Source organism: Neorhizobium descurainiae (assembly GCF_051400715.1).
Classification (GTDB): domain Bacteria; phylum Pseudomonadota; class Alphaproteobacteria; order Rhizobiales; family Rhizobiaceae; genus Neorhizobium.
In genome coordinates, this window is the sequence record NZ_JBLFFK010000033.1 from 1 (window position 1) to 44,529 (window position 44,529).

The following is a 44,529-nucleotide window of genomic DNA, read 5'->3' on the forward strand; positions in this document are numbered from 1 at the left end:
GATCTATCCGATCTCTCGAAGCAGCGATTTGTTCCGCCCACAAGGTCGAGGTACCGCATGCGCTTCCTTCACACCCCGTTCGCGATGTTCTGTTTCGGGGGGCCTTCGTGCTGGTCACTATCGCGTCGTGGTTCTGCTGAACTGCGGCGCGTTCGATTGCTCGCATATGCGTATGAAAGCATGGGGACTGATGGCAGGGAACGATGACATGGCGAACGGAAACGACCACCGCGTTCATACGGATGCCGTTACCGCCAAGCTCGGCGAGCAGGTGACCAATCTAGGCCGGCGCCGGCCCGACATGGAATCCGAGATGCGGGCCGGGTTCAAGGCGATGGAAGCTGCGGTCACGTCGCTGGTGAGACCAGAGCGTCGCTCGCTACCTTCCACGAACCTCGCTGAGAGGAACAAGCCGCAATGGCAGGCCCTCAGCGTGGCTTTGGCCTTCGCCGCGCTCGTGGGAGAACATAGCACGTCTGAGTTTGTAGGCCGCCCTCTCCCTTGTTAAGCCGAGCCTAACACCGTCGACGCAGTGCTGGGCTTGAATGCCATTCGATCATGAACAGGGAGCTCTCGGTCGGTCTGATCGGCTACCATCCCGATCAGACCGCCGGAATCATCCGCAACGCCGGAAAGAGCTGTCCGAGCAATGTGGCGGGCCAGGGAATGTGAAGCATCGTATCGAAGACGATATAAATCAGCGCAATCATGCCGACAGCCTGCCCCAGAATGGGCTTCCAGTTCTCACGTCCCTCGAGCCACATGTAAAGGGCGGTGAAAATCGGAATCGTCAGGATGAAGCCGACCGCTCCTATCAAAGCAAGGAAAAGGACGAGATAGAAGAAGAACGTGGAGACCCTGACCGCAAGTTCTCTCCCTGACATGTCATCGTAGCTGACCTGCATGTCCATGTGGATCGTATGGGATTGCAACTCTCCCCTCTCCTGCCGGCTCGTGATAATGGCTCGGGAAAAAACTTGATTGAGAAGACTGGTCACCGCCAAGAAAAGACTGAAACCACCCACGGCGAGCGGTCCCACGCTCGCTCCGAACGGCCAAACCACGGCCGGAACGAGCATTACGGCCAGAACGGCGATGACGAACACGTGCAATAGGTCGGAGAAATGGAGTTCGGGCTTGCCGAAATTGGCCGCAATGCCTTTCCATCCCCCCATGGAGCGCCAGTGCTGAAAAACCGGTTTCAGGACCAGTAGGATGGAAAGCACCAGGAAAATAAGGACGATCGGCCTCGAAAACCAGCCGTAGCCATAACGCGTGGCGGTGATGAACATGTAGCGTTCGATCAGCGCGCCGAGCACGAAACCCAGGATGAGGGGCGGACGCGGCCATTTGAGGAACTTCATGATCCACCCAAGAATGGCTAACAGGATCAGCGTGTAGAGATCGCCCCAGTCGCGCGTGGCCTGGTAGGCGCCGATGAAGACGAAGGTGATGACGCCCGGCAGGATGACCGTGTATCTGAGCAGCGCGATCTTCGCCAGTTGACCGCTGAAGACAAAGCAGATGCCCGCCCCCAGGATGTTTGCGATCGCTATCGACCAGATCATCGAATAGGTGATGCTGAGATTCTTGGTGAGCATGTCCGGGCCGGGTATCAGCCCGTGGATCAGGAACACGCCGAGCAGGATGGCCATCGAGGCGGAACCCGGCACGCCGAACGCGATCGTCGGCACCAGCGAGCCGGCGGTGATCGCATTGTTGGCGGATTCTGGCGCGATCACCCCGCGCACGTCGCCCTTGCCGAAGGTTTGGTTGCCACCCTTCACTGTCTGCATCGCATGTCCGTAGGCGATCCAGTCGACGACCGACGCGCCGAGGCCCGGTATTGCGCCGATGGCCGCGCCGATTGCGCCGCAGCGCAGAACGAGCCACCAGTTTCGCAAAGCATCCTTCATACCCTGCAGCATGCCGGAGCGAACGTCGAAACTCGAGCTGGAGGCAATCGCCTGTCGCTTGATGGCGAGGTCCGCCAGTTCCGGCAACGCGAAAAGCCCAAGCACGACAGGTACGACCGGCAGGCCTTCCCACAGATAGAGCGTGTCCATCGTCCAGCGCAGGGTGCCGGTCTGCGGGTCGGAGCCGATCATCGACAGCATGATGCCGAAGCCCGCCGCGATCAGACCTCTCAGCGGTGCGGAGCCCGAGAGGACGGCGACCATTGAAATGCCGAAGATCGACAGGGCCAACAGTTCTGGCGAGCCCAAATGCAGCATGAGCGGCCGCAGCACGGGAATGCAGAGAGCCAGGATGAGCGCTCCGAAGAGACCGCCAATCAGCGACGAGGTGTAGGCGGCGCTGAGCGCACGACCGGCCTGGCCGCGCTTCGCCATCGGATTTCCATCCATAACAGTCGCCTGGGCGCCCGCCGAACCCGGCACGGCAAAAAGCACGGCCGGGATCGTGTCGCTCGTGCCGGTGACTGCTGCCATGCCGAGCAGCATGGCAAAGGCGCTGTAAGGGTCCATGGTGTAGGTGAACGGCAGCAGGAGAGCCATGCCCGCCAAGCCGCCGATTCCCGGAACAATGCCGAGAAACAGGCCCATCAGGACACCGCCCGCCAACAGCAGCAGGCGCATAGGATCCATTAGCACCGCCAAAGCTTCCACGGCGGCCGGCAACATGTTCGCTTCCATAGCATTTCCGTTTCGCTGGAGGTCCCCTCGAGTGCGGAACCGGTTGTCAGGACAGGCTGGATTTCCATTCCGGCGGGATGAGACCCGAAGCCACTGCTCGCCGAATGTAGTAGTTCCACAGCTTGTCGATGTGGAATTCGCGCGGGCTGTCGATTGCAGCGATCTCGTCTTCCGTCAGCGGATCGGGCTCGCGGCCGGCCTGGAGGACCATCATGTTGATATCGAGATTTTCCCGGAAATGGATCGCATCGACGAAGAGCGCCGGTATGGATTCCGCGACCAGGACGATGCCGTGCGCGCGAATCAAAGCTGCGTTATGCCGCCCCAGCGTGCTGGCGAGCTCCCTTCCCTGCTCGACCCGCCGTATCAGCCGGGGGTCGGGATGAATCGGTATGCCGCTCGCGAAGACGAAGGCACGCGCCCGCATGATGGCGAGCGGCGTGTCCTTCATCATCGTGAAGGCGATCGCCTTTTCCGGATGGCTGTGCAGCACTGCGTTCACCTCCGGCCGGGCGCGCAGGATTTCCGTATGCAGCACCACTTCGAGCGGAGCCTTGCCCTCCCCGCCGACGACGTTTCCGGCAGGATCGACGACGAGGATGTGGTCGGGCGCAAGCTCCGCACGAGAATGCGTCGCCGTCTGGATGAGGATGTTCGGCGAGCCGGGGATGCGCGACGAGATATGACCGCTGTAATCGATGATCTCCTCCTGCACGAGCAGGCGGGTCGCAGTGGCAATCTCCTGCGCAAGTCTTGCTTTGTCACTCATACGACGCTCTCCTCCCACAATGGCGGCGTAACCATTCTTCGTTCGGGGCAGGTTGCTATTGGACCCCGATCAGTTTCGCGAGCTTTGTGCCGACTTCCTTCGGTGTGCCGACGATCTCAGCGACGATCTGCTCCAGTTGCTTGCCGCTGATCGGTTCGATTAAAAGTCCTTCCTTCTGAGCCGCAGCCAGGAACTCCGGATCCTTGACCATGGCGTCAAAAGCCTTGCGTAGCGCATCCAGACGTTCCGGCGGTACATTGGGCGTGCTGAAGATCGGACGACCGATGGTGGTGGGCGCCGAGATCAGGCGCAGCATCTGCTTGTCCTCGTCGTTGGCCGCAAGATCCATCAGCAGCGGCACGTTCGGCAATTCCTTCTCCCGCTGCAAGCCCACCTGGACGAGGATGTTGATCATCTTCTTCTCGACCCAGCCGAGTGGCTTGACCGATCCCCAGTTGACGCTGCCGCGGCCATCCACTTCGCCGTTTTCCATCGCCATGTTGATGTCGTTACCGCCGGGATATCCCATGATGATCTCGAACTTGGTGCCGAGAAGATTATTCATGATCAGCGGATATTGCGACGACGTCGAACCTCCGGTCGCCCCGATCGGCACGGCGATCTCGCGCGCCTTCTCGACGTCGGTCACCTGAGACTTGTGCCAGGTGATGACGATGTTGTTCTCCATCGTCGGACTGCCCACGTAGCCGAATTTGCCGGTGTCGATGTCCCGGAGCGCGGTGTCGCCCATCACCTGCGCAAGCGCCAGCGACTGGTCGGCGGTGCCGATCACCGTGCCGTCCTGCGGCGCTTTAGCATAAAGAAAGGCAGCCGCCGTGCGGCTGGACGCGCCCGGTAAGTTACGGGGCACGATGGACGGATTGCCGGGGATGTGCTTGCCGAGAAAACGCCCGACCAGGCGGGCATATTGATCGTAGCCGCCGCCCGGCGAGTAACCGATGATGAGGTCCATCGCCTTGCCGCGGTAGAATTCCGCGATTGCCGCCTCGTCGGCGACGGCCTTCGGCGGCATCGTCATGGTGCCGCCGAAGGCAATTGCGGCCGCCAAGACGGCGCCGCCGAGCCTCGAATAAATTCCCATTTCCTTCCTCCCTTTGCGCTCAGAGGATGCGGGCCTTCTCCTCAGGAGTCCGCAAACCCATTCATCCAGACATCGGTTTCCTACTTCTGCAGCACCACGAGCTTTTCCAGCTCTTCCTTGGAAAGCGCGGTCTTCATGTAGCCGAACTTGACCGCGTCCTTCATGATGTCGTCGGCACCGCTGAACTGGGCCGGTTCGATGGTCTTCTTCTCGCGGAATTCATCGCGAATGCGTTTTGCCATGCCCGGCGAAACGCCAGCGATCTGGGCGTAGAGCTTCAGCGCTTCCGGATCCGAATACATCCAGTCGACCGTTTCGCGATAGGCGGCGAAGAAGCGCTTGAAGACGTCGGTCCGCTCCTTCATCACATCGGGATTGGCGATCAGCACGCGCACCGTCTGGTTCTGGAATTCGGGGATGTCGCTCGCCCTTGCGACGACGCGGATGCGGCCGCTATCGATCTCTTCCAGGCCGAAAGGCGGCGACGCCCAGCCGACATCGACCTGTCCGGACATGACCTGGGTGAAGGTCGCGGCCGCGGCACCGGTCTTGGTCTCCTTGAAATCGATCCTGTAGCGCTGCTTGAAGGCGAGCACGACGCTGTTCGTCGAGGAGCCGGAGGTCGAATAGGATACCGTCTTGCCGGCCATGTCCTCCGGCTTCTTGATCGGGGAATCGGCGCGCGCATACCAGAACTGGTCGTTCGGTCCGGTCAGCGACGAGCCGATGATGCGGATCGGCGCGCCTTGTGCGAACGCCGCCATCGCGCCGGCCGGGCCGATGCCGGCGCCGAGATCGACACTCCGCGAGATCACCGCCTGCTGCGATTCCGCGCCGCCCTGGGTGTAGAGCACCTCGACGTTCAGGCCGTGCTTTGCGAAGATTCCCTGTTTCTGGCCGAGTTCGGGAATGGAATTTTCCCAATTGCCCTGGTTGCCGACGGCGACGATCATCTTGTCGGCGGCCAGGGCATGGCCGGTCAGACCGCTGATCGCGAGGGACAATATCAATCCGGTAAATCTGCCGATCGCAAACATGTCATTCCTCCCTATCCATGTTCAGCTATTGATGGCCCGGCCGTGGGGCGGATGAGCCTGCGCGCTGCCCGCCGCACCGTTGCCGGTAATCATGGCCGCAAGCGCCTCCACATCTCCGGGGAAGGCATCGCCGCGCCAGGCGACGTGCATATCCGGCCGAAGAACGAGGTAGTTGCGTCCATAGACGTTCTTGGCGGTAACATCGTCGATGTCCAGTATCTCGATCGGAGCACCGAGATTTCGCATCGCGTTGACGAAGGACGCCCCCGCCGTCTCGTTCCCATCCAGCCGCAGCAGCGTATAGCCGCTGCCGATCCGGTCCTGGACCGGCGTTCCATCGGCAAGCCAGACATGCGGCAGGCGCGCGCCCGGCCAGGTCGTCGGCCGGTAGGTCATGTAATCGTGCTTCGGCGGCAAACCGTCCTCCTCCGCGATGATCGCGGAGTCCGCATAGCGGTAACCCAGTTCCGCGCCGATCATCTCGTTGGTCTTGCGCTGCTCGCGATCGGCGATCTCGATGAACTCCTTCTTGAGAGCGATCCCCTCCAAGGTGTTCTCGTACATTTCCGGCCGGTACTGGGAGCGCCATTTCCGCCGGCCCTGCGAGGCGAAGCGGGAAGCGGCGACATTGTGGGCGCCGATCTGGCGCCGTTCGACCTCGTAGCTGTCGAGGAGATCTTCGCCCCCCCAGCCCTGCAGCGTCGCGGCGAGCTTCCAGGAAAGGTCGATCGCGTCGCCCACGCCGGTATTCATGCCCAGCCCGCCGGTCGGGATGACGAGATGCGCCGCATCGCCGGCCAGGAAGACGCGGCGGTCGCGGTAGCGGTCGGCAAGCATCAGGTTCTGCCGCCATTTTCCCGCATAAAGCATCTCGTATTTGACCGGCATGGCGACGACCTTTTCGAACATCGCCTTCATGTCCTGGGGCGTTTCCACTACCGAATGCAACGTGAAGTGCTTCAGGTCGTCCTGGACGATCAGGAAGGTCGCCTTGTCGTCAGCCACGTGATAGTGCCGGCCCTTGGCGATCGGGATCTTCTCGAACAGGTCGTCGGACCGGTAAAGCGCCTGCCAGAGCTCCAGGAGGTTGCTCTCGCCTTCCAGTTTGAAGCCGAGCTGCTTGCGCACAGTGCTGCCGCCGCCATCGCAGCCGACCACGTATTTCGCGGTGACGCTGACTTCGCTGCCGTCGCTGCGGGCGAAACGGGCGGTCACCTTATCCTTATCCTGGGTGAAATCGATCAATCTGTGGCCATAGGAGACATCGATGCTCGGCAGGCCTTCGACCACCTCCTTGAGGAGCGGTTCGAGCGTATATTGCGACACGAGCTGATAGGGTTCGAGCGGCTCCGAGCCGTCATTGGCGGCATTGATCCTGGCGCGCGCCTCATCCACCGACGGATAGGGCAGATGCAGCAGCGGCTCCTCGACCATGGTCCTCACGACGAAGACATCCATCGGCATGTCGGAGGGAAAACCCGCCGCCCTGATCTTCTCCGAGACACCGAGGCGGCGATAGATCTCCATGGTCCGGGCGTTGCAACGCTCCATCTTCGGCAGGAACTGCGGCGCGTCCTTCTGCTCCGTCAGCATGGCGGAAATGCCCTTGCGGCCGAGGTCGAGCGCGAGCGTCAGTCCGACCGGCCCTGCCCCGACGATCAAAACATCGACGTCGGCCATGGTCACGCCCTTTCCAGCCCGAACAGGGATTGCGCGTTGCGGAAGCTGATCTTCTCGCGGTCCTCCTGCGTCATGTCGATCGATTCCAGGACGGCGATCGTATCGCGGATATAGCCAGGCCCTTTTTCCGGATCGAATGGGCAGTCGGACGCGAAGAGGACGCGGTCGGCGCCGTAGAAATCGAGCCCGCAAAGGGTTGCCGGCCGCGAGCCGAACACCGCGGTATCCGCATAGAACTCCTTGAAATAGTCGAAGGGGCGCTTCTTCAGCCGCTTCAGCACTTCGGTCAGATCCTCGTCCGACGTGCGCTTGCCGAGCTGGTCCCAGCCGGGGCCGACACGACCTTCGAAATAAGGAACCATGGCACCCAGATGATGGGCGAGCACCTTGAGTTCCGGAAGACGATCCAAGAGCCCGGAGAAGACCAGGCGGGCCATGGCGGCACTGGTTTCATAAGGCCAGCCGAAGGTCCACCAGATCTCGTATCGCGACTTGTCCTCCGTCTTGTAGTCCGGCATGTCGGAAGCGCGGGAGGGATGGAGGAAGACCGGCCTGCCATGTTTCGCCGCCGTCTCGAAAATCGGGAAAAAGCGCTCTTCATCGAGTGGCGCGCCGTTGACGTTGGTGTGGATCTGAAGCCCGTTTGCTCCAAGTCCGAAAGCTCTTTCGGCTTCGTGCACCGAAGCATCCGGATCGTTCATCGGCAGTGAGGCCAGGAAGCCTACGAAACGTTCCGGATAGCGGGCGACGAGGTCTGCAAGGCCGTCATTGCCGAGCTTGGCATATTCGGTGATCTCGGTGGGCGTGCCGAGCGATTCCAGCGGCGGCATGCCGAGCGAGAGGACCTGGGTGTAGTCATCGAAGCGGTCGACGACGCGCAGCCGCTCGTCGATGTCGTAGATGGCGGGCACGCCGCGCATTCTCTTGCCGATGTCTTTGGCATTCCCTCCCGAGGACAACATCTTGTCCCATAGCTGTTTCGGAAAGAAGTGGTTGAAAGCATCGATATAGCGCATGAATATATTCCCATTTGAAGGATGCGCCGATCGTAGGAGCTGACTTACGCCTCGCACAAATACCGTTTTTTGTAGCAAGGTATAAAAATCATCTATAGCTTGCGGTCGGGGCAGATCGAGGGAGGCGAGGTTGGATCTCAGACAGTTAAAGTATTTTCGGGCCGTTGCTTTGTCGGGAAGCTTCGTGGCAGCCTCGCGGGTCCTGCACATTTCCCAGCCGGCCGTCGGCTATCAGATCAAGCAGCTCGAAGATGCGCTCGGCACCGAACTCCTGCTGCGCGGCGCACGCGGCGTGACGATGACTGAATCCGGCAAGGCACTGCTTGACCATGCGGAGGATATTCTCGCAGCCGTCGAACGCGCCCGGACGGCGATGGACGCCTTTCGCAACCAGCTGGTCGGCGACATCACGATCGGCGTGACGCCGACATCCGGCCGCGCGCTGGCGCCGGAACTGCTGAAGCTCGTCTCAGAGGAGACCCGCCTTCACGTGACGCTGCGACAAGGCATGAGCAACGAGCTCTTGAGCGAGGTCATGTCCGGCCACCTGGATCTCGCCTTCTGCTACGATCCGCCCTCCACCGAACGGATCCGTCTCGTGCCGCTCTACCGGGAACCGCTGATGGGAATCGGCGTCGAGGAACTGATCGGCGCCTCTTCCGACCCGATCGATTTCGACGAGCTTGTCAAACTGCCGCTGCTGCTCGACAACCGCTTTCAGACGATCCGCCAGGTCTTCGACCAGATCATTCTCGCCAAGCAGCTGCCGCAGCCGGATATCATCGACCTGGAGCCGATCAACCTGAAGCGGGAGATGATCGTCCATCACCGCCGCTGCACGGTCGCCCCCTACGGACTGTTCCTCGACGAGATCCAGCTGAACCGCGTGCGAGCCCGAGTGATCACCAATCCGGTGATCGTCCGCAACATGAAGCTCGCAATTCGCGCCGGCCTGCCGGATTCCTTCAGCTCCTACCTGCTTCGCTCGATCAAGACCACGGTCGCCCAGCGGATCAAGCGGGGCGACCTCGGATGGGAGCCGGTCGAGGTCGGGACGGAGCTATAAGTTTCTTCTATAGCCTCTGAAAAAATTCTGTATTTGCCGCCGCTTCGATCCCCCCATAGGTTCCCAGAAGAGGAATGAGGACGCTGGCCAAAAGCCGGCGCGAGGAGGAATTTTGGAGAATGTCGCCCTGTCGGGCCAGCAAGCCGCCATTGCCATCGAGCAACCGGTGCGCTGGCCAGCCGATAACCGTCGATACGGAAGCGACGTTATCGCCGAGACGATCCGCGCATTGAACATCGAATTCGTGGCACTCACGCCGGGATCGAGCTTTCGCGGCCTGCATGACAGCCTCGTGAACCATCTCGGCAACCGGGAGCCGCAGCTTCTGGTCTGCCTTCACGAGGAACATGCGATCGCCATCGCGCACGGCTATGCGAAGGTCACGGGCCGGCTGATGGCCGCCGCAGTGCATGCCAATATCGGCCTCATGCATGCCAGCATGGCGATCTACAATGCCTGGTGCGATCGCGAACCGGTGCTGGTCATCGGCGCCACCGGGCCGGTCGATGCGATGCGGCGCCGTCCCTGGATCGACTGGATCCACACCTCGCGCGACCAGGGGGCCCTCGTGCGTCCTTTCCTCAAATGGGACGATCAGCCGGCGTCGGCGGGTGCTGCCCGCGAGGCGCTGGTACGCGCCGCCGGCATTGCCGAAACGCTCCCGAAGGGGCCGGTCTATGTCAATCTCGACAGCGAAATGCAGGAAGCCCCGCTCGATGCGCCGCTGACGGATTTCGAGACCTTGCGCTACCGTTCCCCCGTCGATCACGGTCCTTCCCTTCAGGCTGTGCGTGACACGGCCGCGCGGCTGAGAAATGCGAAAAATGTCCTCTTCCTCATGGGGCGTTTCTCCCGCAGCGAGGGGGACTGGGCCAACCGCATCGAACTTGCTGAGCGGGTCGGTGCGAGGGTCGCGACCGATCTCAAGGTCGGCGCCGCCTTCCCGACCGATCACTGCCTGCACATGGCGACGCCGTTCAAGTTCATGAATCCCGAACTTGCCGAAGCGATCAAATCCGCCGATATCATCATCGCCTTCGAATGGGTCGATCTTGCCGGCACGCTCTCGGCCGCGCTCGGCTATGGCAAGGCGGCAAGCGCCCATGTGGTGCATGCCAGCCTCGACCATACGATCCACAACGGCTGGAGCCTGGACCATCAGGCGCTCGCCCCCGTCGATCTGCATGTGGCCTGTGCGCCGGATCTTTTCGTCGAAGCCCTGCTGCAGCGGGAATTGCCGGCGCGAAAGCCGGTTCCCAAGCGGAGCGAACCGGCTTTTACTCTGTCGGCCGGCCCGCAGATCGGCGTGTCGGAACTCGGCAGAACACTGAGAGCTGCCGTCGGCGAGCGCGATGCATGCCTCATCCGCCTGCCGCTCTCCTGGGATCCGCAGGCCTGGGCGTTCCGGCATCCACTCGACTATCTCGGCAGCGACGGCGGCGGCGGGTTGGCAAGCGGGCCCGGCATGGCGGTCGGCGGCGCCCTGGCGCTGAAAGGAACTGGCCGCCTGCCTATCGCCATTTTAGGCGACGGCGACTTCCTGATGGGCGGAACCGCTGTCTGGACGGCGGTCCACTACGAGCTGCCGCTGCTGATCGTGATCGCCAACAACCAGTCCTATTACAATGACGAGCTCCATCAGGAGCGGGTCGCCCGCACCCGCGCCCGTCCGGCGGAAAATCGCTGGATCGGACAGCGCCTTGCCGATCCCCCGATCGACCTTTCCGCCTTCGCCAAAAGCCAGGGCGCGAAGGGCTTCGGCCCGGTCACCGACCGAGACCTGCTCGAGGACGTCCTGAGACAGGCCATCGCGGCGGTGGAGGCCGGCGGCGTCGCCGTGGTCGATGTGCACGTGGCGCCTGGCTACGAAGGCGGCGCGGCAGCGAATTCGACACAATCCAGTCCAGCCTCGAAGGATTGATGACATGAAGGTTGCAGCATCCATGAGCCGGACCGATTTGAACGAAGTCCCCAAGCCAGAACCTGAACCCCTCCTGACCGTTGAGCGGGTATCGATGAAGTTCGATCTCGCAGAGCGGAGCGTCACCGCGGTGAGCGATGTTTCCTTCTCAGTGCGGCCGGGCGAGGTCTTCACGGTCATCGGCCCGTCCGGATGCGGCAAATCGACCCTGTTCAACATCATCGGCGGCCTGCTCGGCCACTATGAGGGTGAAGTCAAGGTGGACGGATCGCGGATTGCCGGATCGCATGAAGCGATCGGCATGGTCTTCCAGGAGGAATCGACCTTCCCCTGGCGCAACGTTATCGATAACGTCGCCTTTCCGCTGGAGCTCAAAGGCATGGCGAACAGCGAACGCCTCGACCGGGCGCGTCACTTCATCGACATGGTTGGGCTCTCCGGCTTCGAAAAGCACATGCCGGCCCAGCTCTCCGGCGGCATGAGGCAGCGCGTAGCGATTGCCCGCACGCTGGCCTACGAACCGCGCATTCTCCTGATGGACGAACCTTTCGCAGCGCTCGACGAACAGACGAAGCTGCTGCTCGGCGAAAAGGTGATGGAGATCCAGCAGCGGCTAAAACAGACGACGCTGCTCATCACCCACAACTTGAGCGAAGCGGTGCAGCTTTCCGACCGCATCCTGATCATGACCTACCGCCCCGGGCGGGTTAAACGGATTCTCGACATCAAGCTCGACCGGCCGCGCAATGCCGATATCGTCGGCAGCGAGGCCTTCGGGCGGTACGTCGCCGAGATCTGGGCCGACCTTCGCGAGGAGGCGACGCGCGGCATGTCGGATGCGGAAAGCGCGAGGCGATAACATGGCCTCGCTCCTCCGCTCCGACCGTTTTCTGCCCTTGGCAACCGGCGTCGTCTCGCTGGCGGCGGCCATCCCCGTGACGGAATTCCTGTTGCGGATGGAAATCCTCAATCCGCACATTATGCCTTATCCATCGGATGTTTTCGCGGCGATCCCGAGGATCATCCGCGAGGAAGCCGTCTTCCAGCGTTTCCTGATTACGGCCGGCGAGACGCTCGCATCGCTCACGCTGATCGTCGCGATCGGTGTGCCGCTCGGCGTGTCGCTGCAGCGCAGCCTCCTCGTCCGCAAGGCGACGGAAAGCTGGTTCAGTGCGCTCGCGGCTGCCCCGATCGTGCTCGCCTACCCGCTTTTCCTCGTGCTCTTCGGCCGCAATGCCGGCGCCATCGTGGCGCTCGCGGTCATCGGCAGTCTTCCGCCGGTGGTGCTGAAGACGGTCGACGGCCTTGCCGCAACGCGCAAGGTGCTCATCAATGTCGGGCGTGCCTACAGCATGACGCACCGGCAGATCTTCTGGCGCATCATGGTGCCGTCGGCGATCCCCAGCATCTTCGTCGGCATCCGTCTCGGGCTGATCTTCGCCTTGGTAAAGATCGTCGGGGTGGAGTTCCTGATCAATTTCGGCGGGCTCGGACAGCTGATTAACGAACTGGCCGAACGTTACGACCTCGCCGGCACCTATGCGGCGATCATCTTTGTGATCGCCGTCAGCATGCTTGCCTTCACGCTTACGGAATGGATCGAGAAATGGCTCACGCAAAGATAGGCCTCGAGGTCCGAAGCGGGCTGCTCGCAACCGAAGGGACGAAGGTCCTGGCGATCCGCATTGCGATCATTCTCGTGACCCTCGCAGTGTGGGAAGGCGCCAGCCATTCGGGGCTGTTCTTCAAGGACGTCGTCCCGTCGATCGCGACGCTCTTCGTCGCGCTCGTCAAGCTTCTGTCGGGCAGCGCGTTTTACACACATCTCATGGTGACGGCCGGCGAGATCGCTGCCGCGATGGCGATCGGCAGCGTTTTCGGAATCGCAGTCGGCCTCATACTCGGAGCCAATCCATTCCTGGCGCGCACCTACGAGCCCTATATCTACTACTTCGGCCCGACGCCGAAGATCATCTTCTTCTCGGTGCTGATCATGCTTTACGGCGTCGGCTCCGGCTCGAAGATCGCCATGGGCGCCATTTCCTGCTTCTTCCCCATCACCCTTTCGACGCTCGCCGGCATGCGCGAGATCAATCCGGTGCTGATCCGCGTCGGGAAAAGCTTTTCGGCCAGCCGCCGGCACATGGTGTTCAAGATCCTGATGCCGGCCATGCGCGTGCCGATGATCACCGGCATTCGTCTTGGCCTCGGGGTCGCAATCATCGGAACACTGCTCGCCGAGACCAAGCTTTCCAACAAGGGCCTCGGCTTCATGGTGATCCAGTCCTACAACCGCTTCGATATGCCAACCATGTACGCGCTAATCATCGTCGTCGTTTCCATCGCAGTGCTGCTCAACATGCTGATCGAGCGGTGGAGCCGGTCGAACAGCTCCGACAATCTGGGATCGCTCGCATGAATGACATGGCCCCTTCGCCGTCCAAAGGCATCTTCTACAATGGAACCTGGCAGCGCCCGAAAGATGCGCAGACGGTTTCTGTCTTCAGCCCGGCGACCGGAGAAAAGATCGCTGATATCCTGCATGCCGGCCCTCAAGCGGTCGATGCGGCTGTCGCAGCGGCCAAAGCGGCCTTCCGCGGCTGGAGCCGGACGCCGCTCCTGGAACGCGGTCAGCTTCTCAAAAGGATCGCCCAGGCACTTCGCGATCATGCCGACGAACTGGCCTTGATCGAGGCGGAAGACGGTGGCAATCCGCTGCGGCTCGTCCGGCAGGACGTCTTCTCCGCCGCAGCACAGATCGACTATTTCGCTGGCCTTGTCACCGAGATCAAGGGCCATAGCATCCCCCGCGATCCGGGTTCGCTGAACTATACGATCCGCGAGCCCTGGGGGGTCGTCGCCCGCATCATCCCGTTCAACCATCCGATCCTGTTCTGCGCCTCGAAATCCGCAGCACCGCTCGCGGCCGGCAACACGGTGGTGGTTAAGCCGCCGGAACAGGCGCCGCTTTCCGCCCTGCGTTTTGCCGAGATCGTCGCCGATATCCTGCCGCCCGGCGTGCTCAACATCGTTGCCGGCGGCGGCGAAGCGGGCGCAAGGCTGACGAGCCATCCGGACATCGCCAAGATCGCGCTGACCGGCAGCTTACCGACGGGAAGAGCGGTGCTGCGCGCCGCCGCCGAGCGCATCCGGTCCGTCCAGCTGGAACTCGGCGGCAAGAACGCTCTGATCGCCTTCGACGATGCCGATCCGGCTGCCGTCGCCTCTGCCATGGTCGGCGGCATGAACTTCACCTGGGCCGGGCAATCCTGCGGGTCCACCAGCCGCGCCTTCATCCATGAGGCGATCTACGAGGATGTGCTGGCGCACCTTAAACGACGTGTCGCCGACGTGCGCCCTGGCCTGCCGACCAGACCCGAGACGATGATGGGGTCGTTGATCGACCGGCGCCAGTACGACCGGGTGATGAATTATATCGAGATCGCCCGCCGCGAAGGTGCGCGGCTGATCGCCGGCGGCAAACATCCCGACGATCCGCTGCTGAAAGACGGCTGCTTCATCGAGCCGACCATCTTCGCCGACGTCGATCTTTCCATGACGATCGCGCGCGAGGAAATCTTCGGCCCAGTGCTTTCCGTCTTTCGATGGAGCGACGAACAGCAGCTCGTCCGTGATGTCAATTCGGTTGAATACGGCCTTACCTGCTCGATCTGGACCAACGATCTGCACCGTGCCCACCGGATGATTTCCGTCGTGGAAGCGGGATTCGTCTGGGTGAACGAAACCACCAAGCATTTCATCGGGGCCCCGTTCGGCGGCTACAAACAGTCCGGGCTGGGCCGCGAGGAAAGCATCGAGGAATTGCTTGATTACACGCAGATCAAGCACGTCCACATCAAATACCATTCTGAAACGCCGGCAGCGTGAGCATCCCCATGTCCCTCAGCGAGCTTATCGACGACATCGTCACTGCCAATCACATCCTCGCCAATGAAGGCGTCGTCGACGCCTTCGGGCATATCAGCGCCCGTCATCCCGAAGATCCGAACGCGTATCTCCTGTCGCGGGCGCGGTCACCGGAACTGATCACGGCTGAGGACATCATGACGTTTTCACTCGACGGCACGCCGTTGAATGACGACACGCGCAAACCCTATCTTGAGCGGTTTATTCATGGCAGCATCTACAAGACCAGACCTGACGTACACGCCGTGGTACACAGCCACAGTCGTTCGGTCGTCCCCTTCAGTATTACCAAGACGCGCCTTCGGCCGGTCGTCCACAGTTGCGCCTGTATTGGTCATGAAGTGAACGTCTGGGATGCACAACTCTCATTCGGGGACACCAACCTGCTTGTGTCCAGCGTCGCAATGGGGGACGATCTTGCCAAGGTCCTCGGGAAGGACCGAGCGGTTCTCATGAGAGGCCACGGGTCCACGGTCGTCGGAACGTCCGTGCGCGGCGCCGTCTACAACGCGGTTTATCTCGAGGCGAACGCAAACCTCCAGATGAAGGCGATCGCCCTGGGGGACATCACCTATCTTACCGCGGGAGAGATCGACACGATCAATTCGCGGCTGGAAAACGCCCTTCCCGGAGAAGGCTACGGCCGCGCCTGGGATTATTGGAAATGGCGCGCCCAAGAAGCACGAGGCTGAAATGAGGTGGTGCCAACCCGACGCAGGATTTTTGGTATGCCGCAGGGGGTTTGAGGTTATCGGCGCTCGTAGATCGGTCGCCAGCAGCGAGAGAAGCCCTTGCTGCGGAGATCTCCGCAAGCTCCAGCTGATGGCGGAAGAACTGCCGGTCCTTGATCAGCGCAGCGATCAAGGACCGGCAGCCGAGTCAAGTCCTGATCAAACCGAGGCTTTGGATTGGATGCTGTTGCCGATGGTGAAAATTCCTCCGGGCGCCTCAAATTATGAAGGAAATCTGGGGCTGTGAGGAAAGGCCACGCCCTCTCGTCGGGGACATAGTCCGCAGGAGAGGCTCAAGCAGATATGCGACCGCCGCCAGTCGAGCGCCCGATCATCCACGGCTGGACGGCCGGTGCCTTCACGAGGATGCCCTTCTTCCTTCCGAAAGCGCGCAACGCGTCTCGCGCTACGTTAAGCGGCTTATGGTGGGCCATATAGCAGGTTTTGAGCGTGACCTCGTGGATGAGGTCTCGGTCGCCCTCGGGCCAATCCTCAAGAAAGTCGATAGCATCGTCGAGGGTGGTTATCTCGCGGACAAGGTCTTTCCGCTCTTTGAGATAAACCGGTCGGTCGAACAACTTCGGGATCATTTCTACCTCACTGAAAACGTTGGTGATCAACAAGGAAAACGCTGCGAGGCAGCGCCGTTTAATGATGTGTGGCGTCTCGTTTTCTCATTCAAGAGACACAAACCCGGATGTCGCCGCCCTGGGTAGGGCAATCGCATACTTGTTCGCAAGATCGAAGCAATGCACGGTGCGGAGCGACTGTGCTCCATCAAATCCCCTCGCCCTGATCGGCCTCGCCATTCTTGTGGTTTTGCAGCGATCTACGTCCTTATCTGGACGAGAGACCCTGAGCGGCGCCATCTTCTTTTTACGGCGCATCCATCCTGCTGTTTTGTCTTGGAAGCGCGTCTCAGATCCTCGGGATTCCCGGCGGCACGGCCCTCAATGCTGTGGTATCGGCACTGCTGTACACATCAAGTGTCCTTACCTTATGTGATGATGGCCTGCTGCGACGATCCGGGCAACATTTGCGCTGGTGGGAATATGCCCTCTTCATTCTGCTGATCGTGGGTGGGATCACCTACCTCTACTATGTCGACCGTCAGTTGACTGTGCGCATCTATCTTCTGAACTTCGGGATAGGCTGATTTGCCTGGGAGCGGCGTGCCGATTGCACCCTCAGCTGCGGCAACGTAGCAGAACGCATCTTGTATTGGATTCCGCTTGTCTTTTCTTGGATCTCATCGCGCGCGCAGACCCGAGCGCTTTACGAAGCCAAGCGGACCGGACGCGATCGCGTCTGCGTGTACGGTTGAGATCGCTCGTGGAAGACATGCGCTGGGCGATGACCGGCTGTTTCCTGCGCCGCCCCTATGAAGGCGACGTTCTTGGTGCCGTGGCGAATCCGGGCGCGACGAAGATATCCTCGCGAACGACAGTTGGCCCGATCACTCCGGAAGGTGAATATTGTGCGACGTAAGCGCGAAGGGCGTGCAGGAGACCTGATCGGCCATGTGCAAATATTTGCCCATATTTATGACTGCTTTCGTTGAGATCCCGCTGCCTGTCTGGAAAGCTCTCCTCCGATCCGATCCACAACGCGTGATCGACGCCCCACATCGGGAGGAGGCGCGAATGTCAGGGAAACTCGGAGCAGGCATGGCGATGGCTCACCACGGCGAGCTTCTGCAGGGTGTGTTTGAGCATATCGACGGACAGCTTCGCCGGGGACTCGTGTCACTGCCCTGCCCCACGCTGACGTCGCTCGCGACCTTCACCCCGAATGATCGAGCCGAAATCACCGTCTCGCCGGCAGGCCGCGAGAAAGCCAGGCGTGCCGCCGATCTCGCGTTGGCGGCCTTCGCCCATGTCAGAACCGGCGGGCATATTCACCTGGTCACCGACATACCCGTCGGACGCGGCATGGGTTCGTCCACCGCCGATGTTCTCGCGAGCATCCAGGCGGTCCTGGACTACTTGCAGGTCTTTCCCACGGCGGAACGCATCATGCGGATTGCCGTTGACGCCGAAACGGCATGCGACTCCACGCTCTTCCGGCAACAAGCCGTTCTGTTCGCGCAGCGCGACGGCATCGTCCTGGAAGCTTTTCGCAAGCCCCTGCCATCGCTCGACATCCTCAGCGTCGACACCGCGCCTCAAAGCACCGTTTCGACCGTTGAATTTCAGCCCGCGCCGTACCACCACGCCGAAGTGGAAATGTTCCGACCTATGCGCAGCCTGTTGCGGAAGGCCATCGATTCCGGTGACGTCCGCTCGCTTGGACGGGTCGCGACGGCAAGCGCGCTGATCAACGAGCGCTTCCTGCCGAAACCTGGGTTGCGCGAGCTCCAGACGATCGCGAGGCGGCATGACGCCTGCGGCCTGCAAGTCGCCCATAGCGGGACAATGGCCGGCCTTCTTTTCGACCCGCAGGACGATCGCGCGCCCGAGAACATGCATCTAGCGACGAAGGCAATCGACGCGCTCGGCTTCGGTCAGCGCAGCTTCAAGACTTGAGCGACCATGGGGAGATGATGTTCGAACGCGTTCGACTGCGCAATCTCGAGAATTTCGAGGAACCACGGATGGTGCCGCTTGGCGGACATTTGTTCGGCGCCTGCTTCTTCCTCATGAAACTCCTGCCGGCGCGCTTCATGCTCGAGCGGGCGGTGGAGCGGGGACAGCTCGCGCCTGGCGGGACGATCTGCGAGTCCTCGTCCGGAACCTTCGCCCTCGCGCTGGCGATGCTTTCGGTCCAGAACGGCTACCGGCTCCTGATTGTCGGCGACTGGGCCCTCGACCGCAACCTGAGGCGCCGCCTTCTCCAACTCGGCGTGGAGCTCGACATCGTCGAAGCGCCACACCCGACCGGCGGATTTCAGCTGGCGCGCCTGGAGCGGCTTCAAGAACATCTGCGGCAGAGACCCGGCAGTTATTGGCCGGCACAATACCATAATGAGGACAACCCGGTCTCCTATTCAAAAGTCGCCGCATGCCTCATCGACGCCGTTGGCCCGATTGACTGCCTCGTCGGGACCGTCGGCTCTGGCGGATCCATGTGCGGGACAGCACGTTATCTGCGCATGCTGTTCCCCGATCTCACGGTCATCGGGATCGACACCCATAACAGCGTTCTGTTCGGTCAGCCCATCGGCCCACGCAAGGTGAGTGGCCTTGGCGGAGGCATCGTTCCGGCCAATGTCGATCACACCCAGTTCGACGAAATTCACTGGCTTTCAGCGTCGGAGATCATGGCGTCGACCCATGATCTGCACAAAAGGCATGGTCTGTTCATGGGCCCGACGAGCGGCGCGGCGTTCCGCGTGGCGCGATGGTGGAGCGACAGCAATCCCGGCAAAACGGTCGTCGCGATTTTTCCCGACGAAGGGCACCGCTACGCCGACACTGTCCATGACGAGGCCTGGGTCGAATCCAGCATCCCCGGCTGGAACGGGACGCGCATGGAAGAGCCGACCACGGTCCCGGGCCCCACGGTCAAGATGACGAACTGGGCCAGGTATTCCTGGCGCCGGCGAAGCCTTTCCGAGGTGCTCGATGATCCCCTTCCAACGATTTGACGAAGGAGGCACCTGCCCGCGAGGCTCAAGGAAGAAGGGAGACCAGGATGCGGCAGAAAGCCGTGGTCATGATCGAAAGCAGCACGACCGGCCGTCTGTTCCATGCCGCCGCCAAGCGGCTCGGCTGCTTGCCGGTCCTCCTCAGCGAGGATGCCGGCAAATACCGAGATCTGGATCCAAGCGATGTCGTCACCGTGTTCGCGAACACGCGCAGCATCGAGGCTGTCGCGGAGGTTTGCGGCAGACTGCGGAGGACCTTTGAGGTCGAGGCGATATTGTCGAGTTCCGGGGCCTATGCGGCGGTCGCCGCGGGCGCTTGCCGCGTTTTCGGACTTGCCGGCGCAGATCCGGACGCCATCTCTCGCTGCCAGAACAAGTTCGAACAGCGAACGCAATTGAAGGCGGCAGGCCTTGCCACTCCCAGCTACAAATCCGTGACCACCCCCCGAGATGCGGCGGAATTCGCCGCGGCCGTCGGTTTGCCGGTCATCGTCAAACCCGTTGTGGGAAGCGGCAGCATGGGAGTTCGGCTCTGCGAGAACCTTTCCGAGGTTCGCGCGCAAACGTCCCACCTGCTGCGGGCCGCGGACTTCGCCTCGTCGCCCGGCGTCCTTGTCGAGGAATATATCGACGGACCGGAATTCTCTATCGAAACGGTGGGACGGATCGTTATCGGCATCACCGCGAAACATCTCGGTCCGCGGCCGTTCTTCGTCGAGGTGGGTCACGACTTCCCCGCGCGTCTGCCGGCGCGGGTGAAGAAGCAAGTCACCTTTGCCGTCATGACCGCGATCGATGCACTCGGCCTGCATTGGGGTCCCGCGCATAGCGAATTCCGCCTTGGGCCGAAAGGGCCCGTCATCATCGAGATCAACCCCAGGTTGGCGGGCGACTTCATTCCCGAGCTGGTCAAGCTGGCATACGGTATCGACCTGGTGGAGGAAACGATCAAGCTTGCCCTCGGCCGCCCTGTCAACCTGACGGCACGGGCAAATCAATGCGCGGGCATCCGCTTCCTCAATCCTGACCGGGATGGCGTGCTGCGCTGGCATTGCGATCCTGCTCGAGCCCGAGCGGTGGAGGGGATTATCGAGGTCGAGATCCATGCACCGGAAGGCTCGCCAATCCTACGGCGCGGCGACTTTCGCGATCGGATCGCGCACGTGATCGCGGCGACGCCCCGAAGCGACCACACCATCACCGCGCTTGAACAGGCGCTGGCGCTGCTCGACGCGAGGATCGCGGAGCGTCGCGATCGATGAGATCGTCAAGCGCAGGAGTGACAATGACAACACCCGCTCGTGTTTAGGGTTGTATTCGGCAAGAAGGTTATACCACCAAACCCGGCACCAGCGAATTCATTCTCCGCCGGCCTCGAACTGCTGTCCCGCATAGAGAGCACGCAAAATCACGACTTCGATAGACTCGACAAGGAACGCGACGGTGACACGACGTTCAAATCCGATCATGCGCAGGCCCGGCCGGGCATGATTGCGGATGCTCCCCGTTCCGGTGAGGTTTCAAACCCTTCGAGGAACGCTCGAACGCCCCGATCCAATGCAGGTGCGGCGGGCGGCGGGAGTGCATATCAGCTTCAGCCTCCGTTCCTTTTCGCATCTAGGGCATAACCGATCCCCCGAACCGTGCGGACCACGTCGGCGTCGTTTCGGTCCATCAGAAGTCTGCGCAGACGCCCCATATGGACGTCGACCGTTCGACCTTCGACATAGTGCGTGGATGGCCATGCCGCGGCGATCAGTTCGTCGCGGCTGACCACCTGCTCCGGCCTTTCCAGCAAAAGCTTGAGAAGCTTGAACTCGATTGGGGCCAGGCGGATTTCCCTGCCATTGCGCCGAACCCGTATCGTGGCGAGATTCATCTCTATGCCCTCGTAGCGAAGGACTGTGCCGTCCACAAGCCCTTTGGCCCCGGAGGGGCCGCGTTGAAGCCTCGACCGAAGGAACTCCAGCAGCCGCGAAGGCGCGACCGGCCGCATGCAGCTTTCATCGATGCCCGCCTTGAGCAGTTCGAGATAGTGCTTCTCGGCGCCCTGGCTGATCACCGCGACCGCCAACGTCCCGGCGGTGTCCACGTCGCCTTTCAGCCGACCGCAGATCTCGACCGCAGTCAGGGAATTGTCAACTCGGCAATCCATCACGATGGCGAATGGCTGTCGCTCTCGCGCGAGTTGAAGCGCCTCCTCCAATCCCTCCGCCACAAGGGTCTGGAAACCGTCCGCCATGAGAATATGGTTCGCGAGGAGATGAAATTCCGCATCGCCGGACCAGACCACGACCACAGGCTTCATGCACCAGCCTCAGAGCACCTTGTTCGGAATTCTTCACCGGGTGGAAGTTTGAAAAGCCGGGATGCATCCCGTCAACTCACAAAAATACTAGCGTCCTTCAGGATCTGCCCGCTCTTTGGGACTGACAGCGTAAAGGGCGGGTTCTTTTTAGCCGTGCCGACACCCCCCACACGGGGTTGCCCGACGATTCGTCTTCTGGCATAAATCACATGCTTTTCTCGACAAGGGACCGCGCGAAGATACGACCGCGCCTTTCACCTGCAGGTAACGTCCGGACCGAGATGGCAGGTCGCCAAGCCCGCGCCGGACGGTTTCGGGGTTCCCCTTGGCTGGCGCTATTTTGATGATTTCCGTTCTCGCCCGCATCGGACGCCGTGAGGCGCCTCGGTGCCGCCACGTCGCGCGAGATGCCGCTGCATCAGTTGGCTACCCTGCCCCCGCCCCGATCCCTGGGTGTGGGTCATGAATTTGCGACAGATTGAGGTCTTTCAGGCGGTGATGCGTGCCGGTAGCATCACGGCGGGCGCCGAACTGCTCAATCTATCGCAGCCCGCCGTCAGCCGGCAGATCGAGCGGCTCGAGCGGGTTTCGAAACTGAAGCTTTTCAGCCGCGTCGGGCGCGGCCTGCAACCGACCCCTGAAGGCATGGCGTTTTATGAGGAGGTCAAGCGGGCATTCGTGGGCCTCGAGAACCTGCGCCACATCGCCGATACCATAAGCAACTTCAATACCGGCAATCTGCGGATCACGTCCTTGCCGGCACTTGGCTTCGGTTTTCTGCCACGGGTGATCAGCCGGTTCTCGAAACAGTATCCGAACGTCGACGTCTCGCTGCAAGTCCGCAGCGCCGGTTCCGTGCGAGGCGTGACGGCGACGCAGGAGTTCGATATCGGCTTCCTGCCCGGCCCGGCCAGCGATTGCGATGAGCGATCGGAGCGTTTCGCCCGCGTCGATGGTGTCTGCGTCCTGCCTTCGGGCCATCCTCTCTCCGCGAAATCAGAGATCGCGCCAGCTGATATCGCTGGCCTTCCATTCATCGCGCTCGTCAAGGACGATATCACGCGGCGGCAAATCGAGCAGATCTTCGAGAATACCGGTCGTGAATTGCGACCGCATATCGAGACGCAATTCGCCGCGACTGTTTGCAACTTCGTCGTGAGCGGCGCGGGTGTCTCGGTGATCAGCCCGTTTGCCGCGGCCGATTTCGCGAGCCACGGGCTGGTCATGCGCCGCTTTCGGCCCGTCGTGAAAATCGATTACGTCATGGTCAGGCCCAGCATGCGGCCGCAATCGGCCGTGGCCCGCAAGTTCCTCTCTGTCTTGACGGAGGAGCGGGACACGGCGATCAGCCAGTTCGAGGCGATCTAGCTGACATCCCGCCGCAAGGAATCCGACCTGCCGCGACCTGGATGGCTCCACGACGTGCCATGCGATGTTCGCGATACCATGCTGCGCTGACGGGTTTCGCGCGAGCCGGTGGGCGCGAACATGGCCGAAGAGGCGCGAGGCCGTGGCTCGCATTACATCCGTGCATGAATTGCCGCCATAATTCGATTGGACCTCTCCGGCCCGATCCGCTGAATTTCCAAGCAGTTCGGCTGGCACCCGTCCCTTCGATCGAGCCCAGAGGTCACTGAAACGTGCCGCGTCATGTCGGGACCTGGGCGATCCCGAGGGCGAAGGGCCGCGCCGAACGCAGGACGTCTTGCCACCTAGTCCTTCGCGCCAGACGACGGGACAAATCGATAAGGGGATACAGCGAATGCAAGCAGCAACTCGAACGCGAGTGACACCTTTCGGCCGCCGCGGCTTCCTGGCCGGGTCGGCCGCCACGATCCTGGCCGCGCCCTTCGTCAGGACTGCTTCCTCGAAGGATAGGACATTGACCATCCGCGATCCTGGCGGGCCGGTCGGCGAAGCCTACAAGAAGGCGTTTTTCGAGCCGTTCGGCAGGGCGACGGGCATCGACGTTGTCGGCGTCCAGTCCTCGCACGGCCCGACGGGTGAGATCAAGGCCATGGTCGATGCGGGAAACTATGCCTGGGATGGGGCCTTGCTCGACATGAGCGACGTCGTCGTCCTCACCGACAACGGATATCTTGAAACGGTGGCGGGCCCGACCGGCCTCGGCTCCAACGCGTCCGAAATCCCCGCCGATCTCCGCGACGATTTCCTCGTCGGCGCGATGGGCTACGCGACCGTGCTGGCGTACCGTTCGGATACGATGGGCGAGAAGCCGCCGACCAGCTTCGCGGATTTCTGGAATGTCGATGCGGTCCCGGGCGCCCGTTCGCTTCGCAAGCATGCGAGCGGCACGCTCGAGCCCGCCCTTCTGGCGGATGGGGTCGCGAGGAAGGACCTCTATCCTCTCGATCTCGATCGCGCGTTCAAGAGCCTCGACCGGATCAGGAAGGATATCCCCGTCTGGTGGACCGGCGGGGCACAAACCTCGCAGATGTTGAAGACGGGCGAGGTCGACTGCCTGATAACCTGGAACGGTCGCGCGCAAGTCGCCATCGACGACGGAGCGCCGGTCACGATCGTTTGGAAGGACGCGATGTTCTCCTTCGCGGGGTTCGCAATCCTCAAGGGCGGCCCGAATGTCGAACTCATGCGCGATTTCATCGAGTTCTCCTCCGCCGGCGAGCGCCAGGCGGAATTCGTCAAATATTCCACGAGCGGCCCCTGCAACCCAAGGGCCTTCGACGTCATCGAACCGAAACTGGCCGACATACTCCCCACCAATCCAAGATACTTTTCCGACATGTTCGTGATGGACGCCAGGTGGTGGGGCAGCAACAGCGCCAGGGCACAAGAGCGCTTCGAGAGCTGGCTGCTCGGATGATGGCCGGATCCGCCGCATGGCGTGCCGATGAACCCCCATCAGGAGCTTTTGAGGAATTCACGATGTCTGAACGGAAGACTAAACTGACCATTCGTGGCCTGACGAAGCGCTACGGTGCGGCCACGGCTCTCGACCATGTCGACCTTGATCTGGCCGACGGAGAGTTCCTGACGATGCTGGGCCCTTCCGGATCGGGCAAGACCACGCTTTTGTGGTCCGTCGCGGGATTGAACGAGCCCGACGGCGGCAAGATCTGGATCGATGGCCGCGACGCGACCAGCGTTCCCGCGTCCGGACGCGACATCGGCATGGTTTTCCAGAACTATGCGCTCTTCCCCCATATGAGCGTCTCGAAAAATATCTCCTTTCCCCTCGAGATGCGGAAGGTCGGCCCGCAGGACCGTTCGCGGGCGATCAAGCGGGCGCTGGAAATGGTGAAACTGGAACATGTCGGCGACCGCTTCTGCAATCAGCTGTCCGGCGGTCAGCAGCAGCGCATAGCGCTGGCGCGCGCTTTCGTCGCCAATCCCTCGATCGTCTTGATGGACGAACCCTTGGGCGCGCTCGACAAGAAGCTGCGCGATCACCTGCAGCTGGAGATCAAGCGCCTGCATGGGCGCCTTGGAATGACCGTGCTCTACGTGACGCACGATCAGGAAGAGGCGATGGTGATGTCCGACCGCATCTGCCTGATGAACCAAGGGCGGATCGAGCAGATCGGCGCGCCGGAGGAGCTGTATTTTCAGCCCAGGAGCCTGTTCGCCGCGGATTTCCTCGGCGAGTCGAACCTGATCCCAGGCAGAATCACGGGTGAGGAGGCCGGGTGTCTTGTCCTGGAATTGCCGGGCATCGGGACGGTCAGGACGCGGACCACGCCGCCCCGTCCACACGGGCCCGACGTGGTGCATTTCACCCGCCCGGAATCGATCGCGATCCAGGCCGATGCCGAAAACAAGGCGAACCGGCTTCAGGGGCGCGTGACAGACGTCGTGGTCTCGGGCGCGATCACCAAGCTTTTTGTCGGCGTTGGGGACGTCTCGATGAAGATATCGCTGCTGACCCAAGGATCCCAGCGCGTTCGCAACGGCGAACTGATCACAATCGGCTGGGATGACGATGTCGGCAGGGTCTTGTCTCCTTCCCGGAAGGCGGCGTGATGGCTCGGATCGATTACATCCCCGAAGCCGCGGCGCGGCGGAGCGTCTGGCCGAGATGGAGCCGGCTTTACTGGCAGACCGTACCGGTTGCCTTGTTCCTCGGCGCCTTCTTCATCCTGCCTGTCGTGATGCTGCTGGGCATTAGCTTTCTCGATGGCCGCGGCCTGCCCACCATTGAGCACTACAGGCGACTGGTCGAGGTGCCGCTTTATGGAAAGGTCCTGCTGACCACCATCAAGGTGGCTTTCTGTACGACGCTGCTGTCCCTCCTGGGAGCTTATCCGGTGGCTTATCTGCTCGCGATCTCGCGCGGATCGACCCGCAACTGGCTCATCATTTTGGTCCTCCTGCCATTCTGGACCAGCTTCCTCGTGCGGACATTCGCCTGGATCGTCCTTCTCGGGCGGAAGGGTGCTGTCAATCAGATCCTCATGGCCATCGGCATCACCGATGCCCCGCTTCAGATGATCTATAACTTCACGGGCGTCATGATCGGCATGACGCATGCCCTGATGCCGCTGGCGACGCTAACCCTCCTGGCGGTCATGGAAGGCATCGATCCCAACCTCACCAAGGCGGCCTCCACGATGGGCGCCAAGGGCGGGACGCGGTTCTGGCGCATCTATTTTCCCTTGACCATGCCCGGTGTCGCTTCGGCGGCGCTCCTGGTCTTCATCACGTCGCTCGGCTTCTTCATCACGCCGGCGCTGTTGGGAGGTCCTCAAGACACGATGATCGTCCAGCTCATCATCTTCCAGATCCGGGAAGTGTTGAACTGGCAGTTCGCCGGTGCGATCGGTGTTCTGCTGGTCATCACCTTCATGGTGATCTTCTTCTTCTATGACCGCATCTTCGGCCTGTCGGTCATGGGCGGCGGCTTGCGGACACCGAAGCCCGCCGCGAGCTCGAGCATTCGGCGGTACTCCGTCCAGGCGGGACACGCGATCACTCACGCCCTGGCTTTCCTCACCGATGCGTTGATCGGAATATGTTCAACGCCGAGCATGAAGAAGAAGGTTGGCGTTACCGGATCTCGCGTCGGCCTCTATCTAGCCTGTACGCTCATCCTCGGTTTCCTCGCGCTTCCCACCCTGTTCGTGCTGCCGGTCTCGTTCACGTCCGAGGCCTTCCTGACCTGGCCGCCGACGCTGTTCTCGCTGCAATGGTATAGACTGGTCTTCGATTCCCCCGTGTGGCTCGAGGCCGCGGCGAGGTCCTTCGTGGTCGCGCTCATCACGTCCACGGTGGCGATGTTGATCGCCTTGCCTTGCGCCTTTGCGCTCTCCCGTAACAACTTCGCGGGAAAGTCGGCTCTTTTCGGACTGGTCGTCGCCCCGATGATCGTACCGAACATCTTCATCGCTGTCGGCCTGTTCTTTCTGTTTTCCCGCCTCGGCATTGCCGGGACGACGTTCGGGGTCGTCCTCGGGCACACGGTCATCGTGGTCCCCTATGTCGTCGTGACCGTGCTCGCGATCCTCAAGGGATATGACCGGAACCTCGACCATGCCGCCGCCACCATGGGCGCGAGCGGAACGCAGACCTTCCGCCGGGTGACATTCCCGCTGATCCGGTCCGGCGTCATGGCGTCGTTCATGTTCGCCTTCATCATCTCCTTCGACGAACTCACCATCGCGCTTTTTGTCACGGGCGGTCGCATCACGACGCTGCCCAAGCTCATGTATGAGGACGCTCTCCTTTCCGTAAGTCCGCGCCTGGCCGCGGTCGCCAGCCTGCTCCTCGTCCTCATGAGCATCCTTATTCTTATCTCCGAGTTGACGCGCCGAAAGGGAGGGAGCCGTCTTGGCAAATGATCAAACTTTCGAGCTTTCCCGGGCAAGCGATGTGGAATCCGTCCAGCCGCGCGATGAGCTCGCCGCCCGCCTGATGGAGACACCAATCGCGACACCCTTCGATTATGACGAGGACGGCAAGCAGGACGGGTTCCTGCGTCTTTATCATTCACGCGAAACCAACGGCTACGGCTACGTCCCGATTCCCGTCATCTCGGTGAAAAACGGCAAGGGTCCAACCGCGTTTCTGGTTGGCGGAAATCACGGCAACGAATATGAGGGGATCGTCGCGCTGATGAACCTCGCGCGGGACCTGGAACAAGCGTCCGTCCAGGGACGGGTCATAGTCCTGCCGTCGTTGAATTTCCCGGCGGTGATGGCGGGGACGCGATCGTCTCCCCTCGACGGCTCGAACCTCAATCGCTGCTTTCCGGGCGACGCCATGGGCAGCCCCACGCATGTGATCGCCCATTATGTCAGCTCGGTCCTCCTGCCCCTGGCGGATCTGGTGATCGACCTGCATGCAGGGGGGCGTTCCTCGCAATTCATCCCCTGTGCCCTGGTCCGCGAGGGGCGCAACGAGCACGAGACCGCAAAATCGGCTCGATTGGCCGATTGGTTCGGTGCTCCCATCAGCTTCGTCAGCAAGGGCAAGGGCGGAGGGGGAAGCCTCACCCTCGCGGGTGAGTGCGCAAGGCAAGCTATCCCCTGCCTCACGGCGGAACTCGGCGGCGGAGAGACCTTGTCCCAGCAGGGGCTAAAACTTGCCATGGACGGAGTGCTGAGGATCCTCAGCCAATGCGGGATCCTTGCGTCCACTGTCCCGCCCACCATGACGACCACACGCTGGGTGAAGAAGGGGCCAGACACTCGCCTACATGCGCATGTCGCGGGGATATTCGAGCCGCGAATCGAGCTTGGGGAATACGTCTCGCCCGGGCGGGTTGCGGGTCTGATCCACCTCCCCGATTTCCCGATGCGCAAGCCCGAGGAAGTCCGCTTCGAATCCTCCGGCTACGTCCTGTCCCGTCATGTCCCCGCCCTGGTCGGGAGGGGCGATGAGCTGTGTACCTTCGTGACCGATGTGATCCGGTAGGAAGATGATGGCAGGCGACAGGACTCCGACTGGCAGGCCACCTGGACCCGGCAAGCCAAATCCATTGCTTTTAGGCATGCGGTGCATCAGGTGCCTAAGGCTCTGGCCAACCAACGACTACTTCCTCGGTTGCCCCGATTGCGCTAAGGCTGGCACTCCAGCGAGCGTCGCTCCGGATTTCGATCCGTTGCCGAGCTTGAGGCGGCCGGCCCACCTTGCGGGCTGGCTGGCCTATCCTGGCCTTCCATTATTGGGCGAAGGCAACACGCCCCTCATCGACATGCCCTTTCTCGCTGAAAAGACAACGGTCAAGCGGCTGAGGGTCAAGAACGAAGCCGCAAATCCCACGGGCTCCCACAAGGATCGGATGAGCGCGGCGCTGGTCCGGCGGGCTCGCGACATTGGCGCAAGGAAGCTCGCGGTCGCCTCCAGCGGCAATGCCGGCGTCTCTCTGGCGGCGTTCGCGGGCAGTGCCGGTCTCGAATGCGTCGTGGTGACAACCGCGGATATCGGAAAGGGTTGGCGAAGGGCAATCGAACTGCATGGCGCGAAGATCGTGGTGGCGCCGAGCGCCGCGGCGCGATGGGATCTCGTTTCGGCCCACGTGATGAGGGGTGAGTGGTATCCGGCAACGAATTTCGCCATACCGGCCGTCGGCGGAAATCCCTTCGCGATCGACGGCTTGAGGACGATCGCGCTCGAACTTTATCTCTGCGCTGATGACGACCCGCCGACCGACATCATTGTCCCCGTATCCCGTGCGGACCTGCTCTGGGGGCTGACGAAGGGTTATGGTGACCTGGCTTCCCAGGGTCTCATCAAAAAGCCACCGCGCGTCCATGCCGCGGAGCCCTTCTCTCGGATCTCAAGGGTCTTGGCCGGAGAGAGCTATGTCGGACGCTTCGATGGGCAATCGCCGCTTAGGTCCCTGGGAGGAACGACCGTCACGTATCAGGCCATCGACGCCCTCGCGCGCTCAGGGGGAAAGGTCATCGCCCCGAGCACGGATGATACGCTTCGCGCGCGCGACGAGCTGGCAAGAGGGGGCCTGTTGGTGGAAAAGTCTAGCGCAATAACATTGTCGGGACTTCACATCCTCCGGCAGCAGTCGATCATCTCCGAGAACGCGTCGGTCGTCCTCATCGTGACCTCGCATGGCTATAAGGATCAGCCTTAGCAGGGGCTTCAAGAAAAAGTCGTGCCACTTTCATACGCGGACACTGCCGTCACACACTCTTTGCGGAACCTTTGGGCGCCCCGCTCCTGGGGCGTGCTAAGGTACGGCGGACGCTTGACCGATCCGGGAGGGAGAGCCATGGCGGTTCGCGAACTTGAAAAGGCCGATCTGGCGGACGTCCTGATCCTGATGCGACAGCATGCCGAACTCGAAGGCTACGCCGACACTTTTTTTCTCGATGAGCAAGCGTTGGCGCGGCTGGGTTTCGACCGCCCCTTTCCCGCCTACCACATGTTGGTCAGCGAGAACGCCGAGAAAAAGATCCTGGGCATTGCTCTCTTTTTGCTTCAGGAGTTCACGTTCAGAAACAGGCCGATGCTGTATCTGAATGATCTTGTGGTCGATGCCGCTTGTCGGCGACAGGGTGTGGCACGCGAGTTGATTGCCGCGCTCCGCGAAAAGGCTCGAGAACTGGGTTGCTTCCGCATCAAATGGGGCGTCTCGTCTGTGAACGCGGCCGCCATCGCCTTTTACGACAGCATTGGGGCGGTCCGGGAGCAAGACCGCGTCTATTATGTCCTGGAAGAGGTGGCATTTCCTGCTGCATCCGGCAGAATGCCTGGGTGACAATGCTATCCTTGGTACTACCTGTGCTGTCGATCGGAATGGATGAGGAATCTATCCTTACGCCCATGCCACGGCTGAGATCGAGGAACCGTACCCGAGAGCAAGTTGGTCCTGAGGCCACTCACCGGTCTAAGGCGCGGTCGGCCAGAAGACTTAAGGACATCTAGATGAGCCCGAGTTCCTTCGCGAGAGCCGTGGCCTGGGGAAGCGAAGTCGCGCGAAGAGCCTTTTTCGCATTGTTTAGAAAGAAGGAAACATTGGAGAACGTCGTGTTTTCAATGATCGCGATGGCCCGCATCGATTTGCCTTCGGCGGACCATCTGAGACAGGTCAACTCATTCGGCTTCAGGTGAACGTTTCTGTCGCGGTTCGCTTTCAGTTGCATCAGCTCGAGTCTTGAATGAACCTGTCCGAACGCAGCCGCCGCCAGGACTGGATTTAGTTTCTTTCCCCCGGCAAAATCGGCTTCTCTCGACGCAAGCGTTAGCATAGCCATGAGGCCGTAACCGGTCTTGATGGGGACCGTGATCCCGGAGCGAATACCGAATTCCGCTGCCTCCTGATAGAACTTGCGATGCTCCCCGGTCATTCGCGTCGTTGATCGGTTTGACCAGGCAAATGGTTCGTAGCGGGCCCGCGCGGCGCGCACAACCGGATCGATGGCGACGAAGCCCTGATCGCGATAGCGGGCCTGCCATTTCAGGTCGTAGTTCGAAATCGCGGTTTGGGTGCTGGCCTGGAAGTTCAAGTAGGCATAGGCGTCAAAACCCGCCTCTCGCGTCAGTTTTTCGAACGTCGCCTTTACCCCGTCCTCCCCCGACGCCAAGGCAAGCTGCTCGATCAGTCGCTCAAACCAATGATCCAATTCAGTGCCTCCACTGAACACATAAGATTGCACGAATTCGGAGGGCGCACCTTCTGGTACCCATTACTTTTTATCCGCTGCCGCGTTGGGATCAAGCCTTGGCAAATGAAAATGATCAGATTCCTTCCTCGATGGCGCCGTCCGGCCGACCGACGGAACAGGAAAGGATGAAATGAAATACGGGCCATACCTGGATGGCACGTGCTGCGTCCAGCGGCGCTCGGCACCGTCGTTCGCTGCTCTCTTTTCGGCGGACTGAAGCGCCGGTTGCATGAAGTCTTAGTTTATATCACTGTAGAGCCGTGACGGAGGGCTGCAGTGATGGACCAGAAGAAACCAAACTTGATTGACGTACATGTTGGATCAAGGATCCGGCTGAGGCGTACCACGCTGAAGATATCCCAGGAAAAACTGGCCGACGGGCTTGGGATCACCTTTCAACAGGTGCAAAAATACGAGAAGGGAACCAATCGGGTCGGCGCTAGCCGTCTCCAACAGATTGCAACCATATTGAACGTGTCCGCCAGCTATTTCTTCGAAGATGCGCCAAGCGCCTCATCGTCACCTAATGGCAAGCCTCTCGTGCAGCACGAGGAAGATGCGGTGACCTCTTTTTTGGCAACCCGTGAGGGAATGGAGCTCAATCTGGCATTCCAAAGGGTGGAAAATGCCAAGCTGCGCCAAAACATCGTTCAGTTGGTTAAATCCCTAGGACACCCGTCAGAACTGAATCCCGATCACGCGGATTCAGGCGCAACGCGTTAGCGGGCCGTTCCTGTGCTCCGGCTTGTGACATTCGGCGGTCTCTGGCTTGCCCAAGACGGTCGAGGGACAGTGCCACTGCCACAGAAGGCACTGTTTGCTCTGACCTATATGTTGGTCAGCGGTGAAGTCGAACTGCCACGCGAATATCTTGCAAGGCTGCTTTGGGCAGGCGATCAAGACGTTGCAAAAATCAATTTCCGAAAAATGGTCGAACGGGTGCGCAAATGCTCTGCGGATGGCTGGCCCGGTCCACTCGAATTCACGGCCTCGAACGCCTGCCTGTCGGCGGAAGCGATCGAGGCAGACTTTTCCGTTTTTTCCACCGATGTTCAAACGCTGCCACGATTAAGCGCCATGTCGAAATTGCTGACGCGGCAGTTCCTGGACGAGGCCAGTTTGCCTGCCGGGCTCAAGTCATGGGTCGAAACGCAACGGTCGGCCCAGTGGGAGAGTTTTCGGGAGCTGTTCTTTAAAGCGAAAGCCGCAGCGGTCAGTCGGTCCGATTGGGTGGGCGTCAAAGACAGTGCAAGACAACTTCTTGAGCGTGATCCGGGCGATGCCGCCGTTCGCGAGGCGCTGCTTGATGCGCATCGCAACGAAGACCGATCCAGTTCCCCTCTCCGAGCCGCCAGCGGTGCTGAACTCGTGCTGTCCAGCAGGAGCGCAGTCGCGCCCATGGCGGTGCCGGCAGAGCTTCCCAGACTAGTATTACTTCCTCCTCAGAACGCCGAGGGAAATTCCACTTATCCGGCCCGCGCATTGATAGAAGATATCACAATAAGCCTGTGCTCGTTGAGGGCCGTGGCGGTTGTCGCCCCTTATACGGCTGCCCGTATTCGGCAAGATGCCGATAAAATCGCCCAGCTCGAGAGACATTCCATTTCCTATGTCATAGATACGGACATCAGTGGCGAAGGCCTCTTTGTCCAGATGATCTTCCTCCCGTCCGACAGCATCTTATGGGCTGAGCGCTTCCGGCTGAAACCGAGCGCACTTGCTTCACATCGAAGGCAGGTGGCCCAGATGATCGTGACAGCGATCAGCAGTCACCTTCAGCGCACCGAGATGGTGCTCGCCGATTATCGCGCCCGTCCCGAGGTCTATCGATCCTATCTTGCAAGCACCCAGCATCTCAACAAATTCACACTGCCTGACGTTCGCCGGGCGAGAAACGCCTTTCGAGAAACGCTGAAGATGCGCGGGGACTTCGCACCGGCACTGTCCGGCTTGTCCCGGACCTATTCCTGGGAATGGGTCTTAACGACCCGGGGAGACAAAGACCTGCTGGTCCAGGCGGAAGAAACGGCGCAGAGAGCGGTCGCACTGGAGCCACAATTGGCATCGGCGCATCGGGAGCTGGGGCTATCGAGGCTCTACCTTGGCGACGTCGACGGCAGCTTAGAGGCATTCGACCGGGCGGAAGGATTGAGCCCGCACCTTGCCGATGCGATATGCGGATATGCCGACGCGCTGGTTCATGCGTCGAAGCCAGCCGAGGGGCTTGCAAAGATCAGCAAGGCGATCCGCTTAAATCCGATGTGCCCCGACGATTATTTCTGGATCGCGGCAGGCGCGAGCTACTTTCTGGGGGAGTTTCATGAGGCGATCGGCTACATCGACCAAATGGGCGACTCCTCGTCGGCACGGCGGTTGCTTGCGGCAAGTTATGCAATGGCTGGCGATACTGCAAAAGCGCGTGCTCATCGCCGCAAGGCGCAGGCGCTCAATCCCCAGTTCGATCTCGACAAATGGCTTTCGGTGCTCCCGGTAAAGGAGCAATGGCAGAAAGATCTCTACCGCGAGGGCCTGGTAAAAGCTGGATTTTAGATTTCAAGGGCCAAAACCTAAGGGGGTAAAACATGGCAAGAGTTGTTGTAATTGGACTGCCCGGAGACGATCAACTTTACGTCGCGGACATTGACGCGGGAACCGTACAGCCCATCCAACCACCGGCTTCCGGGCCGCTGGCTGCGGCAAACGATCTTAGAAATGCAGGAGGAACGATCGTCAAGGACGTCAATCTGGCTGTCGCTGTCTCCTCCTCTGGGCAGGCTTTCTCCGGCGTTTTCGATGGCTAAGCTGCTGATGGCGTGAAACGATGGAGCGCATATGCTCCCCGGACGAGACCTATGAGCGGGTGCAACCTTTTCTGAAGCCGTTTGGGATTACCCGCATAGGCCGCCAGACCGGACTTGATCATATCGGCATTCCGGTCTGGTGTGCCTACACTCCAAACGCCCGATCGATCGTCGTTGCTCAGGGCAAAGGGGTTACCGATGCCGATGCGAGAACATCTGCGGTCATGGAGGCTATAGAGCGTGCCATCGCCTGCGATCCCTTCCTGCCGACGATCAAGACCTCCGCATCAGCTCTTCGGGACGCGGGAGAACGCGTTGACCTGCTCGCTCCACTCCTCGCCAGAAATCAGCCTGTTCCGTGCAATACCGACATGATGGCATTTGCGGCGGGAGAGGACCTTTCAATCGGTGATCGCGTCCACGTCCCTATCGAAGCCGTGTCGCTTGATCGAACCCTGTCAAACTGCCGGTATTGGCAATCTTCCGACGGGCTTGCCTCCGGCAATACGTATCAGGAGGCGGTGTTTCATGCTCTTCTCGAGCGCATCGAACGTGACGCCCATGTCTTATGGCAGGTGCTTTCCGAACCGAGGCAGCATGCCCGATGCATAGATCCCGGCGCCTTCGGCGACAAGAATGTCAATTCACTCGTCATGAGGATCGTCGATGCGAACATCGTGCTGCGCTTGTTCGACATGACAAGTGATATCGGCATCCCCTGCATCGGCGCTTTCCTTGCGTCCAAGACGGCATTGGCCTCACGGGCGCCGGCACGTTACGTGGACGTGACGTTCGGCTGCGGTGCTCATCCATCTCCCGAACACGCTGCCATACGGGCGCTGACAGAAGCCGCTCAGTCTCGCGTGACCTATATCAGCGGCGCGCGCGATGACGTGTTTCATGAGACATATAGGCGACCGTTGCCGGAGCGGTTGCGAAGGCTGTTTTACGCGGACCCTTCAAGCGCCGTACCCCAACCCGGCCCAAAGGATCTCGCAGGCATTCTGATGAATTTGAAACGGGCGGGCGTCACCCAAACAATCGCCATTCGATTGAGCGAGCCGGAATTATCTTTCGCGGTCGTCAAGGTGTTGGTACCCGCACTGGAAAGCCCAGAGGGAGAGCGACGACAAAGATTTGGCGACAGGGCGATGGCGGCATCGTTTGCATCATGAAAGTAGTCTTTGTCGGTCCAAGTCTTCCGGACGCGGGGCGTTTCGTCGGCGAGGATATCATCGTAAGGCCGCCAGCGATGCAGGGCGATGTGCGTCTGGCGGTCGATGAAGGGACGCAGGCGATCGGGTTGATCGATGGCGCCTTCGAATATGTAGCGCCTGTCTGGCACAAGGAAATTCTCTACGGCCTCTCGAACGGAGTGGCGATTTTTGGAGCGGCGAGCATGGGCGCTTTGCGGGCGGCAGAGTGTCACGCCTTCGGTATGACGGGCGTCGGGGAAATCTTCGAAGCCTACGCGACTGAAACTCTGGTCGACGATGCGGACGTCGCGCTACTGCATGGACCGGAAGAGCTTGGATATGTTGCCATCACCATTCCGATGGTCAACGTAGACGCCACCGTGGCTTTGTGTTGCGTCGACGGTCTTATTTCTGATCAGGAGGCGCGGCTTGTCAAAGAAAGCGCGCGTTCCTTGTTCTTTAAGCTTCGTAGCTGGAAGGCCGTAGTGGCAAATTGCCCGGAAATCAGCGGCGCCCGTGCTGACGAATTGCTGCGAATTCTTCGCGACAACTATGTCGATCAAAAAAGAGCGGACGCCATAGCCCTGATCGATGCTCTGCGTCAGGCTGATGGATGTTCTCGTGCCCCGCGGTTCATTTTCAACCGAACATCTCTCTGGCGCAATGGCTGACGTCATCAGCCATGCGTTGTGTCACGCTGATGTCACGCCAGGCGCGCGTAAAATGGTTCTAGGCTGCGTGCCTCACTAGAGGGTAGGTGCATGGCATGCTCGGATTTGCAAGATAGTGATAGGGAAGCGGAACTCGTCGCCTTGGCGAGGCTGGTGATCTACGCGAGAGAAACCGCCAAAGGCCTCAAGTCGGCCGAAGTGGAGGCAGGACTTTCCGTGACACTTGAAGCGATCACCAGGGAGCTCACCGGCGACATCGAGATAACGGTGAGGTCGGTCCGGCAATCACGCAAAACACCGGGTCAAACCTATCAATAATAGGGAAACGGCGATCCGACCTGATCAACGGTTGATGTTGCCGAACCGCGCAACGGGGGCGGCACGAAGGGCTCGACGAGCGATATTGAGAGAGCACGTCGAGCCCTTGCCGCAGAGTGGGGTACCGCTGAGGGCGGACCTGCGGACGTGGAATTTTGACGCAGCCTCCGCCGCCGTCCAGTCCGGCCGGCAACTGTAGCGAACAACGGGTAAATTTCCACCGCGGCCGGTAAGGTCACTGGACAACCTCTCTCCAGCCGGATGATCTCGTCAGCGCATCGGATCAGCGCGACCGCACCAGTTCCGGGGGGAATCCTGTCGGGGTTGGCGAGAAGTGGATCGACCTTCGGAGCACCAACTGCCCGGGAGCACTGCGCTGCCCTGAACCCGCACGGCTCGCAGCGGCCGTGGGTTCATGTGGACGGCAGAACTGTTGCGGTTTTTCTAGCGTTTCTAAGTGGACTTTGGATCACCGGGTTCGGAATTCTTTTCTATCTATTGACATAGAGCCAGTCATCGAGCGGGAGCAGCGTATACCCAAGCAGCATTCCAATGAAGCGGAGAAGCCTTCCGAAAGGTCAGCGATCTCGCTAAGCGTGATCTTGCAGGCGCAAGCGTAGCCGGCGGCGTGATGCCAGCGCTCCGCCGCTATTCTTCAAGCGCTGTCTGGGGCGCCATGGAACGATAGAGAGCTACACCCCGGGTCGATTGAAACGACCGCCATCAATGGCGGCGCCGGCGAAGAAACGCCCATACGGTGTCAGGTAGCGGTGAAACACTGCGTCCGGGCCGATGCGGGTGATCTTCACCCGTACGCTGTGTTCTCTGGGTCTCTGATATAAGCTAGAGCAGTTCCAGTCTGCTCGATGGCGTCGAGGACTATATACGCTATTACAATAACGATCGCCAGGATGAAACTCAAAGGGCTGAGCCCTGTGCAATACAGGACCCCGCCCTCAAATCATCCCAGTCCATGAACCATCCAACTTTAAGTGCTCAGTTCATTCGGCGGGGTTTTTCTTACCTCTGATCAATCCGGCAGGCGGTAAACCTCGGCGGCGTCCTCCGCCTCTCTGAGGCCCTTGAATGAGGCGTGCCGGTGTGGGTCCAGCCGCAATATTCGGCCTTGGCGACATAGGCCGGGTCCGGTCATGACGAGGCTCTCGCCTGGACCGGCCACGACCGGAACCCACGTCTTGATCTTATCGAGCTGCTTTTTCAGCCGTCGCGGCTCGTTATGCTTGAAGCCGGTTCCAACGCTTTCCGTATTTTCCAGCCGTCACGTTAACGGCCGGCAAGCAACCAGCTTTGCGAAAGAGGCGGCCATTCACGTTGCAGGTGGCAATCCGCATAAGACCATCCTTTCGTCCTCGGCTCTAAATACTTGACTACAAAAGAGGCTCCCTCGGTTCGATCGAGGACGAAGCAAAATATCTCAACTCTTCAGGGGAACTCTCGTCACGACTGCGGGTTGGGCGACTACCTGAGGCCAAAAGGAGCTTCCCAAATGTTCATGCGCATCGATCAATTGCAAGCAGAATTGCCTGCGCCGAAGGCTGCCGATCCAAACGCCGCCGCCGCCCTTCAGGAGCTGCTTGGCGGCAAATACGGCGAGATGTCAACCCTCGGCAACTACATGTTCCAATCGTTTAACTTCCGCTCTAAGTCAAAGTTGAGGCCGTTCTACAGCTTGGTCGCCAGCATCACGGCGGAAGAACTTGGCCATGTCGAACTGGTCAGCAACGGCGTCGCGATGCTTGCGAACGGCCCCGATAAACCCGATGGAGATGTAGGGAATGGCGGCGACATCTCGGGAGCGCCCTTCGAGGATATGACGGACATCCGGCTCGCAGCGAGCTTCCTGTCAGGTGGCGGTGGCGCCATGCCGATCAACAGCAATGGCGCCTCCTGGAATAACGACTTCATTACCACGACCGGCAATGTCGTTCTTGACCTTCTGCACAACTTCCACCTCGAATGCGGCGCGCGTCTCCACAAGCTGCGGGTCTATGAGACGGTGACCGATCCCACCGGGCGAGAAGTCTGTGGCTACCTGCTTGTGCGCGGTTCCGTTCATGCGCACGCCTACGCCCTTGCGTTGAAGAAGATCACCGGCGTCGAGATCGAGAAGTTCCTGCCTTGCCCAAACATTCCTCTCGCCAACATCCCGGAATGCCAGAAATACCTGGATGAGGGGTCGCACCGTCGCCTCTATACATGGAGCCCAAACGACTACAAGGAGATCGCGGGCATCTGGAGCAACGACGAGGTCGCTCTTCCCGATGATCCACCCGGTGAGTTGGAGGTCGTCGACGGCATGCCGGATGGAGGTAAGATCCACCAGCTTGTCGGCGTACCATCTGCCTTCACACCGGATTACGCTCCGGAGGAGATGTTCGAGATAGCCGAGAAGCTATACGAGAAGTCACGCTGACGAAACGTCGGCCGCCCGCTTTCGGACTATCAGCGAACCTTCTGATGGGGTTCTTTAAAGTCCCTCGTTTTCACCCTGATCTGGTCGATGTGAGGCTCCAGGCATCGGCTGCCAAGTTGGCCCTTGATCGGGCTTATTTCCGCGCTGATCGTGCTGCAGGTCGTCAGCATGGCGATGCATTTCCTATGATCAACCCGGCAGGTTGAAGCCGCCCATGAAGGTGACTATCCCCCGACAATACCGCCGATGAATAGCCATACAAGCCGGGATAGATATCCGGTTGAGCGCTTTCCCATTCTCCGAGCGAACATCAAGCTTATGCGAGCGAGGCGGCTTGGAAGAACGGGATGCATTCGTCGAGAAACAAAAGCTCCGCTTCCTTCGCCCATACCAGGACCGGGCAGTCCAGGAGATTCAAAAGAGCGCCAAGAAAGGCGCGACACGGTTTCTGTTCGAGATGGCGACTGGGACGGGGAAAACTCTGACGTCCGCTGCGGTCATCAAGCTCTTCCTGAAGACACGCAACGCCAAGCGCGTTCTGTTTCTCGTGGACAGGCTGGAGCTGGAAACCTAGGCGGACAAAGCGTTCAAAGCCTATCTGAAGAAAGACTTCACCTCGATTATCTACAAGGAGCAGCGACTGGCGGAAGGTCGATATCGTTGTAACGACGGTGCAAAGCCTGCTGTTCAATGACAAATACCGCCGGCTGTTTTCGCCGACGGATTTCGATCTCGTGATCTCGGACGAAGCACACCGCTGATCGGCGGCAGTGCCGGAAGCGGCTTGATCGGCTTGCCGTTGAGCTGGGCCAAAATCATCGTCCCGCCCGTATTCATCAGGTCGGGGGCGGGTGCATGGATCACGCCGAATACCGGCCGGCGGTTCTCGTAAAGACCGATCGACACAGCCCAGTTCTGGCCGCCGCGGACAAAGTTGAACGTCCCGTCGATCGGATCGATGACCCCGATGTGTCCGGACCTGCCGGGATATCGTCCGCTGTCCTCTGGCGTCAATTTCAAAGGGACCTTCACTGGATGCCAACGGAGAGGTACGTGCTATTCTGCTTTCAGACTAGATATCGCTGACCCTTGAGTGATCCGATGTGCCTTGCCCTTAAAGATCGTCCGCACTGCGACGAAGAGCACTGGGCTGAATAGGATACCAAGCACTGTTGCCGAAATCATGCCGCCCATGACGCCGATACCGATCGAGTTCTGGCTGCCGGAACCCGCGCCATCTGCAATCGCCAGCGGTAGAACGCCAAGAACGAACGCGAGTGATGTCATCAGGATCGGTCGCAAGCGCTGGCGCGCAGCTTCAAGAGTTGCCTCGACCAGCTTTTTCCCTGCCGCTTGCTCAGCTACGGCGAACTCGACAATCAGGATAGCATTCTTGGCGGCGAGGCCGATGGTGGTGAGCAATCCTACCTTGAAATAGACGTCGTTTGCCTGCTCGAAGAGTGTCGCGGCAACGAGCGCACCGAATATCCCCACCGGAACAGCGAGCATGACGGCCAATGGTATGGCCCAGCTTTCATAAAGCGCGGCCAAGGCGAGGAAAACGACGATCACCGAGATGGCGTAAAGCTGGAATGCCTGGTTGCCAGCCAGTCTTTCCTGGGCGGACAGGCTCGTCCACTGATGGGAGAAAGTGCCTTGCAGCTCCCTCATCATGCGGTCGATTTCGTCCATCGCCTGGCCGGAGCTCACACTGGCGGCGGCAGATCCCTGGATCTGGATCGCGGAAGCACCATTGTAACGCTCCAGCCGCGGTGAACCGTAAGTCCAGTTTCCGGTAGAGAAGGCCGAGAACGGAACCATCTCGTCCTGGTCGTTCCGCACGTGCCAGCGATCGAAGTCGGTTGGCTGCATCCGGAAATCGATGTCAGATTGGATATAGACCCGTTTTACGCGGCCGCGATCGACGAAATCGTTGACATAGGTCCCACCCCAGGCCGTCGCGAGCGTCGAATCGATGTCGGCGAGGTCAATACCTAGCGCACTCGCACGACCACGATCGATGGCAACGGAAAATTGCGGTGTATCATCCTGCCCGTTCGGACGGGTCCCGGTCAACCGCGGGTTTTGGGCTGCCCATTGGAGAAGCTGATTACGCGCCGCCATCAAGGCATCATGTCCGATATTGTCGGTATCGCGGATAAAGAAATCAAACCCGCTGTTATTGCCGAATCCCGGAATGGCCGGCGGAGCAAGCGCGGTTACGCGGGCATCGCCTATGGCGCCGAAGGCTCTCATCGCCCGTCGAGCAATCGCCTGAGCAGAGGCTTGAGGAGAAGTCCTCTCCTCAAAGTCTTTCAACGCCACGAAGGCAGTCGCAATGTTCTGGCCTTGACCGCCAAAGCCGAACCCGACGGTTCCGAAGACGCCATCAACATAATCGGCCTCCTGCGTGAGAAAGTGGTCTATGACCTGATCCAGGACGCGCTGCGTCCTATCGGCCGTAGCCCCTGGGGGTAGCTGGATCGAGGTCATGAGCCGGCCCTGGTCCTCTTCCGGCAGAAAAGCGGAAGGGAGTCGATGATACAGAATACCGGCACTGACCGAAACCGCAGCGAACAAGATCAGCGAGATACTGATCCGCCGGATCAATGAGCCAACTATTCCTTGATAGAGGTTTGTAAAGCGTCCGAAACCATAGTTGAACCACCTGAAAGGTCCGGACTTCGCAGACTGTGGCGTCGGCTTTTTAAGCATTGTCGCGCAGAAGGCAGGTGTCAGGATCAACGCGACCAGCACCGACAGAACCATGGCGGAGACGACGGTGACGGAAAACTGCCGGTAAATGATTCCGACCGATCCGGAAAAAAACGCCATGGGAACGAAGACGGCGGAAAGCACCGTCGTGATGCCGATCAAGGCGCCGCCGATCTCATCCATCGACTTGATGGTGGCTTCGCGTGGATCGAGACCTTCCTCCTCCATGACGCGTTCGACGTTTTCCACGACGACGATCGCATCGTCCACCAGAAGACCGATCGCCAGGACCATACCGAACATCGTCAGGGTATTGATGGAGTAGCCAAAGAGCGCCAGCACGCAGAACGTACCGAGCAGGACCACCGGGACGGCAAGCGCCGGGATAATCGTTGCCCGAAGATTTTGCAGGAAGATATACATGACGACGAAGACGAGAATGACAGCCTCGATCAAGGTCGTGACCACTCCTTCGATCGACAACCGTACAAAGGGGGATGTATCCAAAGGGTATTGGACGTCCAGGCTCGCCGGGAAGTTTGGGCGTTGGCGTTCGATCTCGGCGCGCACCGCTTCTGCCGTATCCAGCGCGTTTGCACCCGAGGCCAGCCGGAAGCCCACACCTGCGGAGGGGTGGCCGCTGTATGTTCCGGCCGTGCTATAGCTCTCGGCGCCCAACTCCACTCTGGCGACATCGCTTAGCCGAACAATCGAACCGTCCCCGGCACTATCGAGAATTATCGCCTCGAACTGCTCCTTCGTTTGCAGGCGGCTACCGGCCGAGACAGCAGCATTCAACTGCTGCCCCCGCCGCTGCGGCAGAGAGCCCAATTGTCCGGCCGAGACCTGCGTATTCTGCGAACGCACAGCCTGTGTGACATCATTCACGTCCAGCCCATATTGGGCAAGCTTGTCGGGGTCGAGCCAGATGCGCATGGCGTAGCGGGCGGATCCGAGGACCTGGGTGTCACTGACGCCGGGCAAACGACGCAGCGCATCCATGAGCGAGGTGTCGATGTAATCTGCAATATCGCTTCCGCTCAGACTGTCGTCCGTCGAAAAAAATGAGGCAATCAAGAAGAAGCTGGAACTCGATTTGGCCACGGTCAGGCCACTATCCTGCACGGCCCGCGGCAGACGCGCGGTCACGAGCTGCAGGTTGTTCTGCACTTGCATCTGCGCGACGTCCGGATTGGCCGCGTTCGTGAATGTCAGCGTGACCGATGCTTCCCCAGCCGCCGTGGAGTTGGACGAGATATAGTCGAGGTGATCGATGCCAGTCATGGCCTGCTCGATAATCTTCGTGACCGCATCCTCGACTGTTTGAGCATCCGCACCGGGATAGTTCGCCGTTATCCGGACGGTGGTAGGGGCGATTTGAGGATATTGCGAAATGGACAGGGTGGTCATCGAGATCGCGCCTGCGATCATCAAGGCAATCGCGATAACCCATGCGAAGACGGGGCGGTCGATGAAGAATCGAGACATGACGATCCCTCAGGGTATTGCTACGTCAGTTGCGCCGATAGATGCTTGGCGACCATTCCCGGGATCTGGCGTCGGCGAGCTCTCAGCCGCGACGCGATGGAGTTCACCAGTCGCGTCGTCAACCGTCACGGCGCTGACCTCGACCTCCTGACCGGATCCTGCCCTCTGCAGGCCTTCGACGACCACGCGGTCTCCTTCTTGGACACCGGCACTGACGAGCCAGCTGTTGCCGACGCTGCGAGCAACGGGAAGTACTCGCTCCTCGATTTTCATAGCCCCATTGACGAATTTCGCGGTTGCCTGCCCGCGGGCGTTCCGCGACACCGCGCGTTGCGGCAACAGGAAGCCGTTCTCTACATAGCCCTCCTCGACGAGGGCGCGAACATACATGCCCGGCATGAGCATCCCTTCCGGGTTAGGAAAAACCGCGCGGAAGGAAACCATGCCAGTTGACGATGAGACTGCCGAGCTGTGGAACTGCAGCTTGCCCGGAAGGGCGTAACGGGTTCCGTCCTCGAGCAAAAGTTCTACGGTGACGAACTCTCCGTTCGATTGCATCCTTTCGGATGCCAGCGCCTTGTTAAGCGCAAGCAAGCTAGCGCTCGAACGCACAAGATCGACATTCATGACGTCGAGCTGCCGGATGGTCGTAAGGACAGCCTCCTGGTGTTCGGTAACGAGCGCACCTTCCGTAACATTGGACGCATCGATACGGCCGCTGATCGGAGCCCTGACCTTTGTATATTCGAGATTGATGCGTGCGGTCTCGACTGCGGCTGCAGCAGAGGAAACGTCAGCCTCAGCTTGCAACAGCTGGGTCCGAGCATCATCAAGCTCCTGGCGGCTGACCACATTGTTCGCACTTAAGGTCTGATAACGCTCGAAACGGGCACGCGCACTTGGAACCGCGCTTTCGGCGCGTCGCAGCGCCGCCTCAGCGTTCCGGACGGCCGCCTCGAAGGAGGTCGAGTCGAGCTCATAAAGCACGTCCCCCGCCCTAACGGTTCCCCCTTCCGCGAACGTCCGATGCCGAATGATCCCAGTAACGCGTGGACGGACTTCCGAGACGAGATGCGCGCTGGTTCGGCCCGGCAGCTCCGTCGTAAGCGTCACTTTCTGCGGATGCAGGATCTGTGCGCCGACTGCTGGCTTGGCTCTCTGCGCCGGTTGCTGCTGAGCGGCAACATTGTCATTGCAGCTGGCAAGAGCTACCGAAACGCAAATGGTTGCAGCAAGACGGAGGATGTCTTGGGCAAATTGGATCATCGCACACCTTTGGATAAAATGACGAACACCAGTATCGGAAGAAAATGGAATGCGCGCTGGTGGTGTCACCACCGCAGCTGCATGTTCGAAGGCTAAGCCGCCTTTGTCGCACAGATGTGCCGGGGGGCGAACGAAACTGTATCAAAGTGTATCAGCACTCATCAGTAAGCGGTGTTTTGCACCCACCTTCCGGATCACGGCGTGATTGACGATGTTGAGCCCGAATGAGGGCTTGGACATA

38 protein-coding genes and 2 pseudogenes are annotated in these 44,529 nt (G+C 60.4%); 28 read left to right on the forward strand and 12 right to left on the reverse strand.

Translation table 11 applies throughout. The features are described 5' to 3' along the window. Positions 1–508 (forward strand): annotated as a pseudogene (locus tag ACMGE0_RS31180) (hypothetical protein); the annotation flags it as partial. A gap of 94 nt (positions 509–602) precedes the next feature. On the opposite strand, the gene ACMGE0_RS31185 reads toward ACMGE0_RS31180, so the two are convergent. From ACMGE0_RS31185 to ACMGE0_RS31210, 6 genes are all read right to left on the reverse strand, one after another. Next, positions 603–2,642: a tripartite tricarboxylate transporter permease gene (locus ACMGE0_RS31185; RefSeq protein ID WP_436819755.1), complete on the reverse strand. Its 2,040-nt coding sequence runs from the start codon at positions 2,640–2,642 to the stop codon at positions 603–605. 58 nt (positions 2,643–2,700) lie between these two features. Next, positions 2,701–3,423 carry a class II aldolase/adducin family protein gene (locus tag ACMGE0_RS31190; protein WP_436819756.1) on the reverse strand — a complete coding sequence of 241 codons (723 nt, stop codon included), beginning with the start codon at positions 3,421–3,423 and terminating at the stop codon, positions 2,701–2,703. Between the two features lie 55 nt (positions 3,424–3,478). Continuing rightward, positions 3,479–4,525: a Bug family tripartite tricarboxylate transporter substrate binding protein gene (locus ACMGE0_RS31195; protein WP_436819757.1), complete on the reverse strand. Its 1,047-nt coding sequence runs from the start codon at positions 4,523–4,525 to the stop codon at positions 3,479–3,481. Positions 4,526–4,605: 80 nt separating this feature from the next. Beyond that, a complete protein-coding gene (locus ACMGE0_RS31200; RefSeq protein ID WP_436819758.1) occupies positions 4,606–5,562 on the reverse strand; it encodes an ABC transporter substrate-binding protein in 957 nt (318 codons plus the stop codon). Positions 5,563–5,583: 21 nt separating this feature from the next. Continuing rightward, on the reverse strand, positions 5,584–7,242 hold the full coding sequence (locus ACMGE0_RS31205) for an FAD-dependent monooxygenase (RefSeq protein ID WP_436819792.1): 1,659 nt from the start codon (positions 7,240–7,242) through the stop codon (positions 5,584–5,586). A 2-nt stretch (positions 7,243–7,244) separates the two neighbouring features. After that, positions 7,245–8,258, reverse strand: a complete 1,014-nt coding sequence (locus ACMGE0_RS31210) for an amidohydrolase family protein (protein ID WP_436819759.1) — start codon at positions 8,256–8,258, stop codon at positions 7,245–7,247. A 130-nt stretch (positions 8,259–8,388) separates the two neighbouring features. On the opposite strand from ACMGE0_RS31210, the gene ACMGE0_RS31215 reads away from it, so the two are divergent. The 8 genes from ACMGE0_RS31215 (at position 8,389) to ACMGE0_RS31250 (ending at position 16,150) form a co-directional block, all read left to right on the forward strand. Continuing rightward, entirely contained in the window at positions 8,389–9,324 is a 936-nt protein-coding gene (locus ACMGE0_RS31215; RefSeq protein WP_436819760.1) for a LysR family transcriptional regulator, read from the forward strand. Between the two features lie 112 nt (positions 9,325–9,436). After that, on the forward strand, positions 9,437–11,245 hold the full coding sequence (locus ACMGE0_RS31220) for a thiamine pyrophosphate-binding protein (RefSeq protein ID WP_436819761.1): 1,809 nt from the start codon (positions 9,437–9,439) through the stop codon (positions 11,243–11,245). Positions 11,246–11,249: 4 nt separating this feature from the next. After that, positions 11,250–12,104: an ABC transporter ATP-binding protein gene (locus tag ACMGE0_RS31225; protein ID WP_436819762.1), complete on the forward strand. Its 855-nt coding sequence runs from the start codon at positions 11,250–11,252 to the stop codon at positions 12,102–12,104. 1 nt (position 12,105) lies between these two features. Further along, on the forward strand, positions 12,106–12,870 hold the full coding sequence (locus ACMGE0_RS31230; protein WP_436819763.1) for an ABC transporter permease: 765 nt from the start codon (positions 12,106–12,108) through the stop codon (positions 12,868–12,870). After that, positions 12,852–13,664, forward strand: coding sequence for an ABC transporter permease (locus tag ACMGE0_RS31235; protein WP_436819764.1), 813 nt, complete (start codon positions 12,852–12,854; stop codon positions 13,662–13,664). The genes ACMGE0_RS31230 and ACMGE0_RS31235 overlap by 19 nt, the downstream gene beginning before the upstream one ends. Further along, positions 13,661–15,133: an aldehyde dehydrogenase family protein gene (locus ACMGE0_RS31240; protein ID WP_436819765.1), complete on the forward strand. Its 1,473-nt coding sequence runs from the start codon at positions 13,661–13,663 to the stop codon at positions 15,131–15,133. The genes ACMGE0_RS31235 and ACMGE0_RS31240 overlap by 4 nt, the downstream gene beginning before the upstream one ends. Before the next feature lie 8 nt (positions 15,134–15,141). Then, a complete protein-coding gene (locus ACMGE0_RS31245) occupies positions 15,142–15,864 on the forward strand; it encodes a class II aldolase/adducin family protein (RefSeq protein WP_436819766.1) in 723 nt (240 codons plus the stop codon). 130 nt (positions 15,865–15,994) lie between these two features. Further along, positions 15,995–16,150, forward strand: a complete 156-nt coding sequence (locus tag ACMGE0_RS31250) for a hypothetical protein (RefSeq protein WP_436819767.1) — start codon at positions 15,995–15,997, stop codon at positions 16,148–16,150. Between the two features lie 46 nt (positions 16,151–16,196). On the opposite strand, the gene ACMGE0_RS31255 is transcribed toward ACMGE0_RS31250, so the two are convergent. Further along, positions 16,197–16,493, reverse strand: a complete 297-nt coding sequence (locus ACMGE0_RS31255; protein WP_436819768.1) for a DUF982 domain-containing protein — start codon at positions 16,491–16,493, stop codon at positions 16,197–16,199. Between the two features lie 1,077 nt (positions 16,494–17,570). On the opposite strand from ACMGE0_RS31255, the gene ACMGE0_RS31260 reads away from it, so the two are divergent. Genes ACMGE0_RS31260 through ACMGE0_RS31270 form a run of 3 tightly spaced genes read left to right on the forward strand, consistent with a single transcriptional unit; the run spans position 17,571 to position 20,751 of the window. Beyond that, entirely contained in the window at positions 17,571–18,428 is an 858-nt protein-coding gene (locus tag ACMGE0_RS31260) for a GHMP family kinase ATP-binding protein (RefSeq protein WP_436819769.1), read from the forward strand. Between the two features lie 14 nt (positions 18,429–18,442). After that, the gene (locus ACMGE0_RS31265; RefSeq protein WP_436819770.1) at positions 18,443–19,489 is read left to right on the forward strand and encodes a cysteine synthase family protein; all 1,047 of its coding nucleotides are present in this window, start codon (positions 18,443–18,445) and stop codon (positions 19,487–19,489) included. 47 nt (positions 19,490–19,536) lie between these two features. After that, positions 19,537–20,751, forward strand: coding sequence for an ATP-grasp domain-containing protein (locus tag ACMGE0_RS31270; protein ID WP_436819771.1), 1,215 nt, complete (start codon positions 19,537–19,539; stop codon positions 20,749–20,751). Positions 20,752–21,083: 332 nt separating this feature from the next. Here ACMGE0_RS31270 and ACMGE0_RS31275 read toward each other — a convergent pair whose 3' ends face one another. Next, positions 21,084–21,797 (reverse strand): winged helix-turn-helix transcriptional regulator, encoded by a 714-nt coding sequence (locus tag ACMGE0_RS31275; protein ID WP_436819772.1) that lies wholly within the window; start codon positions 21,795–21,797, stop codon positions 21,084–21,086. Between the two features lie 462 nt (positions 21,798–22,259). Here ACMGE0_RS31275 and ACMGE0_RS31280 point away from each other — a divergent pair, with 462 nt between their 5' ends. From ACMGE0_RS31280 to ACMGE0_RS31310, 7 genes are all read left to right on the forward strand, one after another. Beyond that, entirely contained in the window at positions 22,260–23,165 is a 906-nt protein-coding gene (locus tag ACMGE0_RS31280) for a LysR substrate-binding domain-containing protein (protein ID WP_436819773.1), read from the forward strand. 394 nt (positions 23,166–23,559) lie between these two features. Beyond that, positions 23,560–24,642: an ABC transporter substrate-binding protein gene (locus tag ACMGE0_RS31285; protein WP_436819774.1), complete on the forward strand. Its 1,083-nt coding sequence runs from the start codon at positions 23,560–23,562 to the stop codon at positions 24,640–24,642. A gap of 62 nt (positions 24,643–24,704) precedes the next feature. Beyond that, the gene (locus tag ACMGE0_RS31290) at positions 24,705–25,799 is read left to right on the forward strand and encodes an ABC transporter ATP-binding protein (protein ID WP_436819775.1); all 1,095 of its coding nucleotides are present in this window, start codon (positions 24,705–24,707) and stop codon (positions 25,797–25,799) included. Then, on the forward strand, positions 25,799–27,613 hold the full coding sequence (locus ACMGE0_RS31295) for an ABC transporter permease subunit (RefSeq protein ID WP_436819776.1): 1,815 nt from the start codon (positions 25,799–25,801) through the stop codon (positions 27,611–27,613). The genes ACMGE0_RS31290 and ACMGE0_RS31295 overlap by 1 nt, the downstream gene beginning before the upstream one ends. Before the next feature lie 31 nt (positions 27,614–27,644). Further along, the gene (locus tag ACMGE0_RS31300) at positions 27,645–28,688 is read left to right on the forward strand and encodes a succinylglutamate desuccinylase/aspartoacylase family protein (protein WP_436819777.1); all 1,044 of its coding nucleotides are present in this window, start codon (positions 27,645–27,647) and stop codon (positions 28,686–28,688) included. A 187-nt stretch (positions 28,689–28,875) separates the two neighbouring features. Continuing rightward, the gene (locus ACMGE0_RS31305; protein ID WP_436819778.1) at positions 28,876–29,865 is read left to right on the forward strand and encodes a pyridoxal-phosphate dependent enzyme; all 990 of its coding nucleotides are present in this window, start codon (positions 28,876–28,878) and stop codon (positions 29,863–29,865) included. Between the two features lie 138 nt (positions 29,866–30,003). Beyond that, complete coding sequence (locus tag ACMGE0_RS31310; protein WP_436819779.1) at positions 30,004–30,492, forward strand: GNAT family N-acetyltransferase; 489 nt, start codon at positions 30,004–30,006, stop codon at positions 30,490–30,492. Between the two features lie 163 nt (positions 30,493–30,655). Here the strand turns inward: ACMGE0_RS31310 and ACMGE0_RS31315 are convergent, their stop codons facing one another. Then, a complete protein-coding gene (locus ACMGE0_RS31315; protein WP_436819780.1) occupies positions 30,656–31,357 on the reverse strand; it encodes an autoinducer binding domain-containing protein in 702 nt (233 codons plus the stop codon). A gap of 321 nt (positions 31,358–31,678) precedes the next feature. On the opposite strand from ACMGE0_RS31315, the gene ACMGE0_RS31320 reads away from it, so the two are divergent. The 9 genes from ACMGE0_RS31320 to ACMGE0_RS31360 all read left to right on the forward strand — a co-directional run bounded on the left by ACMGE0_RS31320 (position 31,679) and on the right by ACMGE0_RS31360 (position 39,580). Next, the gene (locus tag ACMGE0_RS31320) at positions 31,679–32,122 is read left to right on the forward strand and encodes a helix-turn-helix domain-containing protein (protein ID WP_436819781.1); all 444 of its coding nucleotides are present in this window, start codon (positions 31,679–31,681) and stop codon (positions 32,120–32,122) included. Positions 32,123–32,191: 69 nt separating this feature from the next. Continuing rightward, positions 32,192–33,949: a tetratricopeptide repeat protein gene (locus ACMGE0_RS31325; protein WP_436819782.1), complete on the forward strand. Its 1,758-nt coding sequence runs from the start codon at positions 32,192–32,194 to the stop codon at positions 33,947–33,949. Positions 33,950–33,981: 32 nt separating this feature from the next. Then, on the forward strand, positions 33,982–34,200 hold the full coding sequence (locus ACMGE0_RS31330) for a hypothetical protein (RefSeq protein WP_436819783.1): 219 nt from the start codon (positions 33,982–33,984) through the stop codon (positions 34,198–34,200). Positions 34,201–34,220: 20 nt separating this feature from the next. After that, complete coding sequence (locus tag ACMGE0_RS31335) at positions 34,221–35,375, forward strand: YcaO-like family protein (protein ID WP_436819784.1); 1,155 nt, start codon at positions 34,221–34,223, stop codon at positions 35,373–35,375. Beyond that, positions 35,372–36,067 (forward strand): TfuA-like protein, encoded by a 696-nt coding sequence (locus ACMGE0_RS31340; protein ID WP_436819785.1) that lies wholly within the window; start codon positions 35,372–35,374, stop codon positions 36,065–36,067. Before ACMGE0_RS31335 ends, ACMGE0_RS31340 begins: the two co-directional genes overlap by 4 nt. A gap of 90 nt (positions 36,068–36,157) precedes the next feature. Beyond that, entirely contained in the window at positions 36,158–36,385 is a 228-nt protein-coding gene (locus tag ACMGE0_RS31345; RefSeq protein WP_436819786.1) for a hypothetical protein, read from the forward strand. 1,507 nt (positions 36,386–37,892) lie between these two features. After that, positions 37,893–38,819 carry a manganese catalase family protein gene (locus ACMGE0_RS31350; RefSeq protein WP_436819787.1) on the forward strand — a complete coding sequence of 309 codons (927 nt, stop codon included), beginning with the start codon at positions 37,893–37,895 and terminating at the stop codon, positions 38,817–38,819. Between the two features lie 334 nt (positions 38,820–39,153). After that, positions 39,154–39,393, forward strand: coding sequence for a DEAD/DEAH box helicase family protein (locus tag ACMGE0_RS31355; RefSeq protein WP_436819788.1), 240 nt, complete (start codon positions 39,154–39,156; stop codon positions 39,391–39,393). Positions 39,394–39,490: 97 nt separating this feature from the next. Beyond that, complete coding sequence (locus tag ACMGE0_RS31360; protein ID WP_436819789.1) at positions 39,491–39,580, forward strand: hypothetical protein; 90 nt, start codon at positions 39,491–39,493, stop codon at positions 39,578–39,580. Positions 39,581–39,611: 31 nt separating this feature from the next. Here ACMGE0_RS31360 and ACMGE0_RS31365 read toward each other — a convergent pair. The 3 genes and pseudogenes from ACMGE0_RS31365 to ACMGE0_RS31375 form a co-directional block, all read right to left on the reverse strand. Next, positions 39,612–39,851, reverse strand: a pseudogene (locus tag ACMGE0_RS31365) (inositol monophosphatase family protein); the annotation flags it as partial. A gap of 24 nt (positions 39,852–39,875) precedes the next feature. Further along, positions 39,876–43,022, reverse strand: coding sequence for an efflux RND transporter permease subunit (locus ACMGE0_RS31370; protein WP_436819790.1), 3,147 nt, complete (start codon positions 43,020–43,022; stop codon positions 39,876–39,878). Between the two features lie 9 nt (positions 43,023–43,031). Beyond that, positions 43,032–44,288, reverse strand: a complete 1,257-nt coding sequence (locus ACMGE0_RS31375) for an efflux RND transporter periplasmic adaptor subunit (protein ID WP_436819791.1) — start codon at positions 44,286–44,288, stop codon at positions 43,032–43,034. Positions 44,289–44,529 lie beyond the last annotated feature (241 nt).

Coding starts and splice junctions, on each gene's coding strand:
- ACMGE0_RS31185 (WP_436819755.1), bottom strand. CDS start 2,642: ATGTTGCCGGCCGCCGTGGAAGCTTTGGCGGTGCTAATGGATCCTATG.
- ACMGE0_RS31190 (WP_436819756.1), bottom strand. CDS start 3,423: ATGAGTGACAAAGCAAGACTTGCGCAGGAGATTGCCACTGCGACCCGC.
- ACMGE0_RS31195 (WP_436819757.1), bottom strand. CDS start 4,525: ATGGGAATTTATTCGAGGCTCGGCGGCGCCGTCTTGGCGGCCGCAATT.
- ACMGE0_RS31200 (WP_436819758.1), bottom strand. CDS start 5,562: ATGTTTGCGATCGGCAGATTTACCGGATTGATATTGTCCCTCGCGATC.
- ACMGE0_RS31205 (WP_436819792.1), bottom strand. CDS start 7,242: ATGGCCGACGTCGATGTTTTGATCGTCGGGGCAGGGCCGGTCGGACTG.
- ACMGE0_RS31210 (WP_436819759.1), bottom strand. CDS start 8,258: ATGCGCTATATCGATGCTTTCAACCACTTCTTTCCGAAACAGCTATGG.
- ACMGE0_RS31225 (WP_436819762.1), top strand. CDS start 11,250: ATGAAGGTTGCAGCATCCATGAGCCGGACCGATTTGAACGAAGTCCCC.
- ACMGE0_RS31230 (WP_436819763.1), top strand. CDS start 12,106: ATGGCCTCGCTCCTCCGCTCCGACCGTTTTCTGCCCTTGGCAACCGGC.
- ACMGE0_RS31235 (WP_436819764.1), top strand. CDS start 12,852: ATGGCTCACGCAAAGATAGGCCTCGAGGTCCGAAGCGGGCTGCTCGCA.
- ACMGE0_RS31240 (WP_436819765.1), top strand. CDS start 13,661: ATGAATGACATGGCCCCTTCGCCGTCCAAAGGCATCTTCTACAATGGA.
- ACMGE0_RS31245 (WP_436819766.1), top strand. CDS start 15,142: ATGTCCCTCAGCGAGCTTATCGACGACATCGTCACTGCCAATCACATC.
- ACMGE0_RS31250 (WP_436819767.1), top strand. CDS start 15,995: ATGGCGGAAGAACTGCCGGTCCTTGATCAGCGCAGCGATCAAGGACCG.
- ACMGE0_RS31255 (WP_436819768.1), bottom strand. CDS start 16,493: ATGATCCCGAAGTTGTTCGACCGACCGGTTTATCTCAAAGAGCGGAAA.
- ACMGE0_RS31260 (WP_436819769.1), top strand. CDS start 17,571: ATGGCGATGGCTCACCACGGCGAGCTTCTGCAGGGTGTGTTTGAGCAT.
- ACMGE0_RS31265 (WP_436819770.1), top strand. CDS start 18,443: ATGATGTTCGAACGCGTTCGACTGCGCAATCTCGAGAATTTCGAGGAA.
- ACMGE0_RS31270 (WP_436819771.1), top strand. CDS start 19,537: ATGCGGCAGAAAGCCGTGGTCATGATCGAAAGCAGCACGACCGGCCGT.
- ACMGE0_RS31275 (WP_436819772.1), bottom strand. CDS start 21,797: ATGAAGCCTGTGGTCGTGGTCTGGTCCGGCGATGCGGAATTTCATCTC.
- ACMGE0_RS31280 (WP_436819773.1), top strand. CDS start 22,260: ATGAATTTGCGACAGATTGAGGTCTTTCAGGCGGTGATGCGTGCCGGT.
- ACMGE0_RS31285 (WP_436819774.1), top strand. CDS start 23,560: ATGCAAGCAGCAACTCGAACGCGAGTGACACCTTTCGGCCGCCGCGGC.
- ACMGE0_RS31290 (WP_436819775.1), top strand. CDS start 24,705: ATGTCTGAACGGAAGACTAAACTGACCATTCGTGGCCTGACGAAGCGC.
- ACMGE0_RS31295 (WP_436819776.1), top strand. CDS start 25,799: ATGGCTCGGATCGATTACATCCCCGAAGCCGCGGCGCGGCGGAGCGTC.
- ACMGE0_RS31310 (WP_436819779.1), top strand. CDS start 30,004: ATGGCGGTTCGCGAACTTGAAAAGGCCGATCTGGCGGACGTCCTGATC.
- ACMGE0_RS31320 (WP_436819781.1), top strand. CDS start 31,679: ATGGACCAGAAGAAACCAAACTTGATTGACGTACATGTTGGATCAAGG.
- ACMGE0_RS31330 (WP_436819783.1), top strand. CDS start 33,982: ATGGCAAGAGTTGTTGTAATTGGACTGCCCGGAGACGATCAACTTTAC.
- ACMGE0_RS31335 (WP_436819784.1), top strand. CDS start 34,221: ATGGAGCGCATATGCTCCCCGGACGAGACCTATGAGCGGGTGCAACCT.
- ACMGE0_RS31340 (WP_436819785.1), top strand. CDS start 35,372: ATGAAAGTAGTCTTTGTCGGTCCAAGTCTTCCGGACGCGGGGCGTTTC.
- ACMGE0_RS31345 (WP_436819786.1), top strand. CDS start 36,158: ATGGCATGCTCGGATTTGCAAGATAGTGATAGGGAAGCGGAACTCGTC.
- ACMGE0_RS31350 (WP_436819787.1), top strand. CDS start 37,893: ATGTTCATGCGCATCGATCAATTGCAAGCAGAATTGCCTGCGCCGAAG.
- ACMGE0_RS31370 (WP_436819790.1), bottom strand. CDS start 43,022: ATGTCTCGATTCTTCATCGACCGCCCCGTCTTCGCATGGGTTATCGCG.
- ACMGE0_RS31375 (WP_436819791.1), bottom strand. CDS start 44,288: ATGATCCAATTTGCCCAAGACATCCTCCGTCTTGCTGCAACCATTTGC.